The sequence below is a fragment of the Arcticibacter sp. genome (genome assembly GCF_053551015.1).
The window spans coordinates 230,686-288,356 of the sequence record NZ_JBMQOB010000016.1 but is presented as its reverse complement, the minus strand read 5'-3'; the positions used below and the strand labels follow the sequence as shown (position 1 = coordinate 288,356).

Sequence of the window (57,671 nt, the reverse complement as noted above, 5' to 3'; positions counted from 1 at the left end):
ACGCAAGAAACAGCTGGTAGATGACCAGCGCTTTCTGGAAGCCAAACGCCTGGAAGAAAGGGTCAACTACGACCTGGAAATGATCAGGGAACTCGGATACTGCAGTGGTATTGAGAACTACTCGCGATTCTTCGATGGCCGTACTCCCGGAATGCGCCCCTTCTGTCTGCTGGATTACTTCCCGGACGACTACCTGATGGTCATCGACGAAAGTCACGTGACGGTACCACAGATCCGCGCCATGTATGGTGGCGACCGGTCGCGCAAAATGGCCCTTGTTGATTATGGGTTCAGATTGCCGGCTGCACTCGATAACCGGCCGCTTAACTTTGAAGAATTTGAAAGACTTGCCCCGCAAACGGTCTATGTGAGTGCTACACCGGGCGACTTCGAGCTAGAGAAATCAGACGGTGTTGTCGTCGAGCAGGTAATACGTCCCACAGGACTTCTTGATCCGCCTATCGATATTCGTCCGATTGTCAACCAGGTCGACGATCTGCTTGATGAAGTAGATAAGACGGTGAAGATGGGTGACAGGGTGCTGGTTACCACGCTTACCAAACGGATGTCGGAAGAACTGGCCAAATACATGGACCGCCTCGGAATTAAGGTACGCTATATACACTCAGAAGTTAAAACCCTGGAACGCGTGGAAATACTCCGCGGACTACGTCTGGGAGAATTTGACGTTCTCATTGGGATCAACTTACTGAGAGAAGGGCTTGACCTTCCTGAAGTTTCTCTGGTTGCCATTCTGGATGCTGATAAAGAAGGCTTCCTGCGTTCCCACCGTTCGCTGATCCAGACCATAGGACGTGCAGCACGAAACGACCACGGCCGGGTGATCATGTATGCCGATGATATTACCGACAGTATGCGCATCACGATAGATGAAACCAACCGGCGCAGGGAAAAACAAATTCAGTACAATGAACTGCATGGCATCACCCCGAGAACTGTAGGCAAATCTAAAGAAGCCATTATTGAACAGACATCAGTGGTTGATTTCAAGGGTGGAGTACAGAAAGTCTATACCGGCATAGACGAAGCGGTAAGCATTGCGGCTGACCCGATCGTGCAGTACATGTCGAAGGCTGAACTGAAGAAGGCGATCGAGAAGAGCAAAAAAGACATGATGGTGGCTGCGAAGGATATGGACTTCCTGATGGCAGCCAAGTTGCGAGACGAGATGTTTGCCCTCGAAAAGATGATGGATGAACGATTTGGAAAAACAAAATAGAACATGAACGGACAAAACAGAAAAGATATATACCCGGGACTTGAGGTGGACATTATCCTGAAAAAGGACCAACGCAGCGGAACGCTGACAAGAGGAATCGTGAAGAACCTGCTAACCAGTGCAGCACATCATTCCCGCGGAATAAAGGTACGCCTGGAGGATGGACAGATTGGCCGTGTGGCTAACATTCCGGAGCAGGATGAGGACTGATCACGGTCTTCAAAATGTAAATGTTAGCTTACACTTGTAATAATTCAACTATTTATTCGTCATATTTGTATTTAAACTATGACAGCACTACTCAAATTTCTACTGATAACGATCTGCGTGATGTGGCTTCTACGAATGATAGCCAAGCTGTTACTGCCGTTCCTTTTCAAGAAAATGGTAACTAAAGCGCAGGAAAAGTTTACCACCTCATACAACCAGCAGCCATTTAGCGGCCAGCAGCAATATCGTTCAGAACCCCGTTCCAACGGCAAGATCAGTATCGATTTTATCCCTCCAAAAGATAAAGAAGCGCGTGCGGCAGATAAAGCCGGCGATTTCATCGACTTCGAAGAGCTAAAATAGGCACTATTCCAGATAAGCTATTTGCCATACCCTAAAAAGTTCTATTTTTGGTCTCCAATTAAAAGATAGAATGAGTAACTGGTTTAAACGAAATGGCATACATCTGGCCATCATTGCGCTCTTTATAGTATTATGCTTTATCTATTTCAGCCCTGCACTTCAGGGTAAAGTCCTCTACCAGGGTGACGTGATGCAGGCAAAAGCTATGCAGAGCGAAATCATGAAATATAAGGCAGAGGACGGAAAAGCTCCTTTGTGGACCAATTCCATGTTTGGCGGTATGCCGGCTTACCAGATCTGGGCTCAATTCCCGAAGAATGTAACCACCTATGTGGTATCTTTCTTCAGCGCGGTATTCCCGAACCCGGTATATAACGTATTGCTCTATCTTTTGGGCGGGTACCTGATGTTCATCGCCCTCCGCGTAAAACCCCTGCTTGCCGCAGCGGGTGCCATCGCCATTGCATTCTCTTCTTATAACTTTATCATTATCGAAGCGGGGCACACCAATAAAGCATTTGCTATCGCTTTCTTTGCGCCGATTGTAGCCGGGGTATTGCTAACCCTCCGGGGAAGATATATCTGGGGTTCTGTAATTACCGCATTCTTCCTGGCTATGGAGATCAGGGCTAACCACATTCAGATGACCTATTATCTGTTCCTCGCCCTTCTGATCCTTGCCGGCATCGAGCTATATCACGCTTATAAAAACAAAACTCTGCAGGCCTACTGCAAATCCATTAGTTATCTCGTAGCCTCCGTTCTGCTCGCTGTTGCCGTAAATGCCAGCATGCTGTGGGTAACATACGAATACGGCCAAGAGACGATCCGTGGAAAATCTAACCTGAGCCAGGATGCCAGCGCAGGAAAACCGTCTACCGGTCTGGAACGCGACTATGCATACGCATGGAGCCAGGGTGTGGGTGAAAACATCACCTTCCTTATTCCAAATGCCTATGGTGGCGAGTCTGGCCACCGACTGGACAAAGATTCTGAAGTTGCGAAAACACTCGCGACAAGGGGCATCCCTCAGGATCAGGTTGAAGGTGCCGTTCAACAGCTGCAACAATTTGGGCTTATCAATACCTACTGGGGAGATAAACCTTTTACATCCGGCCCGTATTACTTCGGAGCCATTGTGTGCCTTCTTTTTGTATTGGGACTCTTCCTTGTCAAGGATAGACTGAAATGGTGGATAGTAGCAGCAACCGTATTGAGCTTGTTCCTCTCTTTTGGAAAGAACCTGCCTTTCATATCCGATATCTTCTTCGACTATTTCCCGCTATACAACAAGTTCCGCGCTGTCGAATCCATTCTGGTTATTGCCGGACTCCTTGTTCCCGTATTGGCTATTATGGCCGTTCAGGAGCTTGTTTCGGGCAAGCATGACCCGAAGGTATTAATCAAGAAAGCCTCTTATTCGCTATACATTACAGGAGGGATCATCCTGCTTATTCTTGTCCTCCCAGGCTTATTCCTGAGCTTCAAGGCGAGCAACCACCAGCAGGTGGTAGAAGGGCTTACCCAAGCGATAGGTGACCAGGGATTTGCGAATTCACTGGCCAATGCGCTGATTGAAGACCGTACCAGCCTGGCACGTGCAGATGCCTTACGTTCCCTGATATTTGTTCTTGTTGGAGCGGGCCTTATCTGGGCACTGATCAAGAAAACGATCAAGCAGGAATATGTCTTCGCGCTTTTTGCGATCGTCATCCTGATCGACATGTGGGGAGTGGATCGCCGCTACCTGAACAATGATAAATTTGTTGACAAAAGCGTAGTGGACCAGAGTTTCCAGCCGCGTCAGGTTGATGAGCTGATCCTGCGTGATCCAAGCCTCGACTATCGTGTGCTTGACCTGACCATCAATACGTTCTCCAGCGCGAACGCCTCTTACTTCCACAAGACCGTGGGTGGCTATCATGCCGCAAAGTTGAAGCGCTTCCAGGAAGTTCTGGATAAGCAGTTCAACAATGCGATCAACGAAGATGTACTGGACATGCTGAACACCAAGTACGTCATCACAAACGACGAAAAGGGACAGTCCCAACGTATACAGAACAGGGGCACGGCTTGCGGAAACGCCTGGTTCGTATCCAATATTCTTTATGTGAAGAATGCGGATGAGGAGATGCAGGGCATCAACAGCTTTGATCCGAAGAAGGAAGCGATTGTAGATGAAAGCTTCAAATCACTGATCGACACGAAGAAAGCAGGAGTTCCTGACCCGAATGCGAAGATTACACTCACTAAATATCATCCTGATCACCTCACATACGAATATACTGCCGGAAAAGATATGATCGCCGTATTCGCGGAGATCTGGTACGATAAAGGCTGGAATGCTTACGTAGATGGTGAGAAGATTCCGCACTTCAGAGCAAACTATATTCTGCGTGCAGCACAGCTTCCCGGCGGAAATCACACGCTGGAGTTCAAATTTGAACCGGTATCATACTACGCTGGAGAGAATATTTCCCTGATCGCTTCGATCCTCCTCATCGGAGGAATCGGTTTCGCAGGATACCGCGAACGCAAACGGGCAACCAAATAAAGTTGCTTCATTCTATACTGAGGGATATCCGGCTCTGCCGGGTATCCCTTTTTTTGTTTTAGTCTCTCCTTATGATGCCCCTCTACTGCCCAGATATAATCAAGTACTTCTTTATTCCTTGCTTATATTAGCATAAGTAAAGAATCAAATTAAAGCCGGACCAACTACCTGTCAACAACGCATTTGCTTCGAGCATTCTCGAAGTTGGTCCGAAGTTGGTCCGAACCTGATGCGAAGCTGATCCGCGGTTGAAATAGCGCCGGTATAAGCAGTTTCCTAAGCAGGGCATGACAAAATACTATAGAATCAAAGGATTTTAATCGTTGGTGCGCCTGTGGCGGAGGTAATAGCTAAGGAGCCTGGCGCTGATAACGAGATGGTTCAAAACATTGGGAATGAAGCCGTAGTGTTTGCTGAAAATATCAAAACGTTCTTTCAGACTTTGACGGTGTTTGCGCTTAGACATCCCCCCTACCAGATACTTCGCCACATACATCCCTGTATTTTTGATGCGCGGCGCCTTCTTTACGGCGCTCAGGATCCAGTCGATATCTGCGCTTAACTGATATTTCGGGTCGTAGGGCTGCAATATAGCACGGCGTATATAGATCGCCTGGTGGCTGACGCTCATGCCATACCGGAAGCTGCCATGTGTCAGCTTTTCGGGAGCCTGGTGCCGCCTGCGACCGAGGCTCTCCCATCGCTCATTATACATCTCTGTCTCGCCATAATAGATATCGGCATTGCTGGCCGAAGCAAAGATCCGCTCGACGGTTTCGGTGGCATAGATCTCATCACCGGAATTCATAAAGAGCACATAATCTCCGGTAGCGAGAGCGAGCCCTTTATTCATGGCATCGTAAATACCCTTGTCCTTTTCGCTGACAAGCGTAGCTATTCTGGAGCGGTAGCGGTTGAGCACCTCGAGGGTGCCGTCGGTGGATCCGCCATCGATGACAATATATTCTATATTCCGGTAGGTTTGGTTGACTACCGAACGCAACGTTCGTTCGATATCCTGTACATTGTTGTACACGACCGTGATGACGCTAAGTGTAGGCTGGAACGCTGGCTCACTTGATATCCCGGATACTTCCTGATATAAAGCCAGGTGCTTCCGGGCAATCACTTTCTCTGAGAAGCGGTTCATGACAGCTTCGCGGGCTGCCTGGTCCAGCTTACGGCGGTCCTGATGCTGTTCCACCCAGGAGATTCCCTTGGCGAAATCCTCTGACGACTTGTAGGCGGCCAGGTAGCCATTCTCCAGATGGGTCACCATATCGGGAATACCGCCGGTTGTAAAGGCCACCACAGGCGTTCCGCAGGATAGACTCTCCATAACCGTATTGGGGAGGTTATCTTCCAGAGATGGGGTGAGGAATACATCGGCGGCACTGTAGCAGATACTCAGTTTCTCGTCATTGGAAATGGTTCCGAGAAAGGTGGTGTTCACAGGAAAATCGGGTACGTTGGCCGTATCTTTGTTTCCGAAGATGATCAGCTCCACGTTTTCCTTTCTGACAAGACCTTGGTCTATCAGGATCTGCAAGGCCTCGAGCAAATAGGGTGTACCCTTATGCAGGTCCTTGCGCGAAGGCATAAAGCCGCTTAACATGATAAATTTATCTTCGGCCAAGCCCAGTTGCATGCGGGCAGCCTGCTTGTCCCACGGCCGGAAAACTTCCGTTTCCAGCGTATTGGGGATTACCTCCACCTGCGCATCTTTCAGCAGCGAGCTTCTGAGGATAGACTGATGCATCCACCTGCTGGGTGCCACGATAGAAAAGCGCAGCTGGCTATAGGCCTTTTGCTTGCGCTTCCAGATCTTATTGGAGTTATCTGCCGGGTGTTCATTTTTCAGGATAGGGCAGTTGCCGCAGCTTCTTTCGAAATGATCGCAGTTGTAGCGCACATGGCATCCGCCGGTAAAGGCATTACTGTCGTGGAAGGTCCATACAACAGGCTTGTTCAGCTTGCTCAGACGGGCAAGGTCTTCGGGACGCAGGAAGGCATGGTTGATCCAGTGCATGTGGATGATATCGGCTTCCATAATAGCCCTATTGCGCGTAATGTCCTTTCCCCATATCGAAGCCGAAAAAGGGATCTTTACCGGTTTGGAAATAAAGGAAGAATAGTAACGCTCCAGCAGGATACCGAATGCCGAGAAGCCTTTGGCTAAGAACGAAGCGGAGAAGCTCTTAATGCGGGGATTGGAGCCGAATTTATAGCTCACCCAGACTTCTGATTGTACGCCTTCGGCAAGCAAGGCCTGATGCAAGCGGAGACATGCGCGGCCTGCCCCGCCATTTCCATCGTATGTGTTTATATGAACTACCTTCACAGCCGGTAAAATTACGTTTTTTACCTGGCTTTGAACTTGGTGATGACGTGGTTGAAGTAGCGGATTCCGCGTTTGAGGAGACTGCCTTTGCGGTGTTTAAGGAAGTCTTTGAGTATACCGAAGGCTTCCGGGTGCTCTTCGATGGTTTCAGGGAAGCTGGTGATCCGGTTCGGATAGATCGGGCTGCGGTAGATCTCTCCTACTGCCGAATGAACGCCGGTACCATCGTGACCGATATTGTCGATCAATGAAACTCTCGGGTTGAGCGAAAGTCCTTTATTCAGGAATACGGAGGCGTACCAGCGGATAGCCCATGAGTTGTTTTTACCGGCTTTGAACTGCTTCATGTGTTTCCAGAAGTTCATGGCTCCTTCCACCTCGAACTCATGTTTCGAGCGACGGTCGAATTTACTCATCAGCAGATCGATGTCCGGTTCAAAGAATTTCCAGGCGCGATCCCATGTTGCCCATGCCTGGCTGCTTGCTATGCGAAGGAAAAAGGTCTCAGGGAGCTTGTTCTCCTTCAGGTTGTACATGTAAGCGGTTATATGCATCACCTGATCTACATGCTCATACTTTCTTAAGCCTTCGTTGAAATACTGAAGCGTATGTGGCGAGGTGATAACATCGTCTTCGAGGACGATCACCTTACCGTATTCGCGTGACAGGCGGGTAACGCCATCAATCACGGAATTAGCTAGTCCGAAGTTATGCGGACGGCGGATGACTTCCACGCTTCTGAAGCCTTCCACATTGGCAATCAGCTCCCGCACTTCGTTTACTTTGTCTTCGTCTCCGGGCCTTGCGGCATCAGAAAAGATGAACAGACGCGACTCTTCCGCCAGGTAGTTTTTCTTGAGAAAAGCCAGGGTGCGTCGTGCATGATCGGGACGGTTGTAAACGAACAGAGCTATAGGTGCCGGATTTTGCATAGTATGCAAAACTAACAATTTTCTGTATCCGCGGATAGTGAAAGATAATTACTTCAACCCCACTTTTTTCAGCGCGTTACGATAGAGCTCATTGATGTCCTCTGAGATATTAAAGCCCAGAATGCAGCCCGTAAAGATCAGCGTAGCTGCCACGGAACGAATGCTTATATCCAACAGGAAATTGTCGAACACCGGGATGTAAATGCCGGCCGCCAGGCTGAGGACGGAGATCAGCAGAACAGCCAGGTATTTACTATCGAAAGGCTGCAGTTTGAATTTCAGAAGGATAAACAGCCAGTAGAGAAAGTTCAGGATCACCATGATGAGCAGATACGAAAGCGCGGCGCCTATCAGCCCGAAATGAGGGATCAGCAGCCAGTTTAGAAATGCGCAAACGAAGACTGCCGCGGTGATCATGTACGTGGTGTAGCGATAATAGCGGGAGAAGTTGATGATCTGACCGTTTAGTCCCCCGGTTATGTCGACCAGGAAGGTCAGTCCCACGATCACAAACACCCAGAAATACTGGTCGTATTCAGGCTTGTGCATGAGGAACAGGATGTGGTCATAGTTGATGATCAGTCCGATCAGGAGCAGGCAGCCAATGATGAACTGCACGAGTGAAGTCTTTTTATAGATGCGGTCGATCTTTTTAAGGTCGTTCTGTGCCCATGCCTCGGAGACGATCTGGTAAGAAGTGCGGCCAAGAGCTTTGGCAGGAAGGCTGATGACCACAGCTATTCCGAAGAAGGTACCGTAGATGCCAACAAGCTCCAGCGAGCGGTCTGCTATCACACTAAGCATGAGCACCGCCATTCCCTGAACAAGCCCGAACGAGCCACCGCTGATGACCGAAAAGAGTCCGTAATTGAGCAGTTCTTTCCGCTGAGATTTAACTTCCGGTGCAATTTGTCCGAACCTGAAATGCTTACCCTTTGCGATACTGTACCAGAGGAGCAGCGCAATCAGCGCATTAGCTACCAGGTAAGCCATCAGAAAGCCGTTATAGTCGAACCAGGAAGCAGCCATCAGGAGCACAGTTACGCTTGTCATGAAGCGAAGTAAGAACTCCTTGAGAAAAGCCGAAAAAACGTTCTTGAAAACTGTTCGGGCCAGACTTTCCAGAATAGTAAACAGCAAGGTGAGGAACGATATCGGGATGAGGTAATAGTAGTGCTGTACCATGAGCCCGGCACCCGACTTGTCTTCGTACTGATCCATGATCAGACCTTTAAACAACACAAAGAGCAGGGTGAAAGCCGCGAAGCTCAATGTACTCCACAGTGCGATGAGGGTGATGAAGCCCTTGTGTGTTCTATTCTCGGTACGAAACACGGGGAAGTACTTCAGGATAACGCCATTTACGCCCAGGGAGGCGATCTGAGCGTATAACCCCGAGATGGTGATGACCAGGGTGTAGAAGCCGATCTCTTCTTTCGTAAGGATGCGCTGGAACAGGATGATCAGGTTGAGAAAACCCAATACAGTTCCTGCATATAGAATGATGCTGTTATAGAATCCCTGCTTCTGTAGTAAATTCATTAAGCGTGTGCGTGTTTTGTTTCGATGGCCTGCTCCAGTATGGAATTCAGCCTGGCGATCCGGTCGGACAGAGTATAGTTCTGCAAGATGTGTTTTCTACCCTCGTTACCCATCTCGCGAGCGCGTTCCGGGGCGGCGAGAATCTCGGCCATCTTAGCAGCCATTCCCTGCGTATCGTATTCATCCACGAGATAGCCGGTCTTGCCGTCGATAACGGCTTCTTTGATTCCCGCATGGCGAGTGCTGACGATAGGGAGTCCCGCTGCGGCCGCTTCAAGAATGGTGTTGGGAGTGCCTTCCATATCGCCATCCGGCGGCGTCACGGAGTGCTGCACGAAGCAACAGCTCTCTTTGAGAAGCTTACTGATCTCGTCGGAAGGAAGCACACCAGTGAAGGTGATCTTTTCGGTCAAACCCAGCTCCTGAGCGAGTGCTTTGGATTCTTCGAGCAAGGGGCCAGCTCCTGCCATGATGAGCCGGGCTTCAGGATAGCGTTTCGCTACCTCCTGAAAGGCTTTGATGGTGGTTTGAGGGGATTTCTTGCTGACGAAGCGACCCACAAACAAGAAGGTACTATTTGACCTGGTGCGTTCATCCGAAGGAGAAAATCGCTCGGTATTGATCCCGTAGGGATTGAGCACCAGCTTTTCCTGCGGAGCGCCCAACTGACGCAGACTGCTGATCATGTCGTTCGAGACCCCAATGATCGTTGAAGCGTAAGCAAAGGCTTGCTTATACGCTTCCTTGTACTCGCTGATGGTTGGATGATGGTGCGCATCGGCGCCATGAAAATGAATGACCAGGGGTACACCGGCCAGCTTGCAGGCTTCGGCTATCATTGCACCCACGGTACCGTACTCGGCCAGCACCACATCGATCTGCTCTTTGCGGAGATAGGATACCAGGGCTTTGGTGCGGACGGGAATATTCCGTCTCTTCAATACGCGTTTTTGAAACAGGTAGCTCGCTATGCCCCAGAAAGTGGGGATGAGGAACTTTCCGTCATCCTTGTACAGCGGAAAGGCGCCGCCGTAGAGGACCTTTTTATCCATCGGAAGAAAATCAACGTGCGACTGGATAAAAGTCTCTGAATACGTAGAGGGATTGGGCTTGATGATGCAGAGTTTCGCCATCTTATTTCAGCTTATTTCTGACGTACGAACGGCGTAAAAGGCTACCCAGCCTGTAAATTCCTTTGTTGACTATACGTTTTGACCGCTGCTGCAGGGTAACGGGCTTCTGGTGGAAGAACGCGGCTTCAAAGTTATCGTTCTTTTCAAAAACGATATGTGCGTAGTCTCCCTGATTCCAGATATCCTTGATCTGATAAAGCAGGACATCTGCTTCAATGTCGGCGGCCAGTTTACCGATCACATCGAAGGAGATATGCTCATCTACGGGTTGCATCGTTTCAGGCTTGTGCTTTGCAGACCATTTGAGGTAATGCGGCGTTGGCACGGAAAGAAACAAATGGCCTTTATTGTTCAGCAGCTTTTTAAGGGATGCATGAACGACCGGCCTGGCTGACACGGCGATATGTTCATAGACGTCCATAAAGATAATGAGGTCAAAAGTCGTGTCGTAGGTATCCTCTGTGAGTATTCCGCTTTTAAACTTGAGCTTTGAGCTGCCGAATAGTTTATCGGCAATCTGAATGGAGTGCGTACTGATATCGATGCCGTGGATTTCGGCTTCAGGCCACTGTTTACTCATCCGGGCGCAGATACTCCCGATGCCACATCCTACCTCCAGAATGCGGAGGGGCTTGCGGGGGGCGTAGCGGATCAGTGTGTTCCAGGCTTCTTCTATCCTGGGATTGACCTTGATATAATCATTTAACTTATTCTGAACGTGTTCGTTATAGTAGGTTATTACATGTTCGGCCGACTGCTCCTGCATTTGTAGTGGATTAATCTTCGAAAATACTAAGATTCTTGTTAAAGGGAATAGAAAAATGAAGGTACACAATATGCACACCTTAGCTGCTGCCAGGGAGCAGAATTCGATGGGATGTGTGAAATTGTGTATAACAATGTAAATTTTTGCATACCATTATGCTATCTGACGCAGTGTCTTAAATCATTAGAATTGTATAGCGTGACTTAGAGTATGATTGGCGTTAGGGGTAAGGCAGCGCAGTAAAACTGTCAGAATGAAAATACTTTTTATATGTGGATGCCTTGAACCCAGTCGCGACGCTGTGGGTGACTATGTCCGCCAGCTATCTGAAGAGCTGGTGAGGCAGGGCCATGATCCTTTCGCTCTGGCGCTGAGCGACCCTTATGTAAATAGTCTTAGCTCCACTACCCAGGCACCGGATAAGAAAATACTTTCTGCTGTTCGACTTCCTGCAGACTGGAAGCCGTCCAGGCGTTTGGAACAGGCAAAGTTGTGGACCGAAATTGTCGACCCCGATGTGCTGAGCGTTCAGTACACTCCCTTATCTTTCGATGTGAAGGGTCTGCCCCTACTACTTGGCCAGGATATCAAACATCTGGCAAAAACTCGTAAGGTACACATGATGCTCCATGAAACCTGGGCGGATACGGGGCGCTCTGCGTCAATTAAACAGAAGTTGCATGCCTTAGCTCAGCAGCAGATCCTGAAGCGGAGCCTGAATATGATCAGACCAGTGCTTATCCACAGTCACCTGCCTGTATATCTTAACCAGATGAAAGCACTTGGCTTCAAGGCGAGGCCACTTCAGCTTTTCTCCAACATCCCCTTTTCAAAGGAGAAGGTCATTTCTGATGACGCGGTATTCCGCATTGGCTTGTTCAGTCCGGTGGAGCCGGGCGAAGAGCTTGTTGCCTTTTTGAAAAGCATCATTTCCGAAGTTAATGCTCTGGGAATTCGCGCTGCGATGGTACTCATTGGAGGAGATGAAGCAGAAATGAGGACCTACAAGGAGGAATATGAACGTATTCCGGGATTGAAGGGACAGGTGCTGTTAACAGGTCCCCTGCAAGTTAGGGAGATCTCGGCTCTTATTCAAACCTGCAGTATGGGAATTACATCGGTCGCCCTGCATTCTCTGGGAAACAGCGGCAGCGTAGCTGCATTTCTGAGTCATGGCGTACCCGTTGCGGCCCCCGTTATTCATCCCGGTTTAGCCAGCCAGGACATTGGACTTCCTTCAGCTGCCTTGAGTCATGCTATCTTGGTCGAACCCACATACGAGAGTTTCGTGGAGGCCCGGGACGCGGCTTCGGCTGCCGGTAAGGAACTATCAGTGTCTGCGGTAGCGGCATCTTTCATTACAGATCTTCAGGGCCTTTAACCTTTATCAAAAAAAAGAGGCTGAATCTTTTCAGATTCAGCCTCTTCCATATCTATTCTTTTGTTAATTAAACAAATTTCTTTGCGTTGATTTTACGCTCGCCTTCGTTAAGATAGATCTTACGTAGACGCATGCTTTTTGGAGTTACCTCGATGTATTCGTCACTCTGGATGTACTCCATTGACTCTTCCAAAGAGAACTTAATAGCAGGTGCGATACGGGTGTTATCATCTGTACCGGAAGCACGCATGTTGGTAAGCTGCTTTCCTTTGGTTAGGTTGATCACCAGGTCGTTTTCACGAATGTGCTCACCCATGATCTGACCTTCGTACACTTCAGCTCCCGGCTCGATGAAGAAACGGCCTCTGTCTTGTAATTTATCGATAGAATATGCGGTAGTTGTACCTTTATCCATAGAGATCAATACACCGTTAGATCTGCCTGGGATTGTACCTTTCCATGGCTCATAAGCCTTGAAACGGTGGGCCATGATTGCCTCTCCTGCAGTTGCAGTAAGGACGTTGTTTCTAAGGCCGATGATACCACGCGCAGGGATATCAAATTCCAGGTGCTGTAAGTCACCTTTCGGTTCCATGATCAACAGCTCACCTTTACGCTGAGTTACCAGCTCGATTACTTTACCAGAGACATCCGCAGGAACGTCAACGATAAGTACCTCGATAGGCTCGCACTTCACACCGTCAATTTCTTTCAGGATAACCTGTGGCTGACCTACCTGTAATTCATAACCTTCACGACGCATCGTTTCGATTAATACAGACAAGTGAAGGATACCTCTACCGTAAACGAGGTACGCATCAGGTGATTCTGTTTCAACAACCCTTAATGCAAGGTTCTTTTCTGTTTCTTTGTAAAGACGGTCACGCAGGTGACGGGAAGTAACGAACTTACCTTCTTTACCGAAGAATGGAGAGTTATTGATGGTGAACAACATGTTCATTGTTGGCTCATCAATATGTATGGTTTCAAGCTGCTCAGGATTTTCGAAATCAGCGATGGTATCACCGATGTCAAATCCGTCGATACCTACTACTGCGCAGATATCACCCGCTTTAACTTCTTTTGCTTTGATTTTACCCAGACCTTCAAATGTGTAAAGTTCTTTGATACGGGACTTCTGAATAGTACCGTCGCGCTTTACCAATGATACCGGCATATTTTCTTTGATCACGCCTCTTGCAACACGACCAATAGCGATACGACCTACGAATGAGGAGTAATCCAGAGAGGTGATCTGCATCTGAAGAGTTCCTTCTGATACTGGCGCAGGAGGAATGCTTTCTAAGATAGCGTCTAGCAGAGGGAAGATATCTTCTGTTTTCTGCTTCCAGTCTGTGCTCATCCATCCTTGTTTAGAAGAACCGTAGATTACAGGGAAGTCTAACTGATCTTCTGTAGCATCCAGGTTGAAGAACAATTCGAAAATTGACTCATATACTTCTTCAGGGCGGCAGTTTTCTTTATCAACTTTGTTTACCACAACGATAGGCTTCAAACCTAAAGCAAGTGCCTTTTGGGTTACAAAACGAGTTTGAGGCATTGCTCCTTCGAATGCATCAACAAGCAAAATAACACCGTCAGTCATTTTTAACACCCGTTCTACCTCACCTCCGAAGTCGGCGTGACCAGGGGTGTCTATGATATTGATTTTTACTCCCTTGTAGTTTACGGATACGTTTTTGGCTACAATAGTAATTCCTCGCTCACGTTCAAGATCGTTATTATCTAAAATTAACTCTCCTGTTTGTTCGTTGTCTCTGAATAACTGACAAGAGTGTAAAATTTTATCAACCAAAGTAGTTTTACCGTGGTCAACGTGTGCTATAATTGCAATGTTTCTGATATTCTGCATGTAATGCCCTAAAAAATTTTTTGCAAAGGTACGATTTAAATCGTAAAATTCCGCGTTCCAACTTTAAAATATAATGACAATCAGGGAGTAATAAAACTTTACCTTTGCATATGAACCTACAGGAAATCATTGTTTTAGTCTTGTTTATCCTCGCTGTGGCGTATATAGGGCGACTAATTTTCAGAAGTTTGCGTTCGAAAAAAGGATGCGCAAGCGGTTGTAATAAGTGTGGGGTGGATTTTACGGACGTTAAGCCGTAGTATCTTTTTCAATCAGGCAGACTGCATAGGCGACTACGCCTTCTTGCCTCCCGATAAAGCCCATCGTCTCATTGGTTGTCGCTTTGATGGAGATATCTTCTTCACTGATACCGGCGGCTTCTGCAATATTCTTCTTCATTGCCGGAACGTGAGGATTGATCTTAGGTGCTTCCAGACAGAGCATGGCGTCGATATTACCTATCTTCCATCCTTTCTCACCAATCAGACGAACGCATTCCGTTAAAAGAAGGGCACTGCTGATGCCTTTCCAGCGGTCATCTGTGTTGGAAAAGTGGAAACCTATGTCTCCGAGGTTGGCTGCACCGAGAAGTGCATCGCAGATCGCATGTAGCAGAACGTCGGCATCTGAATGCCCGAAAGCGCCTGAATGATGTTCAAGATGAACTCCGCCAATAACAAAAGGGTGATTTTCCTTTAGCTGGTGTACGTCAAAACCAAATCCAACTTTTATTTTCATAACTGTTCTTTTTTGCCAAACCTACTAAACTTTACATGATCAAGCGAACCCGCAACGGCGATTGCTTCGTCTGAGGGTGCTGGTGGATAGTGACAGACTCAGGGCTTCTGGCCTGGAGGGGCACTATCGAAAAGCATACATGAGAGATATCCGGAGGGAATTTGCCAGCGGGCTGTTTCTGACGGTTGTGAGGAGATAGGCGAAATCCATCTGCACTTGCGAGTAGCGATAGCCTGCACCCATCGTCAGATAACGCCGGCTACCTTTATTGGGATGTTCATAATGATATCCAGCCCGGATACCCATCTTTTGATCGATTAAGTACTCCGTCCCCAGTCCGAGGCTCACTTCCTGCAATTCCTCGGCGAAGCCGCCGGGAGCATCAGAAAAAGAGCCGAAGATGCCGGAAGCGACTGATCGGTCTGCATCTCTGCCGGCCGTGATCTGACCCTCACTGTCTAACCGGGGACTTGTTGGAACCAGAAGCTTATTGAAGTCCAGTGCAATCATCATTTGAGCGGCAGATCCAGGGTTGAGGGTAAGCGCAGATCCCAGTTTCAAGTTAGTCGGAAGAAACATCTTTTCTCCGTTGTTTAAATAGGAGAGTTTATTCCCAATGTTGGATATGTTGATCCCGAAAGCAAGCTCGTGCGCCTGGTTGCCAAAGAACACATTCATTTTTTGATGTGCCGAGATGTCGACAGCCAGCGCGGTTGCTGATGTGGAGGTTTGTGCGTCCATGCTTTCCGCGTCTGAGATATCTGAATAGATAAACCGGAAAGTGGTAGCCAGAGCGAGGGACTCGCCGAAGCGCCTGGCGTAGGTGGCATCAAGAGCAAGATCAATCGGGCTATAGGTCCCCAGTGGAGAGAACAGTTCGTCTTTTAGTTGAATATTGCCCATGGAAAAGTACTTCGCAGACATCCCCAGAGTACTCTTATTATCCAGCCGGTAATATCCGCTCAGATAGGAGATATACATATCGGGCGTCAGGTTCCGCAGCCAGGGACTATAAGAAAGGGCGACAGCCGCTCTTTCGGGGGCAAAAGCAATTTTAGAAGGATTGGAATACAGCGCGCCCGGATCTATCGGTGTGGCGACGCCTGCATCGCCCATTGATCCGCTTTTCGCGTCGGGACTAATCCGCAGGAAGGGTAAGGCCGTTGTGATGGCTCCACTAATTGGGGAAGAAGCCAGCGGCTCAGCTGTGGATTGAGCCTCAGTTTTTGTGCGGAAAGCCAACACCAGCGCGGAAATGAATAATATAGTTCTGAACGAACAAAACGTCATGTATAAATGTAGAATATATTTAGGAAGTTAAGCATATATCACCTGCAAATCACTTTTCCGTTTAAGTGATTATTCCTATTATTGCACTTCTATCTTTTATATACTCAATGAAAAGATTATCAATACTTTTTACAACTGGTGTTTTAGGACTTGCTTGTTTAGCCACGAGCTGCAAGAGCAAGGTTTCTTCAAACACAGGTTGGGCATACAACGACAGCAAGAATGGGGGGTTTACCGTTGCCGAGAATGTGAAGCCGGCACCTGGTCCAGGATTGATTCCGATTGAAGGCGGAACGTTTGTGATGGGTGGCAGCTTGCAGGAGGATTTGGCTTATGAAAACGATAATCTGAGAAGGCGAGTCACTGTTCCATCGTTCTATATGGATGAAACTGAGGTTTCAAATGTGAATTGGGGAGAGTATCTGTACTGGATCCAGCGGAATTTCCCTGAGGATAGAGAGTACTACTACAACGCACTTCCCGATACCTTAGTTTGGCGCAGGCCTCTCTCTTATAATGAACCTTACGTAGAAAACTATCTCCGGCATCCGGCTTACCAGGACTATCCGGTGATTGGCATTAGTTGGGATCAGGCCAGGGAGTATGCGGAGTGGCGTACAGACAGGGTAAATGAGTTGATCCTGCGGAGTCGCGGTGTGATGGTGGATTTCAAAACTCTCGCAAGAAAAGGCAATAAAGTGGAGGCAACTGATGAACCTTTTAATACGGATATCTATCTGAATGGGCAGTATCAGGGTGAAGGTATCAATGGAAAGCGGATGCCAAGGGACCTGAACCCGGCAGCGGGACCTGAAGGTGCCAGAGGAAGTGCAAACGTACGCCGCCCGGTGAGAAAAGAAGATGGTGTTCTGCAGGAGCATTACCGTCTGCCTTCTGAGGCCGAGTGGGAATATGCTGCCTTGGCACTAGCTGGAAATACTTCGGACGAGAATATCTCGGATGGGAAAATCTATCCATGGGCAGGCCTGGGTGTCAGATCGGCCAACAGAAAGACGCAAGGTCTGATGATGGCGAACTTTAAAAGAACAGCAGGTGATAACATGGGTACCGGTGGTGCTCTGAATGATAAAGCGGATATTACTGCGCCTGTAAAGAGCTATATGCCGAACGACTTCGGGCTGTATAACATGGCAGGAAATGTCAACGAATGGGTTGCTGATACCTATCGCAAGATGTCTTATGAAGATTTTGACGACTTCAACCCTTTCCGCGGTAATGAATACTTAAATAAACGCATAGCGGATGTAAGTAAAGGCACCTATGCAAAAGATAAATATGGACGCCCGATCAAGGAACCTGCGACTTCCCGCAGGAAGCAAACCTGGGCGGAACTCAATGGACAGGTCGATAGCACGCAGACCTTATCAGGTGCTAAGTTCACTCATGACCTGAGAGGATATAAAGACACCGTCAATCAGGAATTATACGGTGTCACAACCCTGGTTAATGACCGTTCGAAGGTTTACAAAGGTGGCTCATGGAACGACAGGGCATATTGGCTAAATCCGGCTACCAGAAGGTTTATGCAACAGGATGAAACCAGTGCAGAGGTTGGTTTCCGCTGTGCGATGAACATGGTCGGCTCTGCTGAAATTATTACACGAGGTAAGAAGAAATTTGTGCAGCCTCGCTCTAAAACGGAATCAAAGGTGAGATAAGCTCATCTTTGATCTTACTGACTAAACACGAACTGAAGTAAATTGGAACCCATTTTCAAAGCCTTCAGTCGTGTTGCTTCTGAATCTCCGGGATATGTACCCGCATCTTCCCATCCATTACCCAAATCTGCTTCATACGTATAGTAACAGACGACGCGCCCATTATGTATTAGTGCGAAGCCTTGGGGCCTTTTGCCGTCATGCTCATGTATTTTAGGGAGTCCTGCCGGAAAATCAAACTTCTGGTGGTATATGGGATGAGACGTGGGCAATTCGACAAAATCCAGCTTAGGAAAGACTTTTTTCATCTGCGGACGTATGTATTGATCAAGTCCGTAATTATCGTCTATATGGAGAAAACCTCCCGCAAGCAGATACTTTCTTAGGTTCTTTGCTTCCGCATCGGAGAATACCACGTTGCCATGTCCGGTCATATAGACGAATGGATACTGGAACAAGGTTGAACTTCCTGCTTCTGCAATCGCCTCTTGTGTGTTGATGTTTGTGTGAAGGTTGGTATTGGTGAACACAATCAGGTTGGTAAGAGCCGTACGATTGCCATACCAATCGCCCCCGCCGTTGTATTTGAGCCTCGCAATTTTATACGAGGGAATATGAGTAAAAGCGAGGATCAAAGGACATATTAACAATATCGCCCATGACCGTTTGTTTATCATCTGTTGAGAAAGTTTATTTCAAAACAAGCTTCAAGCGCAGCAGTTTCAGTACGAAGACGGCTAGTTCCAAGCGTGATGGCTCTACTTTGATGCTCAAGGGCAAGCTGTAGTTCAGTTGCTGTAAAGTCGCCTTCCGGACCGATCAGAATAGTATAACGTCCATTAGGCTCGATTCCGTCTTTGAGTTGAATCTTTTCTCCATCCATGCAGTGAGCAATGAAGCACGGCCCTGAGACGCCCTTAATAAAATCCTTATACTTAACAGTCTCGTTTAATTGAGGGTGATATGCTTTAAGAGACTGCTTTACGGCAGATGTAATAACCTTTTGAAGCCGCTCATGCTTTACCTCCTTCCGCTCTGATCGCTCACAGATAAGAGGGGTTATCTCGTCGATCCCGATTTCAGTAGCTTTCTCCAGGAACCACTCCAGACGCTCAATGTTTTTCGTTGGAGCTATTGCAATGTGCAGATAATGATTTCGCTTCTGGTACTCTCTGATTACTTTGGTAATCTTTATCAGCGTCTTCTTGGGATCCGGATTTACGATGATGGCATCATAGAATCCGCCGGAACCGTCTATAAGCTGGATAGTATCGTCTTTTTGTAATCGAAGAACCCTGATGCAGTGTTTACTTTCATCAGGGTTCATGATATACTCATTGCCAGAAATATCCGGTGTATAGAATAAATGCATATTCGGTTATCGTTCGTCAACCATGTCTTCCTGATTGATGACGAGGTCAAGTTTTACAGATTCAATATTTTGTTCCGTCTTTTTCATGACGGTGATGATATAACCATAGAACTCCTTGCGTTCGCCAACTTCTGGTATTTTTCCAAATAAGTCGCCCACGAGTCCACCTACGGTGTCGTAATTCTCATCCTCCGGCAAGTCATGAGGCAGATATTCGTTTACATCATAGATAGATGCAGATGCATTTACAACGAACTCATGCTCAGAAACTTTTTCTACGATAGGTTTTTCTTCATCAAACTCGTCCTGTATTTCGCCAACGAGCTCCTCTACGATGTCTTCGAGGGTCACCATTCCTGCCGTTCCTCCGAACTCATCCAGGACTATAGCTATCTGAATGCGATTTAACTGAAACTCACTCATCAGATCATTGATCTTCTTCGTCTCAGGAATAAAGTATGGCTTTCTGATGATATCAGCTACAAGCATGTTCTTCTTATCGGCCAAGATAGGCAAGATATCTTTAGCATGGATGATACCTACGATCTTGTCAATCGTTTCATCATATACCGGAATTCTTGAATACCCTTCGCGCACCACTGTCGCTATTACGTCTTCAGGAGTGGCGGTGATTTCAATTGCTGAAATCTTAGTCCGTGGCACCATGATGTTTTTGACCACCCGCTCATTGAAATCAAACACGTTCTTGATCAGTTCGTGTTCGTTACTGTCAAGAGCCCCGCTCTCTTTTCCCTGCTCAAGCAGATACTGCAGTTCCTCGGAACTATGTGCGGCTTCATGCCCTCCTATAGCCTGTATACCAATTAACCTCAGCAATAGATTTGCAAAGCCATTCAGTAACCATATAAACGGGCGGAAGAGCATATAGAAGAAATGAAGCGGCAGCGAAACGGCCATCGTCACCCCTATAGGCTTCTGGATCGCAATAGATTTCGGAGCTAACTCTCCAAACACAATATGAAGTACTGTAATAATACCGAAGGCAATGATTGGAGCTGCTGTCTTCGTAAACGAAGCAACGAACACAGGATCAGATCCAAATGCATAAAGGATATTTTGCAGGATGTGCTCCATCACTTCCTCCCCTACCCAACCAAGTCCCAGAGAGGCAAGCGTAATACCCAGCTGCGTAGCAGCAAGATATCCATCTAAATGCTGGGTAATGTGCTTAGCTGTTTTAGCCATGCGATTACCTGATTTAGCCTGAATTTCGATCTGGGAGGCCCTGACCTTAACAATAGCGAATTCAGCCGCTACGAAGAAGCCATTCAGTACAACAAGGAAAAAAGTCCAAAATATCTGGATGCCCATTTATATAACTACTTTCTATAGGTTTTATCGTACAGTTCGATCGATTCCTGTATTACTCTATAAGCTTCCTCTTTACCCATAAGTTGCTCGATCGTGACATTTTTATGTTCCAGAGCTTTATAGTCCTGAAAGAAACGTACAATCTCTTTCATCGTATGAGGAGGTAGTGCTGACAGGTCATCGATATAGTTGACTGACATATCGTTCTTAGCTACGGCGATGATTTTATCATCCTGCTCACCGTTGTCAACCATGTGCATAACACCTATAACTTTAGCTTCTATAAGTGACATAGGAAATACGTCGACTGAGCAAAGAACCAGGATATCCAGTGGATCCTCATCATCACAGTAGGTCTGTGGGATAAAGCCGTAATTAGCTGGGTACATCACTGATGAGAAAAGGATCCTGTCTAGGCGCAGCAGACCGGATTCTTTATCGATTTCGTATTTTGCTTTTGATCCCTTAGGGATTTCGATGATTGCGTTAACAAATTCAGGTAGTTGCTTTCCTGGTGTTACACTGTGCCAAGCATTAGAATTGCTCATTGTTTTGATTATTTTCGTTCATTTGTATCGTTCCTTTTTTGTTGTCTCTTTTGAAATAGGCCAGTACCAGTGGGACTGCTGTTATCACTATAAATCCTACGATTATGTATAACAAATACTGATCAATTTGTTTCTCAAATCTTTTGCCTAGGAAAAAACCCAGCAAAGTAAGCGAACCGACCCATAAGATCGCCCCGGAAATATTATATAAAGCAAATTTCCTGCTGTCTAGTTTGATTAAGCCAGCAACAATAGGTGCAAACGTCCTAACGATAGGAATAAATCTGCCCATTATCAGTGCAAAAGCCCCCTGCTTTCTATAGTACGCTTCGGCGGCAACGAGATACTTCTTTTTGAAGAATGTAGTATCCTTCCTGAGATAGAGGACAGGGCCTGTCTTTTTCCCAAACCAATAGCCTACGAAATTGCCGGCTACGGCCGTCGCAATCAAGCCTAATACTAGTGTATAGATGGAAACATCCAGCTTGTCGGTAGCTACAAAGAGACCTGCTAAGAACAGCAGATAATCACCTGGAAGGAAAAATCCGAAGAATAAGCCTGTCTCTGCGAATACCACAAATAACAGAACGTAGAACCCGCCTTCTCGGAGTAGAAGCTCGGGGTTTATTATATGTTGGAGATAATCCCAGAATTCGTACATAATGAATATTCGTAAATCTACGAATATTAAATAATATTTGCGTTAAATCAAGCCTGCGATAAAATCAGGGTATATGCCCAACACTATTGTTACCAGGGCTGAGAATCCCAAAACAACTTTGAAGTATACCGGTACTATCAGTTCTTTTCGATCTTCCAATTTGAAGTACATCGCAACTATCACGCGGAAATAATAGTAAATACCAACGATCGCGTTTAATACCGCAAACACGACCAATAGCACATGATATGAAGCGAGCGCTCTCGTGAACATCATAAACTTACCGATGAACCCTGCAGTAAGAGGTATTCCAGCTAAAGACAGCATGGCGATGGTAAGAGTTATTGCTAAAAACGGATTCTTCTTTGCTAAGCCATTGAAACTATCGAAGCTGTCATTACCTACCTGACGCTGCATCAATATCAGTACACCAAAGGCGATAACTGACGCGACAGAGTAAGCCGCCGCATAAACGAAGACTGCGTTATCTGAAGAACCGTTCAATGCGAGCAGGGAAAACAGCATGTACCCTACGTGAGATATACTCGAATACGCCAGCATCCGTTTGAAATGCTGCTGATAAACCGCGGTTACATTTCCGATCAGCAAAGATAGAACGGCCAGAGTAATAATGATAGGTACCCAGAAATCCTGAACGGGAGCGAACGAAAACATTATTAATCTAAGAAAGGCTGCAAACCCTGCGGTCTTCACTACTGTACTCATATAAGCAGTAATGAGGGACGGAGATCCTTCGTACACGTCCGGAGCCCAAAAATGGAATGGAGCTGCGCCAACCTTAAATGCCAATGCGATAATGAGCAATGTTATCCCTGTATACAATAGAGGAGATACACCTGCAGGATCGTTGAGGATATATTGTTTGATCATTTCCAGATCGAATGATCCCGAGGCTCCGTAGATCAAAGTAATACCGAACAGTAACACCCCGGTCGAGAATGCTCCCATTAAGAAGTACTTCAAAGCAGCTTCGTTAGAGGCGAAATCCGACTTCTTTATTCCTGCCAGGATATACATACAGATGGACATGATCTCAATCCCGATGAAAAGCATAGACAGGTTGTGATAAGAAACCATCAATATTATTCCAGCAAGTGAAAACAGGATCAGGGCGTAATATTCCGCTACGTTGGAACTGATACGTTCGAAATAATCGCGTGACAATGCCAGAATCAAGATAGTCGAGAAAATCGTAATAGCCGAAAATGCCACAGCAAAGTGGTCGTACAGCATCATGTTGCTGAATATCGGGGCTGCATTAGTACCCCATTCTGCTACAGAGAGAATCAGGGCTGCAAGAAGACCTATCAATGCAACAGGCAGCAATGCCCTATTTGCTTTGAATAAGCCCAGGTATAGTAAAACTAATGCTAAAACAGTTATCGTAATTAATGCGCTCATTTTTTTATCTGTATCCCTCGTTCGTTATTAGAAAGTAGTACTCACACCATGAAGCTTACCATCTACAAGCTCAACCAGTGACTTCACTGTTGCCTCGGATATCTCGAGTATTGGATTAGGGTAAACCCCGATTACTATTACAAGGGCACATACAATTCCCAAAACCAGCTTCTCAGTCCCGTCAATATCCTGAAATCCTTGTGTATTTACATTAGTATCGCCAAGCATAGTTCTCTGGTACATTCTAAGCATATAGACCGCACCGAATATAATGGTGAGACCGGCGATCGCTGCTGCCCATATGTTGTACTGATATATTCCCATAAGAAGCAGGAACTCTCCTATAAATCCATTTGTCAGGGGTAGAGCAACTGTGCCAAGTAGGATGATCAGAAAAGCGATAGCAAATTGCGGTGCCACCTTTGCTATTCCGCCCATCTCGAAACTATCGCGCGTCTTTAATCTTCTAATGATGATATCCAACACGAAAAACATACCGAATACGTTAATCCCGTGATTAACCATTTGAATCATTGCACCTTGAAGGCCATTGGTGTTCCAGGCGAATATTCCGGCTGCAATAAGCCCAACGTGCGAAATGGAAGAATATGCAACTAGCCTTTTCGCATCCTTCTGATTAAAAGCGATCAAAGCAGCGTAAACGACGCCGATGATCGACAGAACTAAGGCTAAGTGCCCCCACTGAGCAAAGCCTAGTGGAGCAACGGGGATCAACCATCTTATTACGCCATAGATACCCATCTTCAGCATAATACCAGATAATAGCATGGTACCGGTTGTTGGCGCCTCTGTGTAAGTATCCGGCTGCCAGGTATGGAAAGGAAACACGGGCATCTTAACAGCGAAAGCAATAAAGAACGCCCAGAATATCCAACCTTGCTCGGTGGAGCTCAACGCAAGCTGATAGAAGGACTGGACGTCGTAACTCCGGTCTGGCGTTTGAAGGTACAAGTACAGGATACCTATAAGCATGATCAAACTACCAGCAAAGGTATATATGAAAAATTTCATGTTCACCTTGATCCGGTTCTCTCCGCCCCATAGTGCACAAATAAAGTAAATCGGGATCAAAGCTGCTTCCCAGCCCACATAGAAGAGGAAAGCATCGAGTGCTGTAAATACCAGTAGCAATGCACTCTGCATAAGCAGTATCAAACCATAGAAAGCACCAGGACGTGTGTATGAATGCTTGAAGCTTGAAAGAATAATCAAAGGCATCAAGACATTGGTAAGCAAGACAAGTATCATGCTGATACCGTCAATCCCTGCTTTGAAGCGTACGCCAAAATAACTCAACCATGGTTGATCGTATACAAATTGCGGAGCCGCACTCTGAGTATCAAAACCTGTTAGAAGATAAGCCGCCAGCACCAACGATAGTAGTGACCAAATGAAAGCTACGGTCTTTACCTGCTGCGATCCACCAAATAAGAATGAAATCAAAGCACCAGCTAAAGGCAAAAATATGAGTAGTAAAATTTCCATTTATTATTTCTTAACCTTCTCTGTTATATATTATAAAATCCATAAAACAACAATGCCACTATTCCGGCGAGCATCATGAAGATGTAGAAGCCGACATTGCCAGACTGCAACAGACGTAAAACCTTACTTCCCTCAGAAGTTGCCTTGCCCAGGCCGTTAACGAACCCATCTATTGCCGCCTTATCCACCACCTTGAAGAAGAAATAGGAAACTGCATTCAAGGGTTTGGTTACCAGTGCATCATAAATCTCATCGATGTAAAACTTGTTGTAAGATAGCTTCGCGAACAAGCCTCTGGATGCTTCGTCTGGTGCTGGGACATGGCTTGCTTTAGCGTATCTTGAAAAGGCATAAACCGCAGAAATCAAAGCTGCGACAACGGATATGCCCATCAGCAAATATTCTGTACTATGGTCCATGTGTATAACGGCAGCTGTAGAAACTCCCTGATGCTGGAAAACTGGTGCCATGAAGTTAGCCAACCAATGATCTCCGCCCAAAATCTCAGGCACATTGAGCAAGCCGCCGAAAATAGACAGAATTGCCAGGACGATCAATGGGATCGTCATCGACTTTGGAGATTCATGCAGGTGATGTGCCTGCTCCTGGGTCCCTCTGAACTCTCCCGAGAAGGTCAGGAACAGCATCCGGAACATGTAGAAGGAGGTTAACAATGCCCCTATAACACCAAGGATCCATAATAACTGGTTTTCCTGGTAAGCGTGAGCAAGAATTTCATCCTTTGAGAAGAATCCGGAGAAAGGCGGTAATCCGGAGATCGCCAAAGTTCCCGCAAGCATGGTAAGAAAAGTAACAGGAAGCTTCTTCCTCAATCCACCCATCTTCCGCATATCCTGCTCATTACTCATTGCATGTATAACAGAGCCAGCACAAAGGAATAAAAGGGCTTTGAAGAACGCATGGGTAATAACATGGAAGAACGCACCTGTATACGCTCCTACACCAAGCCCAAGAAACATATATCCCAGCTGCGATACAGTAGAATAAGCCAGCACTTTCTTAATGTCGGTTTGACTAACTGCGATTGCAGCAGCAAGTATCACTGTAATAATACCGATCACGGAAATGACGTCCATCGTCACAGGTGACAAAGAGAACAGAATATTGGACCTCGTGATCATATATATACCAGCAGTAACCATTGTCGCCGCATGAATTAACGCAGAAACGGGGGTCGGGCCGGCCATCGCATCAGGAAGCCACGTAAACAGCGGCACCTGTGCTGATTTACCCACTGCGCCGACGAACAACAACAGGGTAATCAGCATAAGAGTCGAATTACCTGATTCCAACTTCGCCGCACTCATAAATACGTCACCGTATTCAACACTTCCGAAAGTATTGAAGATGACGAAAATAGCTATTAAGAACCCCAGATCACCGATCCTGTTCATGACAAACGCCTTCTTTGCAGCGCTTGCATAAGAGGGATTTGTGAACCAAAAGCCAATTAGTAAATAGGAACATAAGCCCACTCCTTCCCAGCCGATGAACATCACCACGTAGTTGGATCCGAGAACAAGAAGCAGCATGAAAAAGATAAAGAGATTGAGGTATGAAAAGAACTTACCGAATCCCTTGTCATGACTCATATATCCGATCGAATACACATGAATAAGAAACCCTATTCCAGTTACAATCAGCAACATCATCGAACTTAGCGGGTCTATCTGAAAAGAAAATGGAATCTTAACAGATCCGGTACTGATCCAGTCGAACAGTGGTATATAAAATGCCTTAATGTCTGAACTGCCGAGTTCAGAAAAGATACCGATACTAACGATGAAAGATAGTAGAACAGTTAAACTACCTATAGATGCAATAACAGCTTTTGGCAAAACATTCCTGCCCAGACCATTGATCAGAAATCCAACCAGCGGAAACAATGGAACTAACCAAACTAAATTTATCATGAATGTTGTTCGTATTTACGTATATAAAAAGTAACTCTTCCTCCCACGGGATAATATTACCACTTCAGTCTATTGAGAATATTGATGTCTGTCGAATTCGTATTTCTATAGATCATCGTAAGAATGGCCAGTCCTATAGCAACCTCTGCTGCGGCAAGAGCCATAATAAAGAATACAAAAACCTGACCCGATGCGTCTCCTCTGTAAACGGAGAATGCAGCAAGTAATAGATTGACAGCATTTAACATCAGCTCTACTGACATCAGAATGATGATAGCATTCCTGCGAATAAGCACCCCGATAGTTCCAATGGCAAAAATGATGGAACTCAGCAAAATATAGTGGTTTAAAGGCACTGCCTGAATTGATTGAGTAATTGTTTCCATTATGCTTTATTTGGGTCCTTTTTAGCTAACAAAACTGCACCTACCATCGCTGCCAGCAGCAGAATAGACGATACTTCGAACGGTAACAGGAATTCTTTAAACAGGACCTTTCCAAGATTCTTTACCAGACCAATATCTGGATTCTTCAACAGGACCGGGTCTGATACATGAACCAGCTTCAGCGACCCTGCTAAGGTCAGTAGCAGACAAAGACCAGCTATAATTCCCGCAACTTTCAATAGATTGGATTTCATTGGCTCCGAGTCCTTGTTGAGATTGAGTAACATCAGAACATACAGGAATAATACAAGTATTGCCCCCATATAAACAATGAAGTTCACAATGGCCAGGAATTGAGCGTTCAGCAGGACGTAGTGAATCGTGAAAGTAAAAAATGTCACGATTAGGTATAATACACTGTAGACGGGATTTTTTGAAAAAATCACGAGCAGTGAAAAGAAAATGGATAAAAAAGCAACTAAATAGAAAAGATTCATTAATTCCTATGTTTGACTTCGACCGCTTTAAACGGTTCAAAGTTATGATATTTTACGATTTCAATGGTTCTTCAACAAGCTTATCTTTACCGAAGATGAAGTCCTTTCTTAGATAGTCCGCCTCGACAATTGGACCGTCCAGGTAGATTGCCTCTTTAGGGCAAGCCTCTTCACAAAGCCCACAGAAAATGCAACGAAGCATATTGATTTCATAAACTGCCGCATATTTCTCTTCGCGATACAGGTTCTCTTCTCCTTTCTTACGCTCAGCAGCAGTCATCGTGATTGCTTCAGCGGGACAGGCCAACGCACATAAGCCACAAGCAGTACATCTTTCTCTCCCCTCCTCATCCCTCTTAAGAGAGTGGAGGCCGCGCCAATTTTCAGATACCGGTCTTTCCTGTTCAGGATAAAAGATGGTCTCCCGTTTTTTGAATATATGTTTGAAGGTAATTGCCAGGCCTTTTGCTATTGACGGAAGATAGATCTTCTCACCAAAAGTCATCGGCTTCTGCTCAAGTACTTTTTTTCTATTACTTAAGGACTCCATAATTCTAAATTAAATCTTTAACTGTAATCCAGATCCCGGTTACAACAATGTTCACGATCGAAAGCGGTATAAGCACCTTCCACCCTAAGTTCATCAACTGATCATATCTGAAACGCGGAACCGTCCAGCGTATCCACATGAAGAAGAAGATGAAGAAGAAAATTTTAGCGAATAAAAATACAACCCCCAATATGGTAATCACATTAGCCGACAGGCCGAGATCATTCATAAAAGGAAAGTTATATCCGCCGAAATATAGTGTTGACATAACTGCCGACGACACAAACATGTTAATATACTCCGAAAACAAAAACGCTCCCAGCTTAAATCCGGAGTATTCAGTATGGTAACCCGCTACGAGTTCGTTTTCACTTTCCGGTAAATCGAAAGGGGTTCTGTTACACTCTGCAAACGAACATACCAGAAAAATCAAAAAGCCTAGTGGCTGGCAGAATACATTCCAGGAAAACCAACCATTCTGCCAGAAACCTGTTTGCTGTTCAGCAATTCCTCTCAATGATAAAGTTTGGGTAACCATTAACAGCGCGATCAGAGATAAGCCCATCGCGATTTCATAACTGATGTTTTGGGATGCCGCACGGATAGCACCCATTAAAGAGTACTTGTTGTTGGATGCCCAACCTCCGATCATAATGCCGTATACCCCTAATGAAACGATCCCGAAAATATAGAGGATTCCAACGTTGATATCCGCAACCTGCAGCTGAATGCTACGGCCACCGATGACGAGGTCTTGCCCCCACGGAATAACAGCGCTACCGATGCTCGCTGTCATTAATGCCAGACAAGGCCCTGCAATAAACAACCAGGGGTTAGACTCTGCAGGAATAATTTCCTCCTTGAAAAACATCTTCCCTCCATCTGCAAGTGGCTGAAACATACCTGATGGTCCGGCTCTGTGCGGACCAACACGGCCCTGAATGAACCCGGCAATCTTCCTCTCAGCTAACGTGGAATATGCAGCAATCCCGAGCGTAACCAGGAATATAACCGTAACTAAAACTACTTTCTCTATAACAAATGCTAGTTCCATTAATATTTTGTTACTCTTTCAAATTGCTCTTTGTTGGCTTCTTTCAAAGCAGGATTCTTTCTGATAACTGCAGGAGGCGCAAGCTGCTCATAATGGTTCGCTGAGATAACCGAATGTTTCGAAATGGTTCTCGGACCCTCAATTACCCAGTCGCTGGTCTTTTTCTTTTCAAACCGGCAATCGTTGCAGATAAAGGACTCCACTTCGCCATATTCATCCTTACGTGCTGTCACACGAATAACATCCTCACCCTTATACCAGAGTGTAACCTTTCCTGAACACTTATCACAATCGCAATGTGCATCTACAGGCTTCGTAAACCAAACCCGGTTCTTGAAGCGAAACGTTTTATCTGTAAGTGCACCCACCGGACAAACATCAATGACGTTACCAGAGAAATCGTTCTCAATAGCTTTTTCAATATAGGTTGAGATTTCTGCAGCATCGCCCCTTCCAAGCACACCATGCTCACGCCTGTCGGTGATCTGATCAGCAACAAACACACAACGATAGCACAAAATGCACCTGGTCATATGCAGCTGAATCTTATCGCCGATATCTCTTCTTTCGAATGTTCTGCGCTCAAACTCATAACGTGTATTGGCGCTGCCATGCTCATAACCTAGATCCTGCAAGTGACATTCTCCAGCTTGGTCGCAAACCGGACAGTCCAGCGGATGATTGATTAAAAGCAACTCCACAACACCTTTCCTTGCCTCCTTTACTTCCGGAGATGTAATATTCTGAACCTCCATGCCGTCCATTACCGTTGTGCGGCATGAAGCCACAAGCTTCGGCATTGGCCGTGGATCTTTCTCAGAGCCCTTGCTCACTTTAACCAGACATGTGCGGCATTTTCCACCGCTACCTTCTAACTTCGAGTAATAACACATTGCCGGAGGTACTATTTCTCCGCCAATAAGTCTTGCTGCATTCAGGATCGATGTACCCTGCTCTACCTCAACACTTATTCCATCTATCGTAACTTTAACTTTTTCAGACATGTTAAAGGACCTTTAATTAATTTGCAGCAATTGTTTCAGCCTTTGGCAAAGGATCTGCGTAATGTGCCAGGCCGTAATTTCTTTCTATTGCTTCGGAAGGATGAGTCACGTGCCATTCAAATTCATCTCTGAAATGGCGTATTGCACTCGCTACCGGCCATGCGGCTGCATCACCAAGCGGACAAATTGTGTTTCCTTCTATTTTCTTTGATACATCTACCAGAAGATCAAGATCGCTCATCTTTCCATGACCATACTCAAGCCTGTGAAGGACTTTCTCCATCCAACCGGTTCCTTCGCGACATGGCGAACATTGTCCGCAGCTTTCATGATGATAAAATCTCGAAAAGTTCCAGGTATTCCTAACAATACACTGATCTTCGTCGAAAGCAACAAAGCCCCCTGAACCCATCATCGTCCCGGTGGCAAAGCCCCCATCTGCGAGCGATTCATAAGACATTAGCCGACTTTCGCCCGCGGCAGTTTTCAATATAAGGTTAGCTGGAAGGATGGGAACAGAAGAACCGCCGGCTACTACAGCCTTCAGTCGTTTACCGTTGGCCATTCCCCCACAGTATTCATCAGAATAGATAAACTCTTCTACAGATACACCCAGCTCAATTTCATAAACCCCAGGTCTTTTCAGATTACCGGAAGCTGAGATCAATTTCGTACCTGTACTCCGTCCGATTCCCACCTTTGCATACTCATCAGCTCCATCATTGATGATTGGAACTACGGCGGCAATAGACTCAACGTTGTTTACAACCGTCGGACAGTTGTAAAGTCCGGAGATCGCCGGGAACGGAGGCTTAATCCTCGGATTTCCACGCTTACCTTCGAGCGATTCGATCAATGCAGTTTCCTCCCCACAGATATATGCACCACCACCTGGCTGCACATATAACTCCAGATCATAACCTGAACCCAAGATGTTCTTTCCCAGGAAACCTGCATTCTTTGCCTCCGCGATTGCTCGCTCAAGGATTCTGATCTGAGGCATCATCTCGCCTCTAACGTATATATAGGATGTTTTTGCCCCTAACGCATAGCTTGACACGATCATCCCCTCAATAAGCAGATGAGGAATATGCGTCATTAAAAAGCGATCCTTGAATGTCCCGGGTTCAGACTCGTCCCCATTACAAACAAGGTACCTCGGCTTGCCCTCAGGCTTGGCGAGGAAACTCCACTTCATACCAGTTGGGAACCCCGCTCCGCCACGCCCCCTTAAACCCGACTTCTTGACTTCCTCTACAACATCGTCAGTAGACATGGTCTTCAACGCCTTTTCGACAGCGCGGTAACCTCCATGCTGGCGATATACGTCAAAAGTGTTTATTCCGGGAACATTTATATTTTCGAGTAACAGTTTGCGCCCCATATTCTAAATGATTTGAGCTTTTTCAGCTGTTGTAAGACGTAAGCGATCTATCAATTCATTCACACTCTCAGCAGTCAGGTTCTCGTAGAATGTATAGTCCGGGCCGATCTGTAAAACAGGTCCCATGCCGCACGCAGCCAAACATTCTACCCCTCTCCAGCTGAATAATCCATCGGGGGTTACTTCACCTTCTTTCACGTTAAGCTTCTCTTCAATGTGCTTCATGATCTTCTCCGCACCTACAAGACAACAAGGTCCTGTGCGGCATACCTCCAGAACATACTTGCCCTGGGGTTTAAGGAAAAACATAGTATAGAAAGACGCTACCTCATACACCTCAATCGGCTTCAGGTTTAAAAACTCAGCAACCTTATCCATTAATGGTGTACTCACCCAGCCAAACTCCGCCTGAACAAGGTGGAGGACAGGTAATAGTGCCGACTTTTGCCTGTCTTCTGGATATCTTAATAAAATCTCGTTGAACTTAGTAATAAGCTCAGGAGTGAAAATAATTTCATCTGATTTAGAAATCTTAAGCATCTAATTCTCCTGCAATTACATTTAAACTACTTAAATTAATTATCGCATCCGAAAGCAGCATTCCCCTGCTCATTGGAGCGTACATCTGGTAATTAATGAAGCTCGGCCTGCGGAAATGCAGTCTGTAAGGAGTTCGTCCGCCATCGTTTACCAGATAAAATCCCAACTCGCCGTTTCCTCCCTCAACACAATGGTAAACCTCAGTTTTCGGACTATCCACTTCACCCATAACGATCTTGAAGTGGTAGATCAAAGCTTCCATATTGTTATACACTTCCTCTTTCGGTGGAAGATAAATTTCCGGAACATCTGCGTGGAACACACCCTTAGGTTCCTTCTCAATCTTGTCAAGTGCCTGCTCTATGATCCGGATACTCTGGTACATCTCTTCATTCCTTACCATGTATCGGTCATAAACATCTCCCGTGGTCCCTACCGGAACATCAAAGTCGAAGTCTTCATAAGATGAGTACGGCTCGCTCGCACGAACATCATAATCAACACCACAAGCTCTAAGAATTGGTCCTGTCCAGCTGTAATCAAGAGCAGTCTGGGCATCCACTGCCGCAACTCCTACCGTCCGGTCCATGAAAATCCGGTTGCGGGTAAATAACTCTTCAAATTCCTTAAGTACCGGAACGTAGTCTTTCACGAACTTTTTGATTTTGGCGAAAGCGATGTCGTTAAAATCACGCTCAAACCCACCAATACGGCCAATGTTGGTTGTCAAACGGGCTCCGCATATCTCCTCGTAAATCTCGTAGATGTGCTCCCTCTTTTCCATCAGGTACAAGAAACCAGAGTAAGCACCCGTATCTACCCCGAGAATTCCGTTGCACACAAGGTGGTCAGAAATTCGGGCCAGCTCCATCACGATCACACGCATGTAATCAACACGCTTGGGAGTCTGAATACCCAGCATCTTTTCTACCGTCATATGCCATCCCATGTTGTTGATGGGCGACGAACAATAGTTCATCCTGTCGGTTAGGGGTGTAATCTGATAAAAAGGCCGATGTTCAGCAATCTTTTCAAAAGCCCTGTGTATATATCCGATTGTCGATACGCCGCTGACAATACGCTCACCGTCCATCTCAAGAACATTTTGAAACACACCATGCGTAGACGGGTGGGTAGGTCCAAGATTAAGTGTAGTTGTCTCTTTGCGCTCTAAATTCTGTATGATAGCGGGTTCGTTCATAATTATCTTCCGAAGAAAAAGTCTTTTTTATCCACACGGTTAGGATCCTCAAGCGGAAACTCTTTCCGCATCGGGAATGCTACCATGTCATCCATATTAAGAATACGTCTCAGGTCGGGATGACCTTCAAATTGAATACCGAAATAATCATACGTTTCTCGTTCCATCCAGTCAGCGCCCTTCCAAAGATTGAAGGCAGTAGGTATCACCGGATTCTGCTCCTCAAGAAAAACTTTGATCCTTACTCTGACACCCTGACGCATACTGTGGAGGTGGTAAATCACGCCGATGGGCAATTCCTGTTCCGGATAATGGATACCCGTGATATCCGTGAGAAAGTTGAAGTCAAGGTCGTTCTTCAAAAATGTCAATATATCAATGATTGCTTCTCTAGAAGTTTCAAAGGTCAGCAATCCATGGGGTTCACTGAAGGCAGATACCCGGCTAGCAAACTTTGAAGTGATCTTCTGAACTAATTCCTGATTACTAAGCTTTGCCATTATTGAATTCCGTATTTATTTAAAAGCTCCTTGTACTCCTCCGTATTCCTTCTGCGCATCGGCTCATTCCGAACAAGGTCCTGAAGTTTCAGCACGCCGTTCAAAATAGCTTCTGGACGTGGAGGGCAGCCCGGAACATACACGTCAACTGGTATAACCTCATCAATACCCTGGAGCACCGAGTAGCTGTCGAAAATACCTCCGCTAGTTGCGCAGGCACCCACGGCAATCACCCAGCGAGGTTCAGCCATTTGTATATATACTTGCCTTAAAACAGGCGCCATTTTCTTTGCAATCGTTCCCATAACCAGCAACATGTCTGCCTGACGCGGGGAGAATGAAGGCCGCTCTGAACCAAAACGTGCAAGGTCATAATGGGCTCCCATCGTGGCCATAAACTCAATCCCGCAGCATGATGTAGCAAACGGAAGTGGCCACAGCGAGTTAGCGCGGGCCAAGCCCACCACTTTATCAAAAGATGTAGCAAAAAAGCCAGACCCTTCAATGCCCGGAGGCGCTTCAGCTAATTTTATATCACTCATCTCGTCTCTTTTTTAAAATTAAAAAAGCTCATTTCAATGGATATGAAATGAGCTTCAAAGTTACTAATAAGTATTGCTATGTTACAACACCTAAGTTATTTAGAACTATTCTATTTATCCCATTCCAAAGCTTTTTTCTTTATTACATAAATAAAGCCAAGAAGTAGCGTAGCCATAAAAATAAACATTTCAATAAGGCCTTCTACCCCAAACTCACGGAAATTGACCGCCCAGGGATACATAAAAATGACCTCAATATCAAACAGTACAAAGAGAATGGCAACCATGAAATACTTAATAGAGAACGGCGCCCTCGCATTTCCTATCACCTCAATACCCGCCTCAAACGGACTAAGTTTATCGGAAGTCTTCCGCTTCGGCCCTATCAGGTGAGTGATCGTCATAGTGAGCACTACAAAGCCGAGTGCTACCAGCATCTGAAAGAAAATAGGAACGTAGTCTATTGGGGTACTTTGAACATCCATTACGTAGAATTTACAGCAAACTTAGAAAAAATAGCTAACATGCACATAAAGAAATACAAGATAGTGCCTTCAGCTTTTACAGTAACGAAAGAAGGCCCGTAAAACAGGCCTTCTTTCGTTATGATAGTCAGTTGACTACTTCAATGTCTTAAGCACGCTTAATGCATATTCATTAGCCGGGTCAAGAGCTACGGCTTTATTTAGTAACTCCTTAGCTTTTGGTTGGTCGGTTCTGATATAGTAAGCACCAAGATTGTTATATGCTTCAACCAGGTTCTTTTTGTTCCTCGCATCAGCAAGTCCGTCAGGTTTAGCAGCAATCACCTCGATATACTTCTCGAAGTGAGGAACCATCAATCCTTTTGGATTTGCATCATCGTCCAACAGCCTGTTTGTTCTTGCACGATACAAGTAAGCATCGGCGGTGCTGGGAGATTTCTGAGATACCAGTGCGAATGCAGAATCAGCTTTCACCAATACATTACGACTTACCTTCTGAGCAGCTGGAGTCTTCGTTGCGTAATCAAAATAGCTTGCCATACCTAGATAGAAATAATCGAAAAGGTAGGTTTTTGACGCAGCATTCTTCACAGCCAGTTCATAGAGGTCAGCAGACAGAGCATACTTTCTGTCGGAGAACTGAGCCTTCGCAATATCACTGATTGGCTCGGCATAAGCAGAGTCGATAGCTACAGCTTTCGCCAGGCTGGTAACTCCCGTAGAATCACCCGCTTTTAGCTGCGCCTGACCCAGGTACAGGTAATCTTGTGCGATAACTCGCTTAGGATCCACTTTACTCATGAAGTCCTTCAAGGCCTGAACACTGCCTGTATAATTTCCATTTTCATAAAGAGAGTAGCCCAGGTAACGATATATACGTGGGTTAGCCTTATCCTGCTTAATCATCTCCTGTGCTTCCGCTTCAAGAGCTTTGTACTCGCCTGCCAGTACCAGGAAGTCTGCATAGCGCATTCTCGACTCCAAAGAGCGGTCAGTCAGGTCAAGATACTTGGTGTAATATTGCAAGGCTTCTTTGATGCGGGCATCATACTGCTGAGGCTCAGATTTTGCCCACAGGTAGTAAGTTTCCGCAAGTTCACGGTATGCAGGTGCATAATTTGCATTAGCGGTTAACACACTTTTGAACTTGTCAGCTGATTCCTGAAACGCCTTAGATTGCTTGATAAGGATCCCCTGTTCTATTTCAGCTCTCAGCAAGGTTTTGTCCATATCAAATGCAGTGCGGTAAGCGCCAAATGCCTCACTGTTTTTCTTAGATCCGCGATAAGCATCTCCCAAGGCAAGAAAAACCTCAGCATCCTTTTCATTTATTTCCTTCGCTTTTTCCAGATTCGCAATTGCACTCGCGTAATCAGCTGGTTCAGCGTTCGTGTACGCCTTGCCTATATAAAGAAAAGGGCTATTATCCTTACGTTTCGCAAGCGAAATCGCTTTGTCGAAGTTAGCCTTAGCTGCAGCGGCATTTTTAGACTCCAAATCGACAGCGCCTAAGCCAACATAGTTTAAAGGATAGCTCGCCTCTGCTCCAACCCCTTTGGTGTAGGTCGCCTTCGCAGAATCGACATAGTCGTCTCTTAGGTAAATATTTCCAAGATAAAAGTAGTTCTCTCCCTTGGCTGCATCAGATGCAATAAGCTTTTTAAGAATAGTCTTAGCTTCCTGAAATTTTTCGGCGTCAATCGCTTTCTTCGCATCTCCAAGGCTTTGTGCAAAAGCCGTCGTCCCCACAACTCCTACTAACAGGCTTGCTTGTATTGCTCTTCTTAGTACATTCATAGTTTATGTCTTCTGTTTATTTTCTAATTATTATTTCTCTTGGAGGAATACTGTCGGGCAAAAGTCCCGACTTTAAAATCACCCTTTGTCCCACATCGCCCGCCAAAAACGCAGAAAACCCCAAACCTAATCCACCGCCGTGATAATTAATAATATACATGTTCCGGCTAAGAGGATATTGCTCTAAGGCAAGGTTATCCTGATTCGGGCGGTAATACTTGTCAGACCCCGGTTTTCCCGGCAGGCCTTTAACAGCCATTACCTTAAGCGTTGCAACTAACGGTTCCAGCTCAACAGTGGGCTGCCTTACCCAATTATAACTTATAACACCAATTGCCCCTTTATTATTGTGTACATACTTAATTACTTCCGAATTTGTTTGCAACGCATAAACTCCTTTCGAAGGTAGCACCTTGATATTGGCAAGTTCCATAAGGTATCTCACGATACTTGAATTTGGATTATCAAAAACAAGCTGGCGAGCTGAGGGCTTCCCCTGTAAAATATCGACAATCTCCTGAACACTGATCGTTGTATCCCGGCTACTTCCATTAGCAATAAGAGCTACAGCATCAACAGCCACACGGTTCTCCCTGATTTTATAGTTCCTCTTCTCCAAAATACCCGCTTCCTGCCGTGTAAGTCTACGAGAGGTAATCCCGATACTCGAACTATCAGACAACAGCCCATTGATTACGGCTCGCTCATTCATGTACCGGGCGTCAATTTTCGCAGTCTTGTAAATATTCTGAAAAACGATCACCTCATCTTCAACGATCGGCATAAAACTTTCGTCAACGAGCATCACCAGGCTACCTGTAGTCTCCTTTTGCTTGTTCTCTTTACAAGAGCCTAGCACGATTACACATGCTAGCAAACCGAAAAGTAAATGCCTCATACTAAATTTCATCTCGTCTGGTCTGAACCAGTCTAATTAGCCTCAAGAACGAATAGATAATCAGAAAAGAACCAAAAACGATTCGATACGTCTTATCCAGATTCAGCGGGATATCTTCCCAAAAAATAATGGCCAGTCCTAAAATAAAATAGAACACAAACATGACTGACCCTAAAATAAACAAAAATCGCTTTTGGGGCGATTTTTGCTGATTTTCTCTTCTTAACATTATACTATTGTCCCTCCAGGTTCAACATGATCGGTAATGTGTACTGTACACGAACAGGTCTTCCGTTCTGGATACCAGGTTTCCACTTCGGCGCCTTTTTCAGCAACCGGATCGCTTCATCACCAGTACCCATTCCAAGATCTCTCAGAACTTTGATATCTGTTAAACTACCATCCTTCTCAACAACGAAGCTCATGATCAAACGACCAGAAACACCTTGCTCTCTTGCTGCAGCCGGATAAGTATAGTTTTTACCTACGTAGGTATAAAACTTAGGCATACCTCCAGGGAAGTCGGGCATCTGCTCAATACTTGAGAAGTCATAAACTGCGTTGTCTTCTACAACGGCCGCTTTGGTAGGAGGCGCTTCACCCACAGGCTCATCAATTCTGATGTCTGCGTTCGGGTCACCTGCTATAGTTTTCTGACCAGGGTCAGCAACCTTAAGTTCTTCCACAGTTGGTGGCTCTTCATCCCTTACCTTCTCAGCCGGTACAACTACAGGAGGCGGGAAACGCACCTGGTCAACCCTCGGCTTCGGCGGCTCTGCAGCAGGCGGCGGAGGCGGCGCTGCTTCATCCACCGGCGGAGGCGGCGTTAAAACCACCTCAGTTTGAATTATCCTGTCTTCGCTATCATCGTCCGGAGACAAACCCTTAATATACTTGGCAATCAAAGGCGAGCTCATAGCCAGTATAAAAACAATTGTACCGAACAGCAAAGCTTTGTTAGTAGTCTTGGCGTTGTTCTTTCTCAACTGGTAAGCACCATAAGCCTGGTTCCTCCCCGTGAAGACAACGTCAATCCACTCGCGGTTAAAAATATCTAATTTTGCCATTTCTATTTTATTTCATCAATGGAGTTTTCCATTAGCTTTTAGTAAACACCATCGCGTTTCAGCAATTCCACCTCTGGTGTGTTGATGTCCACGATCGCGTACTGTTTGATGTTGGTGATCTTCATCTCATCCAGAATATCTACCAAATTCCTGTAGTTAGACTTATCACTTGGCTTGATAATAACGATCATATCTTTACCAGTAGACGCTTTAATGTCCTTTGATTTTTCAATGATGGCTTTACGAATGCCGTTTTTGCCATAACCCTCTACTGTAGGTGCAGATATCGGATTGTCAGCAAGACCTACAAACCATTCGATTTTGTCTTTGCTTCCAAGCAATATAGTCATCGTACGTGTATCCGCAACATCCAACTGCTCGTCTTTATTCTTATCATCTTTGTCCGGCATCGCCAGGTCCATCGCCTGTGGCTTAGCTAGCGTAGTGGTAAGCATGAAGAAAGTGATCAGTAAGAACATCAAATCCACCATCGGGGTCATATCCACCCGGGTCGACTGTTTTTTACTTCTTACCTTACCCCCACCTTTTTTACCACCGCCGTCGCCGGTATTTAATTCTGCCATATTATTCTACTTTTTTGTTATCCGTTAGTCTCCGCCTTCCATAGAAGTGATCAGACTGAACTTGTTAACTTTCTGTTTTTGTAAAATATCAATTACTTTCTTAATAACCGGATACTCTTCTTTAGAATCCCCTTTGATAGAGATCCGAAGAGATTCGTCATTAATCTCCTTAGTGGCAATACGTGCCTGATAAATCCACTCGTGAAGCTGTGAAGCTGCACCTGCTACAGAGTCAACAGGGATACCTGGCTGCAAACCTTCCTTGTTCCGGTCTGCACCTTTCATATCAATAACCTGCTTCAACTGATTCATCGGAACACCAAAGTTCTCCATCAGAGAAAAACGCTTTATATCTTCCGCACTGAACGGAACTTTATAACGCTCTGACATCTTCTGCAGCATCCTCTCGCGGATCGGCTGACCCTGAACTCCGAAGAAAACCTTACCCTGACCAATGGTGATCGTGGCGATGTTTGATTCCGGAAGTTTGATCTTCACCGTCGAAGTAGGAGTATCTACAGCTAGAGGTTCTGGCTGACGGGCAGTTGCTGTTAAAATAAAGAAAGTTAACAACAAGGAAGCCACATCACACATTGCCGTCATGTCAATAGCGGTACTCTTTCTTGGTACTTTTACTCTAGGCATCGTTATATTTTAATTGATTCCTTATCTGTATATCTCATTGATGAAATAATTCCGGATATTCCATAAGTGATCCGGAATTATTTTTCAATATTATTTATGTGTACTTGCGTAAGTCTGAACGATTGAGAAACCAGCCTCGTCAATAGAGTAAGTTAGTTTATCAATTTTAGAAGTAAACACGTTGTACATGATGATCGCAATAGTAGATACAGCGATACCTGTTGCAGTATTGATCAAGGCCTCAGAGATACCGTTTGCAAGAGCTGCCTGGTCAGGTGCACCTGCAGTTGCAAGAGCCGCAAACGATTTGATCATACCTGTTACTGTTCCTAACAGACCAACCAATGTACCTACAGATACAAGAGTTGCAATTACTGTTAAGTTCTGCTCCAGCATCGGCATTTCTAAAGCTGTTGCTTCTTCAATGTCTTTCTGGATTGCTAATGAAGCCTGCTCAGTGTCTAAACCTTGATCAGCTTCAACTTCTCTGTATTTCTTCAAACCTGATTTGATCACGTTTGCTACAGATCCTTTTTGTTTGTCACATTCAGCCATTGCTGACTCAATGTTTCCAGCAGATAATAAAGTCTGAATCTTTCTTACGAAAACTTCAACACTTCCTGATCCTGCTGCTTTAGTAATTACGATGAAACGCTCGATAGAGAATACGATTACCATTAAAAGCATTCCAAATAATACCGGTACGATAACACCTCCCTTATAGATCATACCCTGGAAGTTTCCTGGTAGTGGGTGACCGTTCTCAGGATCTCCACCGTCAAAGTTTGATGGATGTCCCATTACGAACTTCCAGATCAGTACGCCAATAATAATACAGATAACGATGGTCAGACTTGCAAAAATGTTTGAACCAGTGCTTTCTTTCTTCGCAGTTGTTGGTTTTGGTGCGGTTGCCATTCTTCTTGAAATTTAGTTTTTAGTTTTAATTTAATATAATAGTTGCTACTTGTTTGCAATGATACGATAACAAAAATAGAATTTTGCTATAAATAAAAATGTGATATAAATTACATTTACATGCCCGTTTAAGGCCCCCTTCAATCAACTTATTTTCTCCTGTTTCCTGTTTTCAGGTGATTTTTTTTAACAATCCGGTACAATAAAAACCATTTTTTTCTGAAAATGCAAACATCCTTCATCAAAAAACCCTTCTAATTGGTCCATAAACTGGTCTGCTAAGATTATCCCCCTGATTTCTTAGCTTTATAACCCTCAGATTTTAAATATTCTAGAATCTTCTCTCTAAAATCACCCTGCACAATTACCTCCCCGTTCTTAGCTGAGCCGCCGGCTCCACATTTTGCCTTCAACTTCTTTCCCAAATCCTGAAGATCAGCAGAAGTCCCCCTGAACCCGGTAATCAAAGTAACAGCCTTTCCCCCTCTCTGTTTTTTGTCCAGCTGAACGCGCAGGTCCTGCTGAGCCGGAGGCAATGTTGCCTCTTCCTCATCCGGTTCGTATGAATATTCGAAATCCGGGTCTGTTGAAAATACAACGCCATTTATGTTACTTTTCCTTGACATAAGAGCTAATATAGCACAGAAAGTGATAACGGGTCAACTGAAATAGAAATTTCTTTTTCAATTTTTTTGGCCTCTCCGTCAATATGTACCAATGTATTCGTAACAGATTCAATACGTACAGATCGGCCTTTTATTATTTCAACATACCGCGATTGCTCAGAAGTTTTTGCAAACATTCTCAAACCCATTGAGATAAAGAGATATAAAGGAAAGGGTTTGATGATGCAAATGTCAATAATTCCGTCGTCCAACAAGGCTGCTGGCGCGATATAGGCGTTATTCCCATACTGGCTCGAATTTGCAAAACTGATCATAAAAGCTTCTCTTTCGTAAACATCTCCGTCTATTGTCAATCTATAGTGTCTCGATTGATAATTCAGAACTTCTGAAAACGCCTTCTTTACGTAGCCCACAAACCCCCTGCCTTTCAACGAAGCAAACTCATTGCTGATATGCGCGTCAAAGCCTGTACCTGCCATATTGAAAAACCGGTATTCGTTCAGTATACCCGTGTCAATAGGCCGAGACCGAAATCCATTCAACTGCATAACGGCGGCTTTCCAGGAAAGTGGGATATTCAGAGAACGAGCTAATCCATTTCCCGATCCGCAGGGAATAATACCCATTTTAGTGCCTGTGCCTATCAGTGCCGTACCTACTTCGTTAATGGTTCCGTCTCCTCCAACGGCAACAACTACATCTGCGCCCTCTTCTGCGGCTTTCTTCGCCAGCTCATACGCGTGTCCAGCATACGCAGTCAAAATGAAATCCGCGTTATAAACGTCCGTATCCAGATGCTGTTTGGCCAACAATGGGAAATTACGCTTGCTTTTACCTCCGGAAATCGGGTTTATTACAAATAATATATTCTTTTTCAATCAGTTACAAGTAGTAGTTTTCACTGCTAAATTAGGCTTAAATTTCTCTTAATATAAAAAATCTTCTAAATTTGCATCGCTAGTGGACTGATTTGCTTTGTTCCCCCAGGGATAAGATTGCAACCACGTAAAAAAATTGCTAACTTATGCTTTCTTTTACAACTGCTGATCCTGAGCCAGATCTTTCCCTAAGCACTATATCTTAAACTATTAATATGCCATATTTATTTACTTCTGAATCAGTCTCCGAGGGACACCCGGACAAAGTTGCTGACCAGATATCAGACGCATTAATTGATAATTTTCTGGCTTGGGACGCCGATTCAAAAGTTGCCTGCGAAACGCTTGTGACAACCGGGCAGGTTATTCTGGCTGGAGAAGTGAAATCCAGCACCTATCTGGACGTACAGAAGATCACACGGGATGTCATCCGAAAGATTGGCTATACCAAATCTGAATACATGTTTGAAGCTAACTCTTGTGGCGTCCTGTCTGCTATACACGAGCAGTCTGCAGACATCAACCAGGGTGTTGACCGTCAGGAAAAGCAACAGCAGGGTGCGGGAGACCAGGGGATGATGTTCGGTTATGCAACCAGTGAAACCACTAACTACATGCCGCTTGCCCTTGATTTGGCTCATAAGATTCTGATCGAACTGGCCGCACTACGCAGGGAGAATAAAGACATAAGCTACCTTCGTCCTGATGCCAAATCACAGGTAACGATAGAATACAGTGACGATCATCAGCCCATCCGGATCGATACTATTGTCGTATCAACTCAGCATGACGACTTCGCTTCCGAAACTGACATGCAAAAAAAGATCAGGGAAGACATTATCTCTATCTTAATTCCAAGGATCAAAGCACAGCTTCCTGAAGAAACACAGCAGCTCTTCAACGGTGAGATCAAATACCACATCAATCCGACGGGCAAATTTGTGATCGGAGGCCCTCACGGCGACACCGGCTTGACGGGCAGAAAGATTATCGTAGATACATATGGAGGAAAAGGGGCACACGGCGGCGGTGCTTTCTCTGGAAAAGATCCTTCTAAAGTCGACCGCTCAGCAGCGTACGCAACACGTCATATCGCCAAAAACCTGGTTGCAGCAGGCGTCTGCAGCGAAATTCTCGTTCAGGTTTCCTATGCAATAGGCGTTAAGGACCCAATGGGCGTCTATGTAAATACATATAATACTGCTAAAGTGGGTCTTAGCGACGGACAAATTGCTGACAGGATTCTGGAGATATTCGATCTGACTCCCTATGGCATTGAAACACGTCTGAAACTTCGTAACCCAATTTATTCGGAAACTGCTGCCTACGGACACATGGGCCGCGAGCCACAAACCATAACCAAGGAGTTTGAAGCCGCAAACGGCGAAAAGAAATCGGTCGAGGTGGAACTATTTACATGGGAAAAACTAGACTATGTAGATAAGGTAAAGACCGCCTTCGGACTTTAAATGTATCCATACAAATAAACACAAGCCTTCTGCTCCAAATCAGAAGGCTTTTTTATTACTTTGCAGCATGATCAACGAGGACACGAATCCCTGGCAAATCATATCTCAAAAAGAGATATACACCAATCCCTGGATCAATGTAACTGAATTCGACGTCGTCAACCCGTCCGGAGGCAAGGGGATATACGGCAAAGTTCATTTTCAGAACTATGCACTGGCTATCGTCGCACTCGATGCGGATCAGCACATCTGGCTGGTGGGTCAATACCGCTTTCCCATTGATCAATACAGCTGGGAACTACCAGAAGGCGGAGGTCCTCTGCACCTCCCTCCTCTTGATTCCGCGAAACGGGAGCTCCTGGAAGAAACCGGACTTACTGCCCAGAACTGGACAGAGCTCCAGCGCATCCATCTTTCTAACTCCGTATCCGACGAACTGGGTATCATCTATTTGGCAAGGGAGCTTAAGTTAGGTCAGGCTGAGCCTGAAGAAACAGAAGAACTTCAGCTCAGACGGATCCCCTTCGAAGAGGCCTATCAGATGGTCATCAAAAACCAGATTACCGATTCAATGAGTATAGCTGCCATCCTCAGATTAAAGATCCTATTATTAGAGAACCAATTGTAGCACAATGAACAGGTTTTTAGGTTATATTTTCAGCCCCATACATTATTTGGCATTTCTTCTTTTCTTGCTCATCTTCCATCCAATACAATGGGTAAGCCTGAAATTGGGTGGATACATGGCACATAAACGCTCAGTCGACCTCCTCAACTTTTTTCTTGTCGCAACCTATTACCTGATAGGCTGTCGTGTCACGTTCAAAAATAATTACCAATTACCCGAAAACAGGTCTATCATATTCGTGGCCAACCATCAAAGCATGTTCGACGTACCCGCCTTGATCTGGTTTCTTCGTAAATACCACGCTAAATTTGTCTCTAAAATCGAGCTGGCAAAAGGTATTCCCAGTGTATCCTTCAATCTAAAGCATGGTGGAGCCGCCAACATCGATCGCAAAGACCCAAAACAGTCTATATCCGAAATTTTAAAGTTGGCTAAAAGGATGAGAGAAAATGGTTGGTCGGCAGCAATATTCCCGGAAGGTACTCGCGCTGCGGATGGGGTCATGAAGGCTTTCATTCCCGGTGGTGCAACCACCCTAATCAAAAAAGTACCCGATGCCCTCGTCGTCCCGATTGCTATCGAAAACTCATGGAAGCTTACCCGATTCGGAAAATATCCGCTAAGCTTCGGTGAGCACATGAAAATTACTGTACTAAAACCGCTAGATCCGGTCAATTCATCGCCCGAAGACCTCCTGAAGGAAGCTGAAGCCCTGATCAGAAGACATCTCGCTTAGATATTGCGGTCTTGTATCTTACTAAAGAAAGCTTCTTTGAAGGTATCTCCTATTGGGATAATTTTATCACTAATCTGAATGCGCCCCCTTTCGATACTTTCGATCTTTGGTATGGCCACTATATATGACTTATGCACTCTGGCGAATATCTCTACCGGAAGTGCTTCCTCCATCTTTTTCATATACTGTAAGGTAATGATCCGCTCCTGAGAAGTGAAAATGGAAATATAGTCCTTAAGTCCTTCTATATACAGGATGTCGTTGATATTGACCTTCTGAATCCGATGCTCCGTCTTGACAAAAATAAAATCCTGCACACCCGAGTTTTGCTTTTCTGGCACAGCCGCAGATTTCTCCTGTAGCTGTTGCTGCACTTTAACTACTGCTTTATAAAAACGATCAAAGGCAATTGGCTTCAATAGATAGTCTGCCACATCCAGATCATAGCCATCAAGCGCATACTGTGAATACGCAGTCGTCAGGATCACCTTGCACTTGCCCTTTATGATTTTCAGAAACTGAATTCCCGTCAATTCAGGCATCTGGACATCCAGAAAGATAAGGTCTACATCTTCCGCCTGCGCGATCGCAAGGGCTTCGAATGCACTGGTTGTCGCTTTCACCAACTCAAGACTGGGCACCTTTTCAATATAGTCTATGAGGATATCCAAAGCCAATGGCTCGTCGTCAACAACTAAACATCGTATCATCGTTATAAATGTAAAACTAATTTACAATAATAGATCAAACTCCCATTTTCGATATGCAGCTCATGGGCACCAGGATAAGATAGCTCAAGCCTGCGCTGCACATTGCTCAATCCTATCCCTCCCAGATTATCTTTATTCTGAAGATTCTTCTTATTTCGTATTTCAAACGTCATCTGGTAATCTTTAACCTGCAACCGGATCTCCAGCGGGACGGCCTCGTCTGTGACAATACCGTGCTTGAAACAGTTCTCGACAAAAGCGATAAGCACAAGCGGGATAATCCTCATCTTGTCGTCCACTCCTGAATACTGAAAATCCACAAAGGTTCCATCCCCAAAACGCAGTTTTTGAAGCTCGATGTAGTTCTGCAGGTAGCTGATTTCGCGCTCAAGTGGAACAGTTGGTTCATTGCTGTCCTGCAACATGTACCTCATAATTTCGGAAAGCTTCAGAATAGCAGTCGGCGTTCTCTCCGATCGTTGATAGGCCAAAGAGTAAATGTTGTTCAAAGAGTTGAACAAAAAGTGCGGGTTGATCTGCGACTTGAGGAAAGCCAGCTCCGCACTGAGTTTCTCATTTTCAAGGTTCTTCCTCACCTTTTCATTTTGAAACCAGTCGCCAGCAAATTTGAAGGCCGTACTAATGAATACAAAAAACGCTCCCGTAAAAGCAGCGACGACGGTGTACTCCCAAAAGGAAACGTAGTAATCACGGTTGGGGCCGCGTACCAAAACGATCTCCCGGAAAGACGAAGCCAGCACATATTTAACCATTGCAGCCGAGACAATCAGTAAAATAATACTCAGCGCACACCCAATGTAACGTCGGCTATTTAGATAATTCGGCAGTATATACAGGTAGTTGATGTAGAATACAGCGATATTGATCAGACCGAAGTAGAGGAAAATCACTATGGCATTTGCAAGATTACCGCTGCGACTGCCTATATAAATAAACAAGACCAATATCAGGGCCCATAGTGCCACATGCAGACACGCCCTTTGCAAGTTATTCATAAGTCTAAAATACCCTAAAACATTCGATATCTTAAGAAACTTTATACGAACCTCCTCTTTTTGTCTGCCAACAGCGAAGCAGAACGCAGTAAAAAAAGAAGCTGCTCCTTTCGAAGCAACTTCTTCCTTTATTCCCTTATTTCGTCTTAATTCTGTACTAACTCAAAACACTGCTTAGCAATCTCCAGCTCTTCGTTCGTAGGTACAATCAACACTTTTACTCTCGAATCAGGTTTACTGATCTCTCTGATGCCTTTAGCACGAATACGATTTTCTTCGGAGTTGAACGTGATACCGAAAAACTCCATATCCGTACAAACCATTTCCCGAAGGTCTGGATCGTTTTCTCCAACACCTGCTGTAAATACCACAGCATCCAGACCATTCATAGCCGCCGCGTAAGAACCGATATATTTTTTAATACGGTATGCATACATATCATAGGCAAGTTTGGCACTCTTGTCTCCCGCGTCAATCGCTTTAAGAATATCTCTCATGTCGCTGTAGCCCGTCAAACCAAGCATTCCACTTCGCTTGTTCAGCAATGTATCGATTTGAGCAATATCATAACCCAGCTGATTAACAAGATAGAAGACAACTGACGGATCAATGTTTCCGCTCCTGGTACCCATAATCAGGCCATCAAGTGGGCCTAATCCCATACTGGTATCCACACATTTGCCGGCGTTAACCGCAGCCATGCTGCAGCCATTACCCAGATGAACTGTGATCAGCTTTGCGTCAGGCTTATTCAGGTAAAGGTTTGCCTGCTCACTCACATATTTATGGCTAGTCCCGTGGAAACCGTATACCCTGATCTTATAGTCTTTATAGAACGACTCCGGAATGGCGTAACGGAACGCTTTTTCAGGCATAGTAGCGTGAAAAGCAGTGTCGAAAACAACTACGTGAGTCGCCTTGCTGAATATTTGTTCGGCAACGTTAATTCCAACATAATGGCCGGGATTATGTAAAGGCGCTAGAATAGCGAGATCTTTGATCTTTTCCTTAACGTCAGGTGTAACTTTACAAGTCTCCACAAAAGATTCTCCACCATGAACGATACGGTGACCTACCAGCGAAATATCATCTGGATTCTGAATCACGCCGATACCCGGCTCTGTAAGCAACAAACCCACTTCCCGCATCCCTGCTTCATGATCAGGTAAATCAAGTACACGCTTAACAACCTGTTCCTCGTTGTTAACAAAGGCCTTGTGAGTTATAATGGAATCCTCAAGACCGATCCGTTCTACCAATCCTGTACAAATAGGACTTTCAGACGGCCATTTAAACAATTGGTATTTTATCGAACTGCTCCCGCAGTTTACCACGAAAATATTCATACTTTTTACTTGTAAATATTAGCTCTGTTGACTTTGTATTGCAGTTATAATCACTGTATTGAAGATATCATCCACAGTACAGCCACGGCTCAGATCATTGACAGGTTTATTCAATCCCTGCAGCATCGGACCGATAGCAAGTGCTCCTGTTTCACGTTGCACTGCTTTATAGGTATTGTTACCTGTATTCAGATCCGGGAAGATCAGCACACTTGCCTGTCCTGCAACCTCAGAGTTAGGCAGCTTTTGCTTTCCAACAACTGGGTCGACAGCAGCATCGTACTGAATAGGTCCTTCTACCTTCAGATCCGGACGCTTGGTCTTCACGATCTCCGTAGCACGACGAACCTTTTCCACGTCTTCTCCCTCACCGGACGTGCCTGACGAATATGAAAGCATCGCAATACGCGGCTCAATGCCGAAACGAATACTGCTTTCAGCGGAAGATATAGCGATTTCAGCTAGCTGCTCTGCGCTTGGATTTGGATTTACAGCACAGTCGCCGAATACAGAAACGCGATCAGGCAGACACATAAAGAATACAGATGATACGACCGAAATTCCAGGCTTGGTCTTCACAAATTGTAAAGCAGGTCTTATCGTATGCTGCGTAGTGTTCACCGCACCCGATACCATTCCGTCAGCATGGCCCTTATAGACCATCATGGTTCCGAAATAAGAAACATCCGTCATTAAATCCCTCGCCATTTCCAGCGTCACGTTTTTGTTCTTTCTCAGCTCATAGAGTGTTTCCACGTACTCGCCATAGTATTCTGACTTCGCCGGGTTAATGATACGTACTCTACTCAGGTCCAGATCAAGTCCCAGCCTTTTTACTGATGCTGCAATCACATCGATATCTCCCAGGATCGTAAGCTCAACGATCTCCTGATTGATCAGCCTCGCCGCCGCTTTCAGTATCCTGTCGTCGTGTCCTTCCGGTAAAACAATATGTTTGGTCTGTTTTTTAGCCCACTGTCCCAACTGATACTGGAACATATGCGGTGTGATACCCTCCGGTTTGAAGGTAATGATCTTCTCGTCCAGGGACTCCATGTCCATATATTTGCTGAAGGTATCGATTGCCAGCTGGATCTTCTTCACATTGTCTGTAGTGATCCGCGGTTTGATGGAGTCAATCTGCGTGATCGTCTGAAATGTACCTGTCTTTACAGCGATGATCGGAAATACCGTTTGGGAGCCCTGCAATAAGCGGATGATCGGCTCTTCCGGCTCTGAACCTGCAGTCAGCACTACTCCGGCGATCTTCGGATAGCTCGTCGATAAGTTAGCCTGAAGGGCGCCAATGATGATATCTCCACGGTCTCCAGGCGTTACAATCAGTACATTTTCTTTTATATGGTTCAGGAAGTTTGGCACGTTCATCGCACCTGTCACGAAATTATCGACCTGATTAGTCAGCTGATCTTCACCGAACAGCAGCTTGCCTCCCAGATTTTCATAGATCTCTTTCATCGAAGGACTCTGAAGACCCTTATCTTCTGGAATAACAGCCAGGATGGATTCTGCCGGAAGCTGAACAGTAAGCAGATCCTGCACATCATCAACCTGATCAGGCTTGATCCTGTTGGCCACTATTGCCAACACCTGGATCTCACGCGCCTCGAAATTCCGGAGCATGGTATGCACCGAGTTGACTACTTGCGCAGTCGTTTTGTCTTCTCCAGAAACAACGATAATAACAGGCGATCCCAGGTTCTTTGCTATAGATATATTTGCTTCAAACTCGAAAGCGGCGCCCTCTCCGATAAAATCACTACCCTCTATAACTGTGAAATCATAATTCTCTTCTATCTTCTTAAACTTGCTGATGACCAGATCCATCATTTGCCCTTGTGTATCACCTTCAATCTGGCGCATCGCTTCCTGACGGGTAACAGCATAGGTATCTTCATAATTTATAGGAAGTCCGAAATGTTCAATAATAGTTTGTACGTGGATGTCCTTCCCTTCCAGCGGGTGATCGTTCACAATCGGCTTGAAATAACCAACTCGTTGAGTCTTTCCAAGGAGCATATTAACCAACCCAAGTGCGACAATGGATTTTCCACTGTAGGGTTCTGATGTAGCTATAAAAATATTTTTGGTCATGATGTTTAATTAGAAATAATGCACGAAAGTAGAGTTAACTGCAGGAAATCGGAATGACAGCGGTCACTTTATGTCACAAACTGCCCTTTTCACAGTGAAATAACATTCTCATTACAATGCTCTCAGGTATATGTTTATACAAGTTTAACGATAAATTTGCCCGCCACTGGTTAAAAATTTATTCCCTGTTTCAACATTTAATGTTTAACATCACTATTGTACATAAGTTCCGTCATTCCACAGCCCTCCGAGTCGCTCTACATTTGTACCATACAACAAGAGTTACAACACCTTAAAAATAAAAAAATGAAAACGGCAACTTTCACAACACACACCAGAAACTTCAAAAAAATCTTAGTGCTTTGCGCATTTACCCTTTGCGCTTCCGCATTTACTCAAATCAGCGTTGCACAAACCTATAAGGTTGCTCCCGGATCTGAGATCAAAGTAGCAGGAACTTCTAACATCCACGATTGGACCATGCAGTCTAATACTGTATCAGGCGATGCACAACTTGCCTTAAACGGTAAAGACCTCGCAGATGTAAAAGCTCTTTCCTTTAATATGGCAGTTAAAAGTCTGAAAGGAAAAGAAGATCTGCTGAATACCAGAGCTTACAAAGCCATGAAAGCTGATAAATATACCAACATCACTTTCAAACTGAACGCTGCCAGCGTCGCAGGCGATGTAGTAAAAGGCACCGGCGCTCTAACGATAGCTGGAGTTACCAAAGAGGTTGCACTTCAGGGTAAAGCCACTGAAAACGCGGACGGATCCGTTACGATCACCGGCTCTAGAAAAATCAAGATGAGCGAATACGGTATTCAGCCTCCTTCATTCATGCTTGGGGCACTGAAAGTAGCTGACGAAGTCAACGTCATTTATACTCTGAAACTAAAGAAATAACCAATTATCACATACATACACGATTAAACACCATACAATGAAAACGAATTTACTAACAATCGGAAAAAGAGCAGCACTAGCAGCATTACTAATAAGCCCTGCATTTGTGAGTGCCCAGGATAGAAACTGGACAAACATGAGAGCTTACGATCAGAGCGGCATCAATGTATTCGAAGCACCAAAAGACACTCTAACAGAATTCGACGGACTAAAAGTTAAATTTGGAGCAGGCTTTACTCAGTCTTTCCAGGGCCTGAAACACGAAAACGCAAAAGGCGGACTGTATAAAATGAGCCCGGGATTTAACACAGCTAACGCGAACCTCTTCATGGACGTTCAGTTGGCTGACGGTATCCGCTTAAACCTGACCAGTTACCTATCTTCACGTCACCACAATGAAACATGGGTAAAAGGTGGTTACATCCAGTTTGATAAACTTCCGTTTAAAGGACAGATCTGGGATGATATCATGAAGGTAACAACCATCAAGATCGGTCATACTGAAATCAACTACGGCGATCAGCACTTCCGCAGATCTGACGGTGGACAAACACTTTACAATCCATTCGTTGAGAACTACATCATGGACGCTTTTGCAACTGAGATCGGTGGTGAAGTTTACGTAAGACAAGGTGGTGCATTCGGAATGCTGGGTGTATCAAACGGTCTGATTAAAGGTAATATTGACAGCGTAACTGTAGGAAAAGATGCACAGGGCAATATCATTGACGATAACCTGCACAAATCTCCTTCTATCTACGGTAAAATCGGTTACGATGCTCAGGTTGATGAAAACGTTCGTATCCGTGTAGCAGGTTCATTCTACCACAACAACAGTGCTGGTAACAACGGAAACACACTTTATGGTGGTGACCGTACAGGATCTAACTACTTCATGGTAATGGAACAAGCAATGGTTAACGGAGCAGCTCCAACTTACGCTTCAGCAGCGTTCTCTGGGCGCTTCAACCCTGGTTTCACCAAAAAGATCGACGCTTTCCAGTTCAACGGATTTGTTAAGACTTACGGTCTGGAAGTATTCGGAACTTATGAATTGGCAAAAGGCAGAAGCAAAACAGAAGCTGACAGCAGAGATGCTAAACAGTTCGCTATCGAAGGTGTTTATAGATTCGGACAGAAAGAAAATGTATTCATCGGCGCACGCTACAACACAGTAACTTCAGAAGTGGTTGGTAGCCCTGAAGATATCAAGATCGACCGTGCTTCTTTCGCAGCTGGTTGGTTCCTTACCAAAAATGTACTTCTTAAAGGTGAGTACGTAAACCAGAAATACAAAGACTTCGCTGTAACTGATTACAGAAACGGTGGTAAGTTCAACGGCTACGTCATCCAGGCAGTTGTCGGATTCTAAATAAAGGTTCAAATTATTTGAAACCGGAAAGTCAGGTTGAATCTATTCAACCTGACTTTTTTACTATAATTGCATGTCGTCTGTCTTAGAGAAAGCATATGAAATGCCTGATTAAATACTGTTTTATCCTTTCATCGTTCCTGATATGCAGCTTTTCGCTCTATAAGGCAGCTCCCGCACCTATTCGTTGGGTAGTCATGAAAGGGGGGTCTTTAAAGGTTAAGGGATCAACAAACATCAATACCTTTGCCTGTGAAATCACCGGTTACAGTAATCCTGATACCATTCTTGTGTATAAAAGCCCGGTACAGGAAGGTAATATTCCCCTGCAGGGCAAACTGGGACTAAGTGTAAAGCTTTTTGATTGCCACCATGCTGTGATGACAGCCGACTTACGTAAAACACTAAAAGCAAAAGAATTCCCTCAGATGAAGATCAATTTTGTTAATCTCGAGAGGTTTCCTGCGCTGAGTGGAAAAGAGAGCAAGGTAAGAGGTGTGGTAGATATCGAGCTCGCCGGCAAAGTAAAGCGTTTTACCGTCAACTATACGTTCAGGCTCGACAACCAGCGCAACATCCAGCTCCTGGGTGAACGCACGGTCAATTTCTCTGATTTTGGATTAACGCCTCCACGAAAGCTGGGGGGAATGATTCAGACAGACAATGAGCTGAATGTCGAGTTCAACCTAACACTGAGGCCTTTCAACTAAGTCACTAAGGGTTGAGTTTAGCCAATATAATCCCGGCCACCGTGGCCTGGAGCAGACCATAGACAAACCAGCTGCCGACCATGATCACTGTAATATCCATCGCACTGAAGGTGATCCACATAACCGGCAAAAGAGCGACTAACCCATAGACAAGGCCAAATTCAATTCCCCTTAGAATAAAATTACCTTCAAACAAGCCTTTAAACCGGTCCCAGAACCAAGACAAAGCCATGCTGATAATAAACGCATGCAGATAGAAAAGAACGTCCCGGCTCCCATCAGAATTAAACAAAGGATTATTATAGTCCAGAAACAACTCAGGGAAGAATCTGATAGAAAGGAATAGCCCCCCATAGCTGATGACAAACAAGATAATTCCAACCAACAACCCGTTTAAAGCGACTCTTTTCATGTAAAGTTTAGTTATTCTCAAGGTCAGCAAGTTAAATGACTTGCATCATTTTTACCAGGCAAAAATAACCGCAATTTTATACTTATCATCAATTAAATAATTAATATTATGATAACGGAAACATTATTGCCTACTGAAGCCGATTCTAATATTCAAAGCCTCTATCTGTCCTCAAAAAATTGGCTGTCATATATTGATTTTTTTGAGGATGAGGTCAAGTTCCTGAAGAAGTTAATGATGAAATTTTTCATGGATGATCTGAATGATGACCGCATTAATAAGGTCCAAATGATCAACTGCAGCATCAACAGCCTTGACCGCAAGAAGAACTCGGTACTGAGCAAGATCTTCTGCCATCAGACGCATCTCAAAGCCACGATCGAAGAAATGATGAGCCTGAGTGAAAGCTACCTGACTGTTCAGCATGAAGCAATTCAGGAAGATGTGAAGGCCCTACAGGATGCACTCGACGAAATCAAATCCGACCTTTACGTGGTTACTGAAGCACAGATCAAGCACTCGCGCTGGGAACATCCTGATCTGCTAACTTCCAGGGCTCTGTAAGCTAGTTGTATCGCTCTCTCTCGCCTTTTCCAAAACTGCCAGCTTGATATTTTTGGCCGCTATATAGTCGTCGAGGGTCTTATTAATGGTGTACTTGAAACTATAGGGAAACTTACAAGCCTTTTTATCAAGAGGTTTCTTGTAGGTGTCGGTAATGGTGTAGAGCGAATCTACGAGTAAAAAATCCTGATTGTAATAACCGATACTGTTTTCCATGGCGGCACCGTGGGTACAGCCGTTGTTAAGAAAATTGTTCTGCCGCTGAAAGGCAAACAACTTTCCATTTTCATCGAAATAGCTCTTGTACGCTATAAACCATTCGCTGGAGGCATTATAGGGCATTTCAGAAATGAATACGATCCGCCCGGTAGTATCCCTGAGCAAATTGTATGTCGTCTCAATGTTACGTGGATATCTTCTGTTTTCGACCAATTGAAGTTCGCGGTTGCCTTTTACCTTAACCAGCACATGGAGCGTACTGTCTGACATCATATTGTCAATATCAACTTTCCTCACAGAAAGTTCCTTGATTGCCTCATCCTCATCCTTGCTGTGCTGAGAACTGGAGCAAGAAACCTGAAAAACTGAGAGCATTGCCAGGCCTATCAAAAAGTGTTTCATCTTAAACGTGCGTTTAAGAGCTCAAGTTAGCGCTTTCCCCCGTACTTATCAAAGTATAAATTGTTGAAAATTATCTTTAACTTGGCAATGAATAATAAAACATATATTGACTTTCCACGATTTTAATTTCGAAGAGCAACTGCTTGACGGCATTCTAAGTATGGGCTATAAAGAGCCCACCCCTATTCAGCAGCAAACAATCCCCTTAATCATTCAAGGAAAAGATCTTATTGCCTGCGCCCAGACAGGTACGGGTAAGACAGCGTCTTATTTGCTGCCTGTATTGAACAGCATATCAAAAACGGATAAAAAGCATACTCATACACTTATCCTGGCGCCTACACGGGAGTTGGCTCAACAAATCGACCAACAGGTAGAAGGATTGGGGTACTTCACGGGCATAAGCTCCGTTGCTGTGTACGGTGGCGGCGACGGGATTGTATACAGCCAGCAGCAACGTGCCTTAAAAGATGGGGTAGATATTGTCATTGCGACTCCAGGCAGACTGATTGCCCACCTGAACTCCGGTACATTCAAAGCTGAGCACCTGGAGTGCCTGATCTTGGATGAGGCTGACCGCATGATGGACATGGGTTTCCTGGAAGACATTATGCGCATCATCAGCTTTCTTCCTAAAAAAAGGCAAACTGTGATGTTCTCGGCTACCATGCCGCCAAAAATCAGGAAGTTGGCTACTTCCATCCTCAACAATCCGGAACAGATTACGATGGCAGTTTCGCAACCTGCAGCTGGTATTGATCAGCAGATTTACAAGGTGGACGACAGTCAGAAGATCCCTCTGATTACCCTGCTCCTTCAGAAAAACGAGTACCAGAGCGTAATCATCTTTGCTTCAACAAAAGAAAAGGTAAAAGCGTTATACAAATCACTAAAGGCCATCCACATACAGGCTAAGCCCTTCCACTCTGATCTCGAACAGTCTGAGCGCGAGGAGATCATGCTTTCCTTCCGTAACCGAAAACTAAGAGTTCTGATCGGTACGGATGTGATATCACGCGGTATTGATGTTGAAGGCATCAGCTTGGTGCTGAACTTTGACGTGCCAGGGGATGCGGAAGACTATATCCACCGCGTTGGCCGTACAGCGAGGGCCGAGACAACCGGAACAGCGATTACCTTTGTCAACGAAAAAGACCAGAGAAAACTTGCTAACATAGAGGCTCTCATCGGCAGACCAATACCACATACTCCTCTTCCTCCTGAAATCGGAGAAGAGCCTGTATTTAAAACAACAAGCCCGGGAACTCAGAAGAGGAAAAAAAAGAAGTTCGTTAAGCGTACGCATTAATTACATAAGCCGAACCTGGCATTTCGTAGCGAGTACATTGAATAAATTAATTACGGACCTTAAAATTTGGAAAAATGAGTATTGTTAAAGAGTTCAAAGAATTTGCAGTTAAAGGTAATGTGATCGATCTCGCAGTCGGGGTGATCATCGGAGCAGCTTTTGGAAAGATCGTCACCTCCCTGGTAGACGACATCATTATGCCTCCAATCGGTTATCTAACCGGTGGCATTGACTTTGGGGATAAAGTGCTGGTGCTAAAAGAAGGAGATGCTGCCAATAAGATTGCGGCGGTATCCATTAAGTACGGGCAGTTCTTAAATACCCTAATTCAGTTTCTGATTGTTGCATTCTGTATTTTCCTCATCGTAAAAGCTATAAATACGATGAAGAGAAAAGAAGAGGTCGCACCGTCTGTGCCTACCCCCCCGAGTAAGGAGGAGATTCTACTTACTCAGATTCGCGATATTCTAAAAGAAAAAAACGGGTAGTGGCTTAATAAGCAAATACCCAATTCAATTTCGTTTGCAGGCCCGGTGCTGAAACCGGCCTGTATCTCTTCGTTTGCTTTCTTAAGGATTGTACCTGGACAACCGGACGCGCAAACAAGCTGTCGAGCACGATCTTATTCAAATTCATCTCTGGCTTGGTAAAAGCGGGGCTGATTGTTACATATTCCACCGTTGCAAGAGGCTTCCTGGTGCTTTTGGCGCCTTTCTCGGCTGCATGGATGTGGAACGAAACAAGAAGAAGTATAAGGGTAAAAAGTTTATTCATATTTTTTCTGATGGCCGCAAAGGTAATCAGAAAGTACCTGTAAAATATCCAGGAAATGTAAGATTTAGCCCTGAACACCTGTGTCGTTGGCCTGGCGATGACCAAATCCTGAGTGTGTACCCATACAACATTTCCCGCCTTTCCCAAACATCAGGTAAAAACCGAGAGCCAGAAGCATAGCAGGAAAGATTAGCTGTCCGCTGAATATCTCCGGGTTAATCTCTCCAGCCAGGAACGCCAGACCTAAAAAAAGGCAGATATAGGCACCAGGCTTCCTGAATCTATGGTTAATACCGATGACCAAACCGATCACCACTAATATCATTGGCCAGCTAATCAACCAATCGGGAACAAAGTCAATCCCACCTAATGTCCGGATTAACATGACCACGCCGAATAAAATAAATAAAACGCCGGCTACCATTCCCGACCCTGATCTACGCTTTGCTTGATTTTCCATAATACAGCTCTTTAATTGTTTTGATGACTCAAAGGTAGGTACTGCTATGATCCAACTCAATGGAGAATAGGTCAAGTCTTCTGAATACTCGGTAAACGGGGGTATTTTGGAGGCGAAAAAAGGGGACGGAGAGCCCAATAAAGAGAGGTGTAA

Annotated in this window: 59 protein-coding genes (1 of these 59 running past the window's edge); 16 read left to right on the top strand and 43 right to left on the bottom strand. The window is 45.1% G+C overall.

Features of this window, described 5'->3' with window-relative positions; genetic code table 11:
- The 4 genes from uvrB to ACO1NU_RS11195 all read left to right on the top strand — a co-directional run.
- A protein-coding gene (gene uvrB / locus ACO1NU_RS11210; protein ID WP_448818568.1) for an excinuclease ABC subunit UvrB crosses the window boundary here: on the top strand, positions 1-1,240 show its 3' portion. Its footprint begins 800 nt before the window's first position; only the last 1,240 of its 2,040 coding nucleotides appear in the window; the start codon falls outside the window, past its left edge; the stop codon is at positions 1,238-1,240.
- Positions 1,241-1,243: 3 nt separating this feature from the next.
- On the top strand, positions 1,244-1,450 hold the full coding sequence (locus ACO1NU_RS11205; protein ID WP_448818567.1) for a YwbE family protein: 207 nt from the start codon (positions 1,244-1,246) through the stop codon (positions 1,448-1,450).
- 78 nt (positions 1,451-1,528) lie between these two features.
- Complete coding sequence (locus tag ACO1NU_RS11200; RefSeq protein WP_448818566.1) at positions 1,529-1,813, top strand: DUF4834 family protein; 285 nt, start codon at positions 1,529-1,531, stop codon at positions 1,811-1,813.
- Between the two features lie 70 nt (positions 1,814-1,883).
- A complete protein-coding gene (locus tag ACO1NU_RS11195) occupies positions 1,884-4,367 on the top strand; it encodes a YfhO family protein (RefSeq protein WP_448818565.1) in 2,484 nt (827 codons plus the stop codon).
- A 316-nt stretch (positions 4,368-4,683) separates the two neighbouring features.
- Here ACO1NU_RS11195 and ACO1NU_RS11190 read toward each other — a convergent pair whose 3' ends face one another.
- The 5 genes from ACO1NU_RS11190 to ACO1NU_RS11170 are packed head-to-tail and all read right to left on the bottom strand — an operon-like array spanning position 4,684 to position 11,081.
- On the bottom strand, positions 4,684-6,708 hold the full coding sequence (locus ACO1NU_RS11190) for a glycosyltransferase (RefSeq protein WP_448818564.1): 2,025 nt from the start codon (positions 6,706-6,708) through the stop codon (positions 4,684-4,686).
- A gap of 20 nt (positions 6,709-6,728) precedes the next feature.
- Positions 6,729-7,640, bottom strand: coding sequence for a glycosyltransferase (locus ACO1NU_RS11185; protein ID WP_448818563.1), 912 nt, complete (start codon positions 7,638-7,640; stop codon positions 6,729-6,731).
- Positions 7,641-7,688: 48 nt separating this feature from the next.
- Positions 7,689-9,182 carry an oligosaccharide flippase family protein gene (locus ACO1NU_RS11180; protein ID WP_448818562.1) on the bottom strand — a complete coding sequence of 498 codons (1,494 nt, stop codon included), beginning with the start codon at positions 9,180-9,182 and terminating at the stop codon, positions 7,689-7,691.
- Complete coding sequence (locus ACO1NU_RS11175; RefSeq protein ID WP_448818561.1) at positions 9,182-10,315, bottom strand: glycosyltransferase family 4 protein; 1,134 nt, start codon at positions 10,313-10,315, stop codon at positions 9,182-9,184. The genes ACO1NU_RS11180 and ACO1NU_RS11175 overlap by 1 nt, the downstream gene beginning before the upstream one ends.
- Position 10,316: 1 nt before the next feature.
- Positions 10,317-11,081 carry a class I SAM-dependent methyltransferase gene (locus ACO1NU_RS11170; protein WP_448818560.1) on the bottom strand — a complete coding sequence of 255 codons (765 nt, stop codon included), beginning with the start codon at positions 11,079-11,081 and terminating at the stop codon, positions 10,317-10,319.
- Positions 11,082-11,334: 253 nt separating this feature from the next.
- On the opposite strand from ACO1NU_RS11170, the gene ACO1NU_RS11165 reads away from it, so the two are divergent.
- Positions 11,335-12,462, top strand: a complete 1,128-nt coding sequence (locus tag ACO1NU_RS11165) for a hypothetical protein (protein WP_448818559.1) — start codon at positions 11,335-11,337, stop codon at positions 12,460-12,462.
- Positions 12,463-12,529: 67 nt separating this feature from the next.
- Here the strand turns inward: ACO1NU_RS11165 and typA are convergent, their stop codons facing one another.
- A complete protein-coding gene (typA, locus tag ACO1NU_RS11160; RefSeq protein WP_448818558.1) occupies positions 12,530-14,335 on the bottom strand; it encodes a translational GTPase TypA in 1,806 nt (601 codons plus the stop codon).
- Between the two features lie 110 nt (positions 14,336-14,445).
- Here typA and ACO1NU_RS11155 point away from each other — a divergent pair, with 110 nt between their 5' ends.
- On the top strand, positions 14,446-14,595 hold the full coding sequence (locus tag ACO1NU_RS11155) for a FeoB-associated Cys-rich membrane protein (RefSeq protein ID WP_448818557.1): 150 nt from the start codon (positions 14,446-14,448) through the stop codon (positions 14,593-14,595).
- Here the strand turns inward: ACO1NU_RS11155 and ispF are convergent.
- Positions 14,585-15,073 (bottom strand): 2-C-methyl-D-erythritol 2,4-cyclodiphosphate synthase, encoded by a 489-nt coding sequence (ispF, locus tag ACO1NU_RS11150; RefSeq protein WP_448818556.1) that lies wholly within the window; start codon positions 15,071-15,073, stop codon positions 14,585-14,587. The genes ACO1NU_RS11155 and ispF overlap by 11 nt on opposite strands.
- 123 nt (positions 15,074-15,196) lie before the next feature.
- Positions 15,197-16,363, bottom strand: a complete 1,167-nt coding sequence (gene porV / locus ACO1NU_RS11145) for a type IX secretion system outer membrane channel protein PorV (protein ID WP_448818555.1) — start codon at positions 16,361-16,363, stop codon at positions 15,197-15,199.
- Between the two features lie 107 nt (positions 16,364-16,470).
- On the opposite strand from porV, the gene ACO1NU_RS11140 reads away from it, so the two are divergent.
- Positions 16,471-18,042: an SUMF1/EgtB/PvdO family nonheme iron enzyme gene (locus tag ACO1NU_RS11140; protein ID WP_448818554.1), complete on the top strand. Its 1,572-nt coding sequence runs from the start codon at positions 16,471-16,473 to the stop codon at positions 18,040-18,042.
- Between the two features lie 14 nt (positions 18,043-18,056).
- Here the strand turns inward: ACO1NU_RS11140 and ACO1NU_RS11135 are convergent, their stop codons facing one another.
- The 27 genes from ACO1NU_RS11135 to ACO1NU_RS11005 form a co-directional block, all read right to left on the bottom strand.
- Positions 18,057-18,719, bottom strand: coding sequence for a DUF4159 domain-containing protein (locus ACO1NU_RS11135; RefSeq protein ID WP_448818553.1), 663 nt, complete (start codon positions 18,717-18,719; stop codon positions 18,057-18,059).
- Positions 18,716-19,414, bottom strand: coding sequence for a 16S rRNA (uracil(1498)-N(3))-methyltransferase (locus ACO1NU_RS11130; RefSeq protein ID WP_448818552.1), 699 nt, complete (start codon positions 19,412-19,414; stop codon positions 18,716-18,718). The genes ACO1NU_RS11135 and ACO1NU_RS11130 overlap by 4 nt, the downstream gene beginning before the upstream one ends.
- 6 nt (positions 19,415-19,420) lie before the next feature.
- Positions 19,421-20,746 (bottom strand): hemolysin family protein, encoded by a 1,326-nt coding sequence (locus tag ACO1NU_RS11125; RefSeq protein WP_448818551.1) that lies wholly within the window; start codon positions 20,744-20,746, stop codon positions 19,421-19,423.
- A gap of 8 nt (positions 20,747-20,754) precedes the next feature.
- Positions 20,755-21,294, bottom strand: coding sequence for an inorganic diphosphatase (locus ACO1NU_RS11120; RefSeq protein ID WP_448818550.1), 540 nt, complete (start codon positions 21,292-21,294; stop codon positions 20,755-20,757).
- Positions 21,281-21,955, bottom strand: coding sequence for a DedA family protein (locus ACO1NU_RS11115; RefSeq protein WP_448818549.1), 675 nt, complete (start codon positions 21,953-21,955; stop codon positions 21,281-21,283). The genes ACO1NU_RS11120 and ACO1NU_RS11115 overlap by 14 nt, the downstream gene beginning before the upstream one ends.
- Before the next feature lie 42 nt (positions 21,956-21,997).
- Complete coding sequence (locus tag ACO1NU_RS11110; RefSeq protein WP_448818548.1) at positions 21,998-23,377, bottom strand: NADH-quinone oxidoreductase subunit N; 1,380 nt, start codon at positions 23,375-23,377, stop codon at positions 21,998-22,000.
- Between the two features lie 27 nt (positions 23,378-23,404).
- Entirely contained in the window at positions 23,405-24,883 is a 1,479-nt protein-coding gene (locus tag ACO1NU_RS11105) for a complex I subunit 4 family protein (protein WP_448818547.1), read from the bottom strand.
- A gap of 23 nt (positions 24,884-24,906) precedes the next feature.
- On the bottom strand, positions 24,907-26,817 hold the full coding sequence (gene nuoL / locus ACO1NU_RS11100; RefSeq protein WP_448818546.1) for an NADH-quinone oxidoreductase subunit L: 1,911 nt from the start codon (positions 26,815-26,817) through the stop codon (positions 24,907-24,909).
- Positions 26,818-26,873: 56 nt separating this feature from the next.
- Positions 26,874-27,203, bottom strand: coding sequence for an NADH-quinone oxidoreductase subunit NuoK (nuoK, locus tag ACO1NU_RS11095; protein ID WP_448818545.1), 330 nt, complete (start codon positions 27,201-27,203; stop codon positions 26,874-26,876).
- Positions 27,203-27,700, bottom strand: a complete 498-nt coding sequence (locus tag ACO1NU_RS11090; protein WP_448818544.1) for an NADH-quinone oxidoreductase subunit J family protein — start codon at positions 27,698-27,700, stop codon at positions 27,203-27,205. Before ACO1NU_RS11090 ends, nuoK begins: the two co-directional genes overlap by 1 nt.
- Positions 27,701-27,752: 52 nt before the next feature.
- On the bottom strand, positions 27,753-28,250 hold the full coding sequence (locus tag ACO1NU_RS11085; RefSeq protein WP_448818543.1) for a NuoI/complex I 23 kDa subunit family protein: 498 nt from the start codon (positions 28,248-28,250) through the stop codon (positions 27,753-27,755).
- A gap of 4 nt (positions 28,251-28,254) precedes the next feature.
- Complete coding sequence (gene nuoH, locus ACO1NU_RS11080) at positions 28,255-29,304, bottom strand: NADH-quinone oxidoreductase subunit NuoH (protein ID WP_448818542.1); 1,050 nt, start codon at positions 29,302-29,304, stop codon at positions 28,255-28,257.
- Positions 29,304-30,308, bottom strand: coding sequence for a 2Fe-2S iron-sulfur cluster-binding protein (locus ACO1NU_RS11075; RefSeq protein ID WP_448818541.1), 1,005 nt, complete (start codon positions 30,306-30,308; stop codon positions 29,304-29,306). Before ACO1NU_RS11075 ends, nuoH begins: the two co-directional genes overlap by 1 nt.
- A gap of 16 nt (positions 30,309-30,324) precedes the next feature.
- Entirely contained in the window at positions 30,325-31,692 is a 1,368-nt protein-coding gene (gene nuoF / locus ACO1NU_RS11070; RefSeq protein ID WP_448818540.1) for an NADH-quinone oxidoreductase subunit NuoF, read from the bottom strand.
- A 3-nt stretch (positions 31,693-31,695) separates the two neighbouring features.
- Positions 31,696-32,232, bottom strand: a complete 537-nt coding sequence (locus ACO1NU_RS11065; RefSeq protein ID WP_448818539.1) for an NADH-quinone oxidoreductase subunit NuoE family protein — start codon at positions 32,230-32,232, stop codon at positions 31,696-31,698.
- Positions 32,225-33,433 carry an NADH-quinone oxidoreductase subunit D gene (locus ACO1NU_RS11060; RefSeq protein WP_448818538.1) on the bottom strand — a complete coding sequence of 403 codons (1,209 nt, stop codon included), beginning with the start codon at positions 33,431-33,433 and terminating at the stop codon, positions 32,225-32,227. The genes ACO1NU_RS11065 and ACO1NU_RS11060 overlap by 8 nt, the downstream gene beginning before the upstream one ends.
- A 2-nt stretch (positions 33,434-33,435) precedes the next feature.
- Positions 33,436-33,933, bottom strand: coding sequence for an NADH-quinone oxidoreductase subunit C (locus ACO1NU_RS11055; protein WP_448818537.1), 498 nt, complete (start codon positions 33,931-33,933; stop codon positions 33,436-33,438).
- On the bottom strand, positions 33,933-34,475 hold the full coding sequence (locus ACO1NU_RS11050; protein WP_448818536.1) for an NADH-quinone oxidoreductase subunit B: 543 nt from the start codon (positions 34,473-34,475) through the stop codon (positions 33,933-33,935). Before ACO1NU_RS11050 ends, ACO1NU_RS11055 begins: the two co-directional genes overlap by 1 nt.
- 110 nt (positions 34,476-34,585) lie before the next feature.
- Entirely contained in the window at positions 34,586-34,960 is a 375-nt protein-coding gene (locus ACO1NU_RS11045; protein WP_448818535.1) for an NADH-quinone oxidoreductase subunit A, read from the bottom strand.
- 135 nt (positions 34,961-35,095) lie between these two features.
- Positions 35,096-36,757, bottom strand: a complete 1,662-nt coding sequence (locus tag ACO1NU_RS11040) for a tetratricopeptide repeat protein (RefSeq protein WP_448818534.1) — start codon at positions 36,755-36,757, stop codon at positions 35,096-35,098.
- A gap of 16 nt (positions 36,758-36,773) precedes the next feature.
- Positions 36,774-37,655, bottom strand: a complete 882-nt coding sequence (locus ACO1NU_RS11035; protein ID WP_448818533.1) for a PstS family phosphate ABC transporter substrate-binding protein — start codon at positions 37,653-37,655, stop codon at positions 36,774-36,776.
- Between the two features lie 233 nt (positions 37,656-37,888).
- Entirely contained in the window at positions 37,889-38,722 is an 834-nt protein-coding gene (locus ACO1NU_RS11030) for an energy transducer TonB (protein WP_448818532.1), read from the bottom strand.
- Positions 38,723-38,760: 38 nt separating this feature from the next.
- Positions 38,761-39,306, bottom strand: coding sequence for an ExbD/TolR family protein (locus tag ACO1NU_RS11025; protein WP_448818531.1), 546 nt, complete (start codon positions 39,304-39,306; stop codon positions 38,761-38,763).
- A 24-nt stretch (positions 39,307-39,330) separates the two neighbouring features.
- Complete coding sequence (locus ACO1NU_RS11020; protein WP_448818530.1) at positions 39,331-39,951, bottom strand: ExbD/TolR family protein; 621 nt, start codon at positions 39,949-39,951, stop codon at positions 39,331-39,333.
- Positions 39,952-40,041: 90 nt separating this feature from the next.
- Positions 40,042-40,869, bottom strand: a complete 828-nt coding sequence (locus tag ACO1NU_RS11015; protein ID WP_448818529.1) for a MotA/TolQ/ExbB proton channel family protein — start codon at positions 40,867-40,869, stop codon at positions 40,042-40,044.
- A 284-nt stretch (positions 40,870-41,153) separates the two neighbouring features.
- Positions 41,154-41,495: a translation initiation factor gene (locus tag ACO1NU_RS11010; RefSeq protein WP_448818528.1), complete on the bottom strand. Its 342-nt coding sequence runs from the start codon at positions 41,493-41,495 to the stop codon at positions 41,154-41,156.
- A gap of 5 nt (positions 41,496-41,500) precedes the next feature.
- The gene (locus tag ACO1NU_RS11005) at positions 41,501-42,373 is read right to left on the bottom strand and encodes a diacylglycerol/lipid kinase family protein (RefSeq protein ID WP_448818527.1); all 873 of its coding nucleotides are present in this window, start codon (positions 42,371-42,373) and stop codon (positions 41,501-41,503) included.
- Positions 42,374-42,588: 215 nt separating this feature from the next.
- Here ACO1NU_RS11005 and metK point away from each other — a divergent pair, with 215 nt between their 5' ends.
- From metK to ACO1NU_RS10990, 3 genes are all read left to right on the top strand, one after another.
- A complete protein-coding gene (gene metK, locus ACO1NU_RS11000) occupies positions 42,589-43,842 on the top strand; it encodes a methionine adenosyltransferase (RefSeq protein ID WP_448818526.1) in 1,254 nt (417 codons plus the stop codon).
- A gap of 67 nt (positions 43,843-43,909) precedes the next feature.
- On the top strand, positions 43,910-44,470 hold the full coding sequence (locus ACO1NU_RS10995; protein WP_448818525.1) for an NUDIX domain-containing protein: 561 nt from the start codon (positions 43,910-43,912) through the stop codon (positions 44,468-44,470).
- 4 nt (positions 44,471-44,474) lie between these two features.
- Positions 44,475-45,206 carry a lysophospholipid acyltransferase family protein gene (locus ACO1NU_RS10990; RefSeq protein ID WP_448818524.1) on the top strand — a complete coding sequence of 244 codons (732 nt, stop codon included), beginning with the start codon at positions 44,475-44,477 and terminating at the stop codon, positions 45,204-45,206.
- Here the strand turns inward: ACO1NU_RS10990 and ACO1NU_RS10985 are convergent.
- From ACO1NU_RS10985 to pta, 4 genes are all read right to left on the bottom strand, one after another.
- The gene (locus ACO1NU_RS10985; protein ID WP_448818523.1) at positions 45,203-45,916 is read right to left on the bottom strand and encodes a LytR/AlgR family response regulator transcription factor; all 714 of its coding nucleotides are present in this window, start codon (positions 45,914-45,916) and stop codon (positions 45,203-45,205) included. The genes ACO1NU_RS10990 and ACO1NU_RS10985 overlap by 4 nt on opposite strands.
- Positions 45,917-45,918: 2 nt before the next feature.
- A complete protein-coding gene (locus ACO1NU_RS10980; RefSeq protein ID WP_448818522.1) occupies positions 45,919-46,932 on the bottom strand; it encodes a sensor histidine kinase in 1,014 nt (337 codons plus the stop codon).
- A gap of 146 nt (positions 46,933-47,078) precedes the next feature.
- Positions 47,079-48,278, bottom strand: coding sequence for an acetate/propionate family kinase (locus ACO1NU_RS10975; RefSeq protein WP_448818521.1), 1,200 nt, complete (start codon positions 48,276-48,278; stop codon positions 47,079-47,081).
- An 18-nt stretch (positions 48,279-48,296) separates the two neighbouring features.
- Positions 48,297-50,390 (bottom strand): phosphate acetyltransferase, encoded by a 2,094-nt coding sequence (gene pta, locus ACO1NU_RS10970; RefSeq protein ID WP_448818520.1) that lies wholly within the window; start codon positions 50,388-50,390, stop codon positions 48,297-48,299.
- Between the two features lie 306 nt (positions 50,391-50,696).
- On the opposite strand from pta, the gene ACO1NU_RS10965 reads away from it, so the two are divergent.
- From ACO1NU_RS10965 to ACO1NU_RS10955, 3 genes are all read left to right on the top strand, one after another.
- Entirely contained in the window at positions 50,697-51,296 is a 600-nt protein-coding gene (locus ACO1NU_RS10965) for a YceI family protein (protein ID WP_448818519.1), read from the top strand.
- 37 nt (positions 51,297-51,333) lie between these two features.
- A complete protein-coding gene (locus ACO1NU_RS10960) occupies positions 51,334-52,668 on the top strand; it encodes a hypothetical protein (RefSeq protein ID WP_448818518.1) in 1,335 nt (444 codons plus the stop codon).
- 98 nt (positions 52,669-52,766) lie between these two features.
- Entirely contained in the window at positions 52,767-53,378 is a 612-nt protein-coding gene (locus tag ACO1NU_RS10955) for a YceI family protein (RefSeq protein WP_448818517.1), read from the top strand.
- Between the two features lie 4 nt (positions 53,379-53,382).
- On the opposite strand, the gene ACO1NU_RS10950 is transcribed toward ACO1NU_RS10955, so the two are convergent.
- Entirely contained in the window at positions 53,383-53,790 is a 408-nt protein-coding gene (locus ACO1NU_RS10950) for a hypothetical protein (protein WP_448818516.1), read from the bottom strand.
- A gap of 108 nt (positions 53,791-53,898) precedes the next feature.
- On the opposite strand from ACO1NU_RS10950, the gene ACO1NU_RS10945 reads away from it, so the two are divergent.
- Positions 53,899-54,354 (top strand): hypothetical protein, encoded by a 456-nt coding sequence (locus ACO1NU_RS10945; protein WP_448818515.1) that lies wholly within the window; start codon positions 53,899-53,901, stop codon positions 54,352-54,354.
- Here the strand turns inward: ACO1NU_RS10945 and ACO1NU_RS10940 are convergent.
- Entirely contained in the window at positions 54,334-54,975 is a 642-nt protein-coding gene (locus ACO1NU_RS10940) for a hypothetical protein (protein ID WP_448818514.1), read from the bottom strand. The two genes, ACO1NU_RS10945 and ACO1NU_RS10940, sit on opposite strands and share 21 nt — an antisense overlap.
- A 106-nt stretch (positions 54,976-55,081) precedes the next feature.
- On the opposite strand from ACO1NU_RS10940, the gene ACO1NU_RS10935 reads away from it, so the two are divergent.
- Together ACO1NU_RS10935 and mscL are read left to right on the top strand one after the other, a co-directional pair.
- On the top strand, positions 55,082-56,284 hold the full coding sequence (locus ACO1NU_RS10935; RefSeq protein WP_448818513.1) for a DEAD/DEAH box helicase: 1,203 nt from the start codon (positions 55,082-55,084) through the stop codon (positions 56,282-56,284).
- A 74-nt stretch (positions 56,285-56,358) separates the two neighbouring features.
- Positions 56,359-56,772, top strand: a complete 414-nt coding sequence (mscL, locus tag ACO1NU_RS10930; protein WP_448818512.1) for a large-conductance mechanosensitive channel protein MscL — start codon at positions 56,359-56,361, stop codon at positions 56,770-56,772.
- Between the two features lie 4 nt (positions 56,773-56,776).
- Here the strand turns inward: mscL and ACO1NU_RS10925 are convergent, their stop codons facing one another.
- Both ACO1NU_RS10925 and ACO1NU_RS10920 read right to left on the bottom strand, forming a co-directional pair.
- Positions 56,777-57,058, bottom strand: coding sequence for a hypothetical protein (locus tag ACO1NU_RS10925; protein WP_448818511.1), 282 nt, complete (start codon positions 57,056-57,058; stop codon positions 56,777-56,779).
- 64 nt (positions 57,059-57,122) lie between these two features.
- Positions 57,123-57,518: a LiaF transmembrane domain-containing protein gene (locus tag ACO1NU_RS10920; protein ID WP_448818510.1), complete on the bottom strand. Its 396-nt coding sequence runs from the start codon at positions 57,516-57,518 to the stop codon at positions 57,123-57,125.
- Positions 57,519-57,671 lie beyond the last annotated feature (153 nt).

Coding starts and splice junctions, on each gene's coding strand:
- ACO1NU_RS11205 (WP_448818567.1), top strand. CDS start 1,244: ATGAACGGACAAAACAGAAAAGATATATACCCGGGACTTGAGGTGGAC.
- ACO1NU_RS11200 (WP_448818566.1), top strand. CDS start 1,529: ATGACAGCACTACTCAAATTTCTACTGATAACGATCTGCGTGATGTGG.
- ACO1NU_RS11195 (WP_448818565.1), top strand. CDS start 1,884: ATGAGTAACTGGTTTAAACGAAATGGCATACATCTGGCCATCATTGCG.
- ACO1NU_RS11185 (WP_448818563.1), bottom strand. CDS start 7,640: ATGCAAAATCCGGCACCTATAGCTCTGTTCGTTTACAACCGTCCCGAT.
- ACO1NU_RS11180 (WP_448818562.1), bottom strand. CDS start 9,182: ATGAATTTACTACAGAAGCAGGGATTCTATAACAGCATCATTCTATAT.
- ACO1NU_RS11175 (WP_448818561.1), bottom strand. CDS start 10,315: ATGGCGAAACTCTGCATCATCAAGCCCAATCCCTCTACGTATTCAGAG.
- ACO1NU_RS11170 (WP_448818560.1), bottom strand. CDS start 11,081: ATGCAGGAGCAGTCGGCCGAACATGTAATAACCTACTATAACGAACAC.
- ACO1NU_RS11165 (WP_448818559.1), top strand. CDS start 11,335: ATGAAAATACTTTTTATATGTGGATGCCTTGAACCCAGTCGCGACGCT.
- typA (WP_448818558.1), bottom strand. CDS start 14,335: ATGCAGAATATCAGAAACATTGCAATTATAGCACACGTTGACCACGGT.
- ACO1NU_RS11155 (WP_448818557.1), top strand. CDS start 14,446: ATGAACCTACAGGAAATCATTGTTTTAGTCTTGTTTATCCTCGCTGTG.
- ispF (WP_448818556.1), bottom strand. CDS start 15,073: ATGAAAATAAAAGTTGGATTTGGTTTTGACGTACACCAGCTAAAGGAA.
- porV (WP_448818555.1), bottom strand. CDS start 16,363: ATGACGTTTTGTTCGTTCAGAACTATATTATTCATTTCCGCGCTGGTG.
- ACO1NU_RS11140 (WP_448818554.1), top strand. CDS start 16,471: ATGAAAAGATTATCAATACTTTTTACAACTGGTGTTTTAGGACTTGCT.
- ACO1NU_RS11135 (WP_448818553.1), bottom strand. CDS start 18,719: ATGATAAACAAACGGTCATGGGCGATATTGTTAATATGTCCTTTGATC.
- ACO1NU_RS11130 (WP_448818552.1), bottom strand. CDS start 19,414: ATGCATTTATTCTATACACCGGATATTTCTGGCAATGAGTATATCATG.
- ACO1NU_RS11125 (WP_448818551.1), bottom strand. CDS start 20,746: ATGGGCATCCAGATATTTTGGACTTTTTTCCTTGTTGTACTGAATGGC.
- ACO1NU_RS11120 (WP_448818550.1), bottom strand. CDS start 21,294: ATGAGCAATTCTAATGCTTGGCACAGTGTAACACCAGGAAAGCAACTA.
- ACO1NU_RS11115 (WP_448818549.1), bottom strand. CDS start 21,955: ATGTACGAATTCTGGGATTATCTCCAACATATAATAAACCCCGAGCTT.
- ACO1NU_RS11110 (WP_448818548.1), bottom strand. CDS start 23,377: ATGAGCGCATTAATTACGATAACTGTTTTAGCATTAGTTTTACTATAC.
- ACO1NU_RS11105 (WP_448818547.1), bottom strand. CDS start 24,883: ATGGAAATTTTACTACTCATATTTTTGCCTTTAGCTGGTGCTTTGATT.
- nuoL (WP_448818546.1), bottom strand. CDS start 26,817: ATGATAAATTTAGTTTGGTTAGTTCCATTGTTTCCGCTGGTTGGATTT.
- nuoK (WP_448818545.1), bottom strand. CDS start 27,203: ATGGAAACAATTACTCAATCAATTCAGGCAGTGCCTTTAAACCACTAT.
- ACO1NU_RS11090 (WP_448818544.1), bottom strand. CDS start 27,700: ATGAATCTTTTCTATTTAGTTGCTTTTTTATCCATTTTCTTTTCACTG.
- ACO1NU_RS11085 (WP_448818543.1), bottom strand. CDS start 28,250: ATGGAGTCCTTAAGTAATAGAAAAAAAGTACTTGAGCAGAAGCCGATG.
- nuoH (WP_448818542.1), bottom strand. CDS start 29,304: ATGGAACTAGCATTTGTTATAGAGAAAGTAGTTTTAGTTACGGTTATA.
- ACO1NU_RS11075 (WP_448818541.1), bottom strand. CDS start 30,308: ATGTCTGAAAAAGTTAAAGTTACGATAGATGGAATAAGTGTTGAGGTA.
- nuoF (WP_448818540.1), bottom strand. CDS start 31,692: ATGGGGCGCAAACTGTTACTCGAAAATATAAATGTTCCCGGAATAAAC.
- ACO1NU_RS11065 (WP_448818539.1), bottom strand. CDS start 32,232: ATGCTTAAGATTTCTAAATCAGATGAAATTATTTTCACTCCTGAGCTT.
- ACO1NU_RS11060 (WP_448818538.1), bottom strand. CDS start 33,433: ATGAACGAACCCGCTATCATACAGAATTTAGAGCGCAAAGAGACAACT.
- ACO1NU_RS11055 (WP_448818537.1), bottom strand. CDS start 33,933: ATGGCAAAGCTTAGTAATCAGGAATTAGTTCAGAAGATCACTTCAAAG.
- ACO1NU_RS11050 (WP_448818536.1), bottom strand. CDS start 34,475: ATGAGTGATATAAAATTAGCTGAAGCGCCTCCGGGCATTGAAGGGTCT.
- ACO1NU_RS11045 (WP_448818535.1), bottom strand. CDS start 34,960: ATGGATGTTCAAAGTACCCCAATAGACTACGTTCCTATTTTCTTTCAG.
- ACO1NU_RS11040 (WP_448818534.1), bottom strand. CDS start 36,757: ATGAATGTACTAAGAAGAGCAATACAAGCAAGCCTGTTAGTAGGAGTT.
- ACO1NU_RS11035 (WP_448818533.1), bottom strand. CDS start 37,655: ATGAGGCATTTACTTTTCGGTTTGCTAGCATGTGTAATCGTGCTAGGC.
- ACO1NU_RS11030 (WP_448818532.1), bottom strand. CDS start 38,722: ATGGCAAAATTAGATATTTTTAACCGCGAGTGGATTGACGTTGTCTTC.
- ACO1NU_RS11025 (WP_448818531.1), bottom strand. CDS start 39,306: ATGGCAGAATTAAATACCGGCGACGGCGGTGGTAAAAAAGGTGGGGGT.
- ACO1NU_RS11020 (WP_448818530.1), bottom strand. CDS start 39,951: ATGCCTAGAGTAAAAGTACCAAGAAAGAGTACCGCTATTGACATGACG.
- ACO1NU_RS11015 (WP_448818529.1), bottom strand. CDS start 40,869: ATGGCAACCGCACCAAAACCAACAACTGCGAAGAAAGAAAGCACTGGT.
- ACO1NU_RS11010 (WP_448818528.1), bottom strand. CDS start 41,495: ATGTCAAGGAAAAGTAACATAAATGGCGTTGTATTTTCAACAGACCCG.
- metK (WP_448818526.1), top strand. CDS start 42,589: ATGCCATATTTATTTACTTCTGAATCAGTCTCCGAGGGACACCCGGAC.
- ACO1NU_RS10995 (WP_448818525.1), top strand. CDS start 43,910: ATGATCAACGAGGACACGAATCCCTGGCAAATCATATCTCAAAAAGAG.
- ACO1NU_RS10990 (WP_448818524.1), top strand. CDS start 44,475: ATGAACAGGTTTTTAGGTTATATTTTCAGCCCCATACATTATTTGGCA.
- ACO1NU_RS10985 (WP_448818523.1), bottom strand. CDS start 45,916: ATGATACGATGTTTAGTTGTTGACGACGAGCCATTGGCTTTGGATATC.
- ACO1NU_RS10980 (WP_448818522.1), bottom strand. CDS start 46,932: ATGAATAACTTGCAAAGGGCGTGTCTGCATGTGGCACTATGGGCCCTG.
- ACO1NU_RS10975 (WP_448818521.1), bottom strand. CDS start 48,278: ATGAATATTTTCGTGGTAAACTGCGGGAGCAGTTCGATAAAATACCAA.
- pta (WP_448818520.1), bottom strand. CDS start 50,390: ATGACCAAAAATATTTTTATAGCTACATCAGAACCCTACAGTGGAAAA.
- ACO1NU_RS10965 (WP_448818519.1), top strand. CDS start 50,697: ATGAAAACGGCAACTTTCACAACACACACCAGAAACTTCAAAAAAATC.
- ACO1NU_RS10960 (WP_448818518.1), top strand. CDS start 51,334: ATGAAAACGAATTTACTAACAATCGGAAAAAGAGCAGCACTAGCAGCA.
- ACO1NU_RS10955 (WP_448818517.1), top strand. CDS start 52,767: ATGAAATGCCTGATTAAATACTGTTTTATCCTTTCATCGTTCCTGATA.
- ACO1NU_RS10950 (WP_448818516.1), bottom strand. CDS start 53,790: ATGAAAAGAGTCGCTTTAAACGGGTTGTTGGTTGGAATTATCTTGTTT.
- ACO1NU_RS10945 (WP_448818515.1), top strand. CDS start 53,899: ATGATAACGGAAACATTATTGCCTACTGAAGCCGATTCTAATATTCAA.
- ACO1NU_RS10940 (WP_448818514.1), bottom strand. CDS start 54,975: ATGAAACACTTTTTGATAGGCCTGGCAATGCTCTCAGTTTTTCAGGTT.
- mscL (WP_448818512.1), top strand. CDS start 56,359: ATGAGTATTGTTAAAGAGTTCAAAGAATTTGCAGTTAAAGGTAATGTG.
- ACO1NU_RS10925 (WP_448818511.1), bottom strand. CDS start 57,058: ATGAATAAACTTTTTACCCTTATACTTCTTCTTGTTTCGTTCCACATC.
- ACO1NU_RS10920 (WP_448818510.1), bottom strand. CDS start 57,518: ATGGAAAATCAAGCAAAGCGTAGATCAGGGTCGGGAATGGTAGCCGGC.